The 56,257-nt window shown below is 66.7% G+C and carries 53 protein-coding genes and 1 pseudogene (1 of these 54 cut by a window edge); 39 read left to right on the top strand and 15 right to left on the bottom strand.

All coding sequences use genetic code 11. The features are described 5' to 3' along the window. Together Q8K84_RS15680 and Q8K84_RS15675 are read right to left on the bottom strand one after the other, a co-directional pair. Positions 1-159: the 5' portion of a DUF2933 domain-containing protein gene (locus Q8K84_RS15680; protein WP_257817683.1), read on the bottom strand. 69 nt of this gene lie to the left of the window's left edge; only the first 159 of its 228 coding nucleotides appear in the window; its start codon is at positions 157-159; its stop codon lies off the left edge, out of view. Between the two features lie 288 nt (positions 160-447). Then, positions 448-981, bottom strand: a complete 534-nt coding sequence (locus Q8K84_RS15675) for an RNA polymerase sigma factor (protein WP_293396277.1) — start codon at positions 979-981, stop codon at positions 448-450. Positions 982-1,099: 118 nt separating this feature from the next. Between Q8K84_RS15675 and Q8K84_RS15670 the strand changes: the two genes are divergently transcribed. Beyond that, positions 1,100-1,441 (top strand): hypothetical protein, encoded by a 342-nt coding sequence (locus tag Q8K84_RS15670; protein WP_305283639.1) that lies wholly within the window; start codon positions 1,100-1,102, stop codon positions 1,439-1,441. Positions 1,442-1,560: 119 nt separating this feature from the next. Here the strand turns inward: Q8K84_RS15670 and Q8K84_RS15665 are convergent, their stop codons facing one another. Continuing rightward, entirely contained in the window at positions 1,561-1,848 is a 288-nt protein-coding gene (locus tag Q8K84_RS15665) for a hypothetical protein (RefSeq protein ID WP_305283637.1), read from the bottom strand. A 363-nt stretch (positions 1,849-2,211) separates the two neighbouring features. Here Q8K84_RS15665 and Q8K84_RS15660 point away from each other — a divergent pair, with 363 nt between their 5' ends. Both Q8K84_RS15660 and Q8K84_RS15655 read left to right on the top strand, forming a co-directional pair. Then, on the top strand, positions 2,212-10,722 hold the full coding sequence (locus tag Q8K84_RS15660; protein ID WP_305283636.1) for a GH36-type glycosyl hydrolase domain-containing protein: 8,511 nt from the start codon (positions 2,212-2,214) through the stop codon (positions 10,720-10,722). Then, positions 10,719-12,368: a phosphoglucomutase gene (locus tag Q8K84_RS15655; RefSeq protein WP_305283635.1), complete on the top strand. Its 1,650-nt coding sequence runs from the start codon at positions 10,719-10,721 to the stop codon at positions 12,366-12,368. Before Q8K84_RS15660 ends, Q8K84_RS15655 begins: the two co-directional genes overlap by 4 nt. Before the next feature lie 129 nt (positions 12,369-12,497). Here Q8K84_RS15655 and Q8K84_RS15650 read toward each other — a convergent pair whose 3' ends face one another. After that, positions 12,498-13,151, bottom strand: coding sequence for an RNA polymerase sigma factor (locus Q8K84_RS15650; RefSeq protein ID WP_305283634.1), 654 nt, complete (start codon positions 13,149-13,151; stop codon positions 12,498-12,500). 284 nt (positions 13,152-13,435) lie between these two features. Here Q8K84_RS15650 and Q8K84_RS15645 point away from each other — a divergent pair, with 284 nt between their 5' ends. The 3 genes from Q8K84_RS15645 (at position 13,436) to Q8K84_RS15635 (ending at position 16,705) form a co-directional block, all read left to right on the top strand. Next, the gene (locus Q8K84_RS15645; protein ID WP_305283632.1) at positions 13,436-13,651 is read left to right on the top strand and encodes a hypothetical protein; all 216 of its coding nucleotides are present in this window, start codon (positions 13,436-13,438) and stop codon (positions 13,649-13,651) included. A 258-nt stretch (positions 13,652-13,909) separates the two neighbouring features. Beyond that, positions 13,910-15,838 (top strand): copper resistance system multicopper oxidase, encoded by a 1,929-nt coding sequence (locus tag Q8K84_RS15640; protein WP_305283631.1) that lies wholly within the window; start codon positions 13,910-13,912, stop codon positions 15,836-15,838. A 9-nt stretch (positions 15,839-15,847) separates the two neighbouring features. Beyond that, entirely contained in the window at positions 15,848-16,705 is an 858-nt protein-coding gene (locus Q8K84_RS15635; RefSeq protein ID WP_305283630.1) for a copper resistance protein B, read from the top strand. Between the two features lie 5 nt (positions 16,706-16,710). Here Q8K84_RS15635 and Q8K84_RS15630 read toward each other — a convergent pair whose 3' ends face one another. Further along, a complete protein-coding gene (locus Q8K84_RS15630) occupies positions 16,711-17,130 on the bottom strand; it encodes a DUF1622 domain-containing protein (RefSeq protein WP_305283629.1) in 420 nt (139 codons plus the stop codon). A 40-nt stretch (positions 17,131-17,170) separates the two neighbouring features. Between Q8K84_RS15630 and Q8K84_RS15625 the strand changes: the two genes are divergently transcribed. After that, positions 17,171-17,545 (top strand): hypothetical protein, encoded by a 375-nt coding sequence (locus Q8K84_RS15625; RefSeq protein ID WP_305283628.1) that lies wholly within the window; start codon positions 17,171-17,173, stop codon positions 17,543-17,545. Between the two features lie 475 nt (positions 17,546-18,020). Here Q8K84_RS15625 and Q8K84_RS15620 read toward each other — a convergent pair whose 3' ends face one another. The 3 genes from Q8K84_RS15620 to adhP form a co-directional block, all read right to left on the bottom strand. Then, entirely contained in the window at positions 18,021-18,344 is a 324-nt protein-coding gene (locus Q8K84_RS15620) for a four-helix bundle copper-binding protein (protein ID WP_305283626.1), read from the bottom strand. A gap of 337 nt (positions 18,345-18,681) precedes the next feature. After that, on the bottom strand, positions 18,682-19,047 hold the full coding sequence (locus Q8K84_RS15615) for a hypothetical protein (protein WP_305283625.1): 366 nt from the start codon (positions 19,045-19,047) through the stop codon (positions 18,682-18,684). 252 nt (positions 19,048-19,299) lie between these two features. Then, positions 19,300-20,325, bottom strand: a complete 1,026-nt coding sequence (adhP, locus tag Q8K84_RS15610) for an alcohol dehydrogenase AdhP (RefSeq protein WP_293410926.1) — start codon at positions 20,323-20,325, stop codon at positions 19,300-19,302. Positions 20,326-20,529: 204 nt separating this feature from the next. Here adhP and Q8K84_RS15605 point away from each other — a divergent pair, with 204 nt between their 5' ends. The 7 genes from Q8K84_RS15605 to Q8K84_RS15575 all read left to right on the top strand — a co-directional run bounded on the left by Q8K84_RS15605 (position 20,530) and on the right by Q8K84_RS15575 (position 27,973). Continuing rightward, positions 20,530-22,050, top strand: a complete 1,521-nt coding sequence (locus Q8K84_RS15605; protein WP_257817696.1) for an aldehyde dehydrogenase family protein — start codon at positions 20,530-20,532, stop codon at positions 22,048-22,050. A gap of 99 nt (positions 22,051-22,149) precedes the next feature. Further along, positions 22,150-22,485: a hypothetical protein gene (locus Q8K84_RS15600; RefSeq protein WP_257835865.1), complete on the top strand. Its 336-nt coding sequence runs from the start codon at positions 22,150-22,152 to the stop codon at positions 22,483-22,485. 335 nt (positions 22,486-22,820) lie between these two features. Beyond that, entirely contained in the window at positions 22,821-24,911 is a 2,091-nt protein-coding gene (tkt, locus tag Q8K84_RS15595; protein WP_305283624.1) for a transketolase, read from the top strand. After that, a complete protein-coding gene (gene tal, locus Q8K84_RS15590; protein WP_305283623.1) occupies positions 24,908-26,104 on the top strand; it encodes a transaldolase in 1,197 nt (398 codons plus the stop codon). Before tkt ends, tal begins: the two co-directional genes overlap by 4 nt. Before the next feature lie 13 nt (positions 26,105-26,117). After that, positions 26,118-27,104 carry a phosphogluconate dehydrogenase (NAD(+)-dependent, decarboxylating) gene (gene gnd, locus Q8K84_RS15585; protein WP_305283622.1) on the top strand — a complete coding sequence of 329 codons (987 nt, stop codon included), beginning with the start codon at positions 26,118-26,120 and terminating at the stop codon, positions 27,102-27,104. A 144-nt stretch (positions 27,105-27,248) separates the two neighbouring features. Then, entirely contained in the window at positions 27,249-27,503 is a 255-nt protein-coding gene (locus tag Q8K84_RS15580; RefSeq protein WP_305283621.1) for a heavy-metal-associated domain-containing protein, read from the top strand. Between the two features lie 20 nt (positions 27,504-27,523). Further along, positions 27,524-27,973, top strand: coding sequence for a DUF411 domain-containing protein (locus tag Q8K84_RS15575; RefSeq protein ID WP_293385255.1), 450 nt, complete (start codon positions 27,524-27,526; stop codon positions 27,971-27,973). A 44-nt stretch (positions 27,974-28,017) separates the two neighbouring features. Here the strand turns inward: Q8K84_RS15575 and Q8K84_RS15570 are convergent, their stop codons facing one another. Further along, positions 28,018-29,067, bottom strand: a complete 1,050-nt coding sequence (locus Q8K84_RS15570; RefSeq protein ID WP_293385252.1) for a type II glyceraldehyde-3-phosphate dehydrogenase — start codon at positions 29,065-29,067, stop codon at positions 28,018-28,020. 154 nt (positions 29,068-29,221) lie between these two features. Here Q8K84_RS15570 and Q8K84_RS15565 point away from each other — a divergent pair, with 154 nt between their 5' ends. The 9 genes from Q8K84_RS15565 to Q8K84_RS15525 all read left to right on the top strand — a co-directional run bounded on the left by Q8K84_RS15565 (position 29,222) and on the right by Q8K84_RS15525 (position 39,053). Beyond that, complete coding sequence (locus Q8K84_RS15565) at positions 29,222-31,222, top strand: FAD-binding oxidoreductase (RefSeq protein WP_305283620.1); 2,001 nt, start codon at positions 29,222-29,224, stop codon at positions 31,220-31,222. 1 nt (position 31,223) lies between these two features. Further along, a complete protein-coding gene (locus Q8K84_RS15560) occupies positions 31,224-31,910 on the top strand; it encodes a hypothetical protein (protein WP_293385246.1) in 687 nt (228 codons plus the stop codon). Next, positions 31,907-32,602 (top strand): cytochrome C, encoded by a 696-nt coding sequence (locus tag Q8K84_RS15555; protein ID WP_305283619.1) that lies wholly within the window; start codon positions 31,907-31,909, stop codon positions 32,600-32,602. Before Q8K84_RS15560 ends, Q8K84_RS15555 begins: the two co-directional genes overlap by 4 nt. 233 nt (positions 32,603-32,835) lie before the next feature. Further along, positions 32,836-34,110: a hypothetical protein gene (locus tag Q8K84_RS15550; RefSeq protein WP_305283618.1), complete on the top strand. Its 1,275-nt coding sequence runs from the start codon at positions 32,836-32,838 to the stop codon at positions 34,108-34,110. A gap of 85 nt (positions 34,111-34,195) precedes the next feature. After that, positions 34,196-35,563, top strand: coding sequence for an MBL fold metallo-hydrolase RNA specificity domain-containing protein (locus tag Q8K84_RS15545; RefSeq protein WP_257817709.1), 1,368 nt, complete (start codon positions 34,196-34,198; stop codon positions 35,561-35,563). Next, complete coding sequence (locus Q8K84_RS15540; RefSeq protein WP_370867879.1) at positions 35,515-37,083, top strand: thymidine phosphorylase family protein; 1,569 nt, start codon at positions 35,515-35,517, stop codon at positions 37,081-37,083. Before Q8K84_RS15545 ends, Q8K84_RS15540 begins: the two co-directional genes overlap by 49 nt. 1 nt (position 37,084) lies before the next feature. Continuing rightward, positions 37,085-37,972 (top strand): ribose-phosphate diphosphokinase, encoded by an 888-nt coding sequence (locus tag Q8K84_RS15535; RefSeq protein ID WP_293385237.1) that lies wholly within the window; start codon positions 37,085-37,087, stop codon positions 37,970-37,972. Then, positions 37,965-38,417 (top strand): MgtC/SapB family protein, encoded by a 453-nt coding sequence (locus Q8K84_RS15530; RefSeq protein ID WP_257835851.1) that lies wholly within the window; start codon positions 37,965-37,967, stop codon positions 38,415-38,417. Before Q8K84_RS15535 ends, Q8K84_RS15530 begins: the two co-directional genes overlap by 8 nt. 189 nt (positions 38,418-38,606) lie before the next feature. Then, complete coding sequence (locus Q8K84_RS15525) at positions 38,607-39,053, top strand: polyketide cyclase (RefSeq protein WP_066680771.1); 447 nt, start codon at positions 38,607-38,609, stop codon at positions 39,051-39,053. Between the two features lie 273 nt (positions 39,054-39,326). On the opposite strand, the gene Q8K84_RS15520 is transcribed toward Q8K84_RS15525, so the two are convergent. Next, on the bottom strand, positions 39,327-41,678 hold the full coding sequence (locus Q8K84_RS15520) for a heavy metal translocating P-type ATPase (protein WP_293385234.1): 2,352 nt from the start codon (positions 41,676-41,678) through the stop codon (positions 39,327-39,329). Between the two features lie 92 nt (positions 41,679-41,770). Between Q8K84_RS15520 and Q8K84_RS15515 the strand changes: the two genes are divergently transcribed. The 5 genes from Q8K84_RS15515 (at position 41,771) to Q8K84_RS15495 (ending at position 44,070) form a co-directional block, all read left to right on the top strand. After that, positions 41,771-42,049, top strand: coding sequence for a metal-sensitive transcriptional regulator (locus tag Q8K84_RS15515; protein WP_066680674.1), 279 nt, complete (start codon positions 41,771-41,773; stop codon positions 42,047-42,049). Positions 42,050-42,180: 131 nt separating this feature from the next. After that, positions 42,181-42,486 carry a hypothetical protein gene (locus Q8K84_RS15510; RefSeq protein ID WP_066680675.1) on the top strand — a complete coding sequence of 102 codons (306 nt, stop codon included), beginning with the start codon at positions 42,181-42,183 and terminating at the stop codon, positions 42,484-42,486. A gap of 91 nt (positions 42,487-42,577) precedes the next feature. After that, on the top strand, positions 42,578-42,952 hold the full coding sequence (locus Q8K84_RS15505; RefSeq protein ID WP_257835849.1) for a hypothetical protein: 375 nt from the start codon (positions 42,578-42,580) through the stop codon (positions 42,950-42,952). 339 nt (positions 42,953-43,291) lie between these two features. Continuing rightward, positions 43,292-43,693, top strand: coding sequence for a four-helix bundle copper-binding protein (locus Q8K84_RS15500; RefSeq protein WP_293395145.1), 402 nt, complete (start codon positions 43,292-43,294; stop codon positions 43,691-43,693). A 17-nt stretch (positions 43,694-43,710) separates the two neighbouring features. Beyond that, positions 43,711-44,070 (top strand): DUF305 domain-containing protein, encoded by a 360-nt coding sequence (locus tag Q8K84_RS15495; protein WP_305283617.1) that lies wholly within the window; start codon positions 43,711-43,713, stop codon positions 44,068-44,070. 68 nt (positions 44,071-44,138) lie between these two features. On the opposite strand, the gene Q8K84_RS15490 is transcribed toward Q8K84_RS15495, so the two are convergent. Continuing rightward, positions 44,139-45,272 (bottom strand): acyltransferase, encoded by a 1,134-nt coding sequence (locus Q8K84_RS15490; protein ID WP_305283616.1) that lies wholly within the window; start codon positions 45,270-45,272, stop codon positions 44,139-44,141. Positions 45,273-45,431: 159 nt separating this feature from the next. Between Q8K84_RS15490 and Q8K84_RS15485 the strand changes: the two genes are divergently transcribed. The 8 genes from Q8K84_RS15485 to Q8K84_RS15450 all read left to right on the top strand — a co-directional run bounded on the left by Q8K84_RS15485 (position 45,432) and on the right by Q8K84_RS15450 (position 51,271). Beyond that, positions 45,432-45,725: a hypothetical protein gene (locus Q8K84_RS15485; RefSeq protein ID WP_257835846.1), complete on the top strand. Its 294-nt coding sequence runs from the start codon at positions 45,432-45,434 to the stop codon at positions 45,723-45,725. Continuing rightward, on the top strand, positions 45,722-46,162 hold the full coding sequence (locus tag Q8K84_RS15480; protein WP_257817718.1) for a periplasmic heavy metal sensor: 441 nt from the start codon (positions 45,722-45,724) through the stop codon (positions 46,160-46,162). Before Q8K84_RS15485 ends, Q8K84_RS15480 begins: the two co-directional genes overlap by 4 nt. Continuing rightward, positions 46,159-46,731: an RNA polymerase sigma factor gene (locus Q8K84_RS15475; RefSeq protein WP_305283615.1), complete on the top strand. Its 573-nt coding sequence runs from the start codon at positions 46,159-46,161 to the stop codon at positions 46,729-46,731. Before Q8K84_RS15480 ends, Q8K84_RS15475 begins: the two co-directional genes overlap by 4 nt. A 121-nt stretch (positions 46,732-46,852) precedes the next feature. Continuing rightward, positions 46,853-48,703, top strand: a complete 1,851-nt coding sequence (locus tag Q8K84_RS15470; RefSeq protein WP_305283614.1) for a copper resistance system multicopper oxidase — start codon at positions 46,853-46,855, stop codon at positions 48,701-48,703. After that, the gene (locus Q8K84_RS15465) at positions 48,700-49,842 is read left to right on the top strand and encodes a copper resistance protein B (protein ID WP_305283613.1); all 1,143 of its coding nucleotides are present in this window, start codon (positions 48,700-48,702) and stop codon (positions 49,840-49,842) included. The genes Q8K84_RS15470 and Q8K84_RS15465 overlap by 4 nt, the downstream gene beginning before the upstream one ends. Before the next feature lie 204 nt (positions 49,843-50,046). Further along, on the top strand, positions 50,047-50,481 hold the full coding sequence (locus Q8K84_RS15460; RefSeq protein WP_370867880.1) for a DUF305 domain-containing protein: 435 nt from the start codon (positions 50,047-50,049) through the stop codon (positions 50,479-50,481). Between the two features lie 74 nt (positions 50,482-50,555). Beyond that, the gene (locus Q8K84_RS15455; protein ID WP_257817721.1) at positions 50,556-50,801 is read left to right on the top strand and encodes a heavy-metal-associated domain-containing protein; all 246 of its coding nucleotides are present in this window, start codon (positions 50,556-50,558) and stop codon (positions 50,799-50,801) included. Between the two features lie 20 nt (positions 50,802-50,821). Further along, positions 50,822-51,271: a DUF411 domain-containing protein gene (locus Q8K84_RS15450; protein WP_257817722.1), complete on the top strand. Its 450-nt coding sequence runs from the start codon at positions 50,822-50,824 to the stop codon at positions 51,269-51,271. Positions 51,272-51,731: 460 nt separating this feature from the next. On the opposite strand, the gene Q8K84_RS15445 is transcribed toward Q8K84_RS15450, so the two are convergent. The 4 genes from Q8K84_RS15445 to copC form a co-directional block, all read right to left on the bottom strand. Continuing rightward, positions 51,732-51,983 (bottom strand): hypothetical protein, encoded by a 252-nt coding sequence (locus tag Q8K84_RS15445; protein WP_066680695.1) that lies wholly within the window; start codon positions 51,981-51,983, stop codon positions 51,732-51,734. Between the two features lie 93 nt (positions 51,984-52,076). Continuing rightward, on the bottom strand, positions 52,077-52,523 hold the full coding sequence (locus Q8K84_RS15440) for a hypothetical protein (RefSeq protein ID WP_305283611.1): 447 nt from the start codon (positions 52,521-52,523) through the stop codon (positions 52,077-52,079). A 4-nt stretch (positions 52,524-52,527) separates the two neighbouring features. Continuing rightward, positions 52,528-53,457, bottom strand: a complete 930-nt coding sequence (gene copD, locus Q8K84_RS15435; RefSeq protein ID WP_066680699.1) for a copper homeostasis membrane protein CopD — start codon at positions 53,455-53,457, stop codon at positions 52,528-52,530. A 1-nt stretch (position 53,458) separates the two neighbouring features. Next, positions 53,459-53,830, bottom strand: a complete 372-nt coding sequence (copC, locus tag Q8K84_RS15430; protein ID WP_066680701.1) for a copper homeostasis periplasmic binding protein CopC — start codon at positions 53,828-53,830, stop codon at positions 53,459-53,461. A 241-nt stretch (positions 53,831-54,071) separates the two neighbouring features. Between copC and Q8K84_RS15425 the strand changes: the two genes are divergently transcribed. The 3 genes and pseudogenes from Q8K84_RS15425 to Q8K84_RS15415 form a co-directional block, all read left to right on the top strand. After that, positions 54,072-54,347, top strand: coding sequence for a metal/formaldehyde-sensitive transcriptional repressor (locus tag Q8K84_RS15425; RefSeq protein ID WP_066680703.1), 276 nt, complete (start codon positions 54,072-54,074; stop codon positions 54,345-54,347). 11 nt (positions 54,348-54,358) lie between these two features. After that, positions 54,359-55,312, top strand: coding sequence for a CDF family Co(II)/Ni(II) efflux transporter DmeF (gene dmeF, locus Q8K84_RS15420; protein ID WP_305283610.1), 954 nt, complete (start codon positions 54,359-54,361; stop codon positions 55,310-55,312). Between the two features lie 232 nt (positions 55,313-55,544). After that, positions 55,545-56,108 (top strand): annotated as a pseudogene (locus Q8K84_RS15415) (MFS transporter); the annotation flags it as partial. Positions 56,109-56,257 lie beyond the last annotated feature (149 nt).

Raw genomic sequence — 56,257 nt, 5'->3', positions numbered from 1 at the left:
GTGACCGCCATGTCCCCCATGCATGCCCAGATGAAGAAGCGGGCAAAGGAGCAGCAGCAGGAAAGGCAGCCAACCCAGCACGTGCAGACGGTGCTCGCCTACCAAGAGGAAGATCAGGCCAGCGCCTAAGACGGCGATGACCAGCCCTGTGAGGAGCATTCGCAGCCCCTGGGTGGGGCGCGCGCGCCTATCGGGGGTCCCAGGCCCAAAAGGGCCCCCTGAGAGCGATGCAGGGCGACTTGGCGGTGATTGTCGATGTTCCATCTGAAAAGCTCCTCACCCAGGCGCTCGACCGCGCCCTCGCACAACCGACGCGTAGGACGACGCAGATCGGGACACGTCATTACAGCGCGACGAGAAGGACTCTCCGCCGCAACCGCTTGGAGGGTAGCTGGTCATCGGACTCTCCTAGATTACACGGCCCGCGTAACATCGCTGGGGCCGCCACTAGGCCTTGAGCAGCTTTTCGGCCCTCGTCCTGGCCCAGCAATCGGCAAGAGCGCAGCTCTGGCACTTCTCGGCCATGACCTGACGCAGGGCGTTGCGGGCGCGGTGGAGGCGCACGGCGGCGTTGTTGGCGGTGAGCTCCAGATGGTGGGCGACAGCCTTCAGGGGGCGCTCATCGAGATAGGTCTCGGTGAGGATCTGGCGGTACTCCGACTTGAGCTCGCGAAGGGCGGCCTTCAGGCAATCGCTCGGAGCGACGAGGTCCTCGTCCGTGTCGGCCGCGTCCGGCGCAGGCTGGACGGCCAGAGCATCGAGTGTGCGGCGCCGGACGGCGGCCCTGCGGTAGCGGTCGACCACCAGCCGGCGCAGGGTGACGCCCATCCAGGCCTGAGGGCGCTCGGCGGCGCCCAGTGATTCAGCGTGCTGCAGGAACTTGATAGCGGCGTCCTGCCAAGCGTCCTCGGCGTCTTGCTGCGACGGCAGACGGCTGCGCAGGAAGCGTATCTGGCGGGGCCGTTCGGCGGCCAGCTGCAAGGCCAGATCGTCCCTGCCGCCTTGAGGATCAGCAAGGCCCCGCGAAGATTCCAACGGATGGAATGTCGCTCCACTATCATCACTCTCGAATATTGCGGCTGTCGCGTGCAGCATTCGAATGTCCCCCGATCTGTTCGCGTGGAGCTTCAACGGGAATGAAACCGCCTTCTTTGATCGCGATCAAGTTCAACATTTAAGTGGCAAAGTAAAAATTTATTTGAGGGATTTTGTCGCCCCGTGCGTATTGCCGCGTATCTTGGGCGTCGCGTGTGCTGGCAGGGCGATCACGCTCCGGGGGACGTCTTGCCCAGCCACTTCCGGCCATGATGATCGACTTTACCTGCGGCGTTGGGAGCCGGCGCATTCGGGCCTGACGCTGCTGGCTTTGTTCCTGGCCGTGAATCCGGTGGGTTTTGGCGTGACCCTGGGGGCCCGCGACTTTAGTGGCGAGGCGCTCTGAGCGAGATGCCGCTCCAGCGCGCTTGGGAGCGGACCCTTAGGTCCGCTCCCGGCGCATCACCTGACCGGGGACGATCAGGCCAGGGGCGAGCGAGGGGGGGCGCTCGCCCTTTCCGCGGCTCAGCGCCGGCCGCGAAAGTAGTTGTAGAGACCGCCGCCGAAAAAAGCCGCGTACCAGCCCCAGGCGAAAGCCGCGACGGCCCCGAACGCGATGTTCGACGGGTCGCGCCAGTCAAGCGAGGGCATGACGCGGGCGAGCAGATGCTCGGTATCCGCGGGCAGCAGATAGACCAGCGCGGCGCACAACACGAACGTCAGCAGAAAGAAGAGCGAGAGGCTCCAACCTAGGGCCATCAACTGCACGCCGGACCTGATGCTCTGCTGATTCATCACTTCCCTGCGGCTCATCGCGTCTCCTCCAATGGCCCGCTCGGGCCGTCCTTGAAACAAGACGCCAGGGTCGGCTGAAGCTTACAGACAAGGGGGTTCTGCGAAGTTGGAGCCCCCCTGTAGCGCCAGTCCGGCGCCGAGTTCACTGCAGGTGCGTGAAAGGGTTGCAGCGCTACAGCCAGGATTTGACCCCGCGCTCAATCTTCTCTTCAGCGCCCAGCGTAATCACCCGCTCCAACGGCAGCGTCGCTGTAATGGCGGCGGTGCGAATGCGTCTGGTGGCGGATGAACAGCGGCTCCGGACAACACACAGGTGTCGGCGACGACCCGCGTCAATCTGGCGGATTCCTCTCTGGCCTTGCGAGCCGAGGCGCATCCGCCATGTCGCTAGGCCTGTTCCCGGCCGGCGGCCTGTGGTCGGACCAGACGCCGATCCGCGCCGAACTGTTCAGCATCGAGCGGCTTGAGGCGCACGCCAAGAGCCTAGCCCTGGCTCAGCCCGTCGAACGCCGCGCCAAGGCTGGTCGCAGCCTCACTGGCCGGTTGCTGGACAACCAGCGCCGGCTCATCAAAGCCTTCAAGGTGCTGCAACGTTCGGGTGGGGGCGACGACGGCGCAACGCCCGCGGCGCAATGGCTACTCGATAACTTCCATGTGGTCGAGGAGCAGATCCGCGAAATCCGTCGGGACTTGCCGCCCGGCTACTACCGGCAGCTTCCGAAGCTGATCTCTGGGCCCTTCGCGGGCTACCCGCGGGTGTTTGGGCTTGTCTGGGCGTTCGTCGCCCACACCGACAGCCGCTTCGACGTGGAGATGCTGCAGCGCTACGTTCATGCGTACCAGAGCGTCCACCCGCTCACCATCGGCGAGCTTTGGGCGGTGGCCATCACCCTGCGCCTCATTCTCGTGGAGAATCTACGGCGCCTCGCCGACCAAATCTTGGACAGTCGCGAGGCCCGCATCACCGCCGACCACCTGGCGGACCGCCTGCTGGGCGCCTACGGACGCGACCCCGAACCCGCTGCCACCATACTGCAGGGCTGGGAAGGTCGGCAGCGCCCGGACGCGTTCACGATGCAGCTGGTGCATCGGCTGCGCGACCAGGACGCGAGTATCGCACCCGTGTTGAGCTGGCTGGACGAGCAGCTCGCAGGGCACGGCGTTACAGCTGACGCGGTCGTTCGCGGGGAACATGATCGGCAGGTCGCCGCCGCTGGCACCGTCCGCAACATCGTCACCAGCCTGCGGCGCATCTCGGAGGTGGACTGGCTAGACCTGGTCGAGCGGATGAGTCTCGTCGATGCGGCCCTGACACGGGCAGGCGACTTCGGGGAGATGGATTTCGCGACCCGCAATCTTTACCGCACCGCAATCGAGGCCCTTTCCCGAGGCAGCGGTAAGAGCGAGATGGAGGTGACTTGGGCCGCCATCGCACGCGCTGAGGCCTGTGCTGGCGAGGTGGCGAGCTGCCACGTCGGCTGTCACCTGATCGGGTCGGAACGACCCCGCTTCGAAGTGGCGCTGGGATTTAGACCGCGGCCGCGCGAGTTCCTGACCCGGGCTTTCCAGCGCCTCGGAACCGGCGGCTATGCCGCAGCGATCATCTTCGTGGCGACGTTTGCCCTCCTATTGCCGCTCCTGCATGTGCGAGACCTGGGCCTGGGCGGCATCTGGCTGGGCGCTTTGGCGGTGCTCGGAGCGGTGCCGGCCTTGGAGCTCGCCGTCGCCCTCGTCAACGCGGTCGTTACCCATAGCGTTCGAGCAGACGCTCTCCCAGCGCTCGAGCTCGCGGGCGGAGTTTCCGCCGAGCATCGCACTCTCGTGGCGGTGCCGATGATGCTCACCAGCCCGGAGGCGATCCGGGCGCAGGTCGAGGGCTTGGAGATCCACTATCTCGCCAGTGTCGAAGGCGACGTCCACTACGCACTCCTGTCGGACTGGGTGGACGCGGAACGCGAGAGCGAGTCGGTCGATGCCGAACTCCTTGCCCTGGCGGTCGCTGGGATCGCGAGCCTGAACCAGAAGTATGGTCCAGCGCCTGGGGGAGACCGTTTCCTGCTGCTGCACCGCCGGCGGGTATGGAACGACAGTGAAGGCCGCTGGATCGGATGGGAGCGCAAGCGCGGCAAGCTTCACGAGTTGAACCGCCTGCTGCGCGGGGCGCAGGACACGACGTTCGTCGCCGCGCCCGAGGCGCCAATCACCGTCCCGGAGGGTGTGCGGTACGTCATTACACTGGATGCCGACACGCGCCTGCCCCATGACACGGTGCGCCGCCTGATCGGCAAGATGGCCCATCCTCTCAACCGCCCACGCCTCGATGCGGGACAGCAGCGGGTGGTGGAAGGCTACGGAATCCTGCAGCCGCGGGTTTCGCCGGCGCTGCCGGTGGGGCATAGCGGCTCGCTGTTCCACCGGCTGTTTTCGGGAGCGAGCGGGATCGACCCCTATGCCGCCGCGGTCAGCGACGTCTATCAGGACCTGTTCGGCGAAGGCTCCTACGGGGGCAAGGGGATCTACGACGTAGACGCCTTCGAGGCGGCGCTTTGCGGGCGCGTACCGGAATCAACGATGTTGAGCCATGACCTGTTCGAGGGGGTCTATGCGCGCACCGGTCTGGTGTCCGATGTCGAGGTGGTGGACGACGCCCCCACCCGTTACGACGTTGCGGGCCTTCGGCACCATCGCTGGGCTCGCGGCGACTGGCAGTTGTTGCCTTGGATTCTTCGCATACCCGCCGGCAGATGCCTCGCGCCGGGGCCGCTCCCGGTCATCGGGCGGCTGAAGATGCTCGACAACCTGCGACGGACCCTGACCGCGCCAGCGGCCGTAGCGGCGCTGTTCGCGGGGTGGGCCGCCCTCGGCAACCATGCCATCGTCTGGACGCTGTTCGTGCTGGGCTCCGTCGTCGCGCCGGCGCTCATGCCGCTGATCGATGACCTTGCGCCGCGCACTGCAGGGATACGCACGCGAGACCGACTGAGAGGCATGGGCGCAGACCTCCGCGTCGCGACCGCCCGCGCCCTGCTGCTGGTCACGCTTCTGCCCCACCAGGCCTGGCTCATGTCCGACGCCATCGTTCGGACGCTATGGCGCCTGTTTGTCACCCGCCGCCGACTGCTGGAATGGGTGCCCGCAGCCCAGCTCGCGGCAGGCCTGCCGTTGGACGTCTCAGACTTCTATCGACGGATGTGGGGCGTATTGCCCCTGGCCTGCGCAGGCCTTGCGATCAGTGCGATCGGGTCCGGCGAGGCTTGGCCGCTCGGGGTGAGCATCTCATTCGCCTGGCTGTTCGCGCCGTTGGTCGCTCAGCGGATCAGCCGAATTCAACCCCTGCCGGAAGCGGGCGAGCTGACCGCGGCCGACACGGCCGCGCTGCGTCTGACGGCGCGCCGGACCTGGCGCTACTTCGAAACCTACGTCACCGCCGCCGACAACCACCTGCCGCCGGACAACGTCCAGGAAGATCCCCCGGCCGTCGCCCACCGCACATCTCCCACCAACATTGGTCTCTACCTGCTCTCGACCGTCTGCGCGCGCGATCTCGGTTGGATCGGCGTCGGCGACGCCCTCGAGCGTATAGAGGCCACGCTGGCCACCTTGCAGCGCATGGACCGCCGCCGCGGCCACTTGCTCAACTGGTATGACACGCGCGATCTGCGCGCGCTGGAGCCGCTTTATGTGTCCACCGTGGACAGCGGCAACTTGGCTGGATGCCTGCTGACGCTCGCGGCGAGCTGCCGTGCGTGGCGGGCCCAGCCGCTCCCGCCGCAGGCGCGGTGGGCCGGCGTGTCCGACGCCGTCGACCTCGCCAGGGAGGAATTGGCGCCGCTCTGCGCGCCTGCGGTGTCCGCACATCAGACCTGGGAGCGCCTGGAGGGGGCGCTACGGGACCTCTCGGGGACCTTGCGCCGAAGTGAGGAGGGAAAGGACGCCCGAACTTTGGACGATGTCCTGCGCGAATGGGCGGGACTCGCCGAACCGCTGAGGGGTCTGCTGGCGGAACGCGAGGACGCTGCGGAGCTGGCCCATTGGCTATCCGCAGTGGAGGCGGGGCTCCGCAGCCATCTCCGCGACTTGGAATTCTCTGAGCTGGACCGCCGTCTCGCAGCGGCGGAAGCCGCCGCGCGCCAGCTGGCGCTGGAGATGGAGTACGGCTTCCTGCTCGATCAAGACCGCAAGCTCCTGTCGATCGGCTACCGCGTCGCCGATGGGGCGCTGGACGCCAACTGCTACGATTTGTTGGCCTCTGAGGCCCGGCTGGCGAGCTTCCTCGCCATCGCTAAGGGCGACGTGCCGGCGCGTCACTGGTTTAGACTCGGTCACGCTGTAACCCCCACGCCTGAAGGCGCGGCCCTGATTTCCTGGTCGGGGTCCATGTTCGAGTACCTGATGCCGTCGCTGGTGATGCGCTCGCCGGCCGGCAGTCTGCTGGAGCGGTCGCTGCGGGCGGTCGTCCGCCGCCAAATTGCTTACGGGCGGAGCCATGGCCGGCCCTGGGGCGTCTCGGAATCTGGGTTCAACGCGCGGGATCTCGAGTTCACCTACCAATACTCCAACTTCGGGATTCCGGGGCTCGGTCTCAAGCGAGGCCTCGACGAGGAGGCCGTCGTCGCACCCTATGCGACAGCGCTCGCCGCGATGATCGATCCGCGCGAAGCCGTCGCCAACTTCGGCGTCTTGACCGCGGCGGGCGCAAAGGGACGCCACGGCTTCTATGAGGCTTTGGACTACACGCCCGCGCGGGTGCCGGAAGGCGCCCGTGTCGCTATCGTGCGATCGTTCATGGCCCATCACCAGGGGATGACGGTCACCGCCTTGGCAAATACGTTGCTGGGCGGACTGTTACGCGAGCGCTTCCACGCCGATCCGCTGGTTCAGGCCGCCGAGCTCCTCCTGCACGAGCGCATGCCGCGCGACGTCCGGCCGGCGACGGCCGCCGCCGAGCGCGCGGTCCCGCACTTGACCCAGGCGCCGGAACTGGCGCGCGGGCGCCACTACTCCACACCGCACGGCGCGAGTCCCGCCACCCACATTTTGTCGAACGGTCGCTACAGCGTGCTGCTCACCGCTGCGGGAGGCGGTTGCAGCCGCTGGCGAAGCCAGGCGCTAACGCGCTGGCGCGAAGACAGCGTGCGCGACGACTGGGGCGCTTTCATCTATCTGCGCGATGTGGCTAGCGGGCGCGTTTGGTCCACCTGCTATCAGCCTACCGCCGCCGAGCCGTCGGAGTATGGCGTGACCTTCTTCGCCGACCGCGCGGAATACTCGCGCCGCGATGGCGACCTGGTGACTGAACTCGTGGTGCTGGTTTCCGCGGAGGATGACGGGGAGCTCCGACGCGTGACCTTGACCAATGCAGGCGACATCGAGCGCGAAGTTGAAATCACCTCATATGGTGAGCTGGTCCTTGCGCCCGACGCCGCCGACGCCGCCCACCCGGCGTTCTCCAAGCTGTTCGTGGAGACGGAACACCATCCGGGGCTTGGGGGCGCCTTGCTTGCGACCCGTCGACGCCGGGCGCCGGAGGAGCCTGAGCTCTGGGCCGCCCATCTGGCGATCGTCGAAGGCGAGGCTCTCGGCAAACCGGAATTCGAGACCGATCGCGCGCGCTTCCTGGGCCGGAACCGCGATGTCCGCGCACCGATCGCCGTCTTCGAGAGCCGCCCGCTGAGCGGCCAGGCCGGCGCGGTGCTCGATCCGATCTTCGCGCTTCGGCGACGCGTGCGGATCCCCCCCGGCGCTACCGCCCAGGTGTCCTTCTGGACCTTCGCCGCCGGCTCGCGCGAAGCCATCTTGGAGGTGTTGGATCAGCATCTGCACACCGCAGCCTGCGAACGGGCCGCAGCCTTGGCGTGGACCCGGGCGCAGGTGCAGCTGCGCCATCTCGGCGTCACCCACCGGGACGCCGACAACTTCCAGCGCTTGGCCGGCCACCTGATCTACGCGGCGCCTGCGCTCAGACCCTCGTCGGAGGTGGTGGCGGCAGGCGCGGGGGGGCAGCCGGACCTCTGGGCCCTGGGCATATCGGGCGACCTGCCCCTGATCCTATTGCGGATAGACGACCTCGAACATCTCGCCCCCGCCCGCGACCTGCTCCACGCTGCGGAATACTGGAAGCTGCAGCGGCTTCCGGTGGATGTCGTAATCCTGAATGACCACGCGGCCTCCTACATCCAAGACCTGCAAGGCGCGTTAGAGGCCTTGGTGCGCGTGACGCAATCCCGCCGCGCGCCAGACGAGGACCCTGTGCCGGGCGCTGTGTACGTGCTGCGCGGGGACCTCGTTTCGCCAACGCTCCAGGCCCGCCTGTTGTCGGTAGCAAGGGTGGTGTTGTCAGCGCAGCACGGCCGGCTGGAAGACCAGCTTGACCGGCTACGGGATCGGCGCGAGTGGCCGCGGCCGCCTTTGGCGACGCCGCAGGTTCCCGCTACGCCGTTGCGGTCATCGCCCGTCCCAGACCTGGAGGCCTACAACGGGATCGGCGGCTTCGCGCGCGAGGGCCGGGAGTATGTCGTTGTCCTCAGCCCTGGCCAGACCACGCCAGCGCCCTGGATCAACGTCGTCGCCAACCCGAGCTTCGGGTTCCAGATCTCCGCGGAAGGTTCGGGATACACCTGGGCCCTCAATAGCCGCGAGCACCAGCTCACCCCCTGGTCGAACGACCCGGTCGCCGATCGCGGTGGCGAGGCGTTGTACCTGCGCGACATGGAAACCGGCGAGCTCTGGAGCCCGACCGCGTACCCGGTGCGGGATCCAGAGGCGACCTATGTCTGCCGCCACGGCCGCGGCTACAGCCGGTTTGAAGCCACGGTCGGCGACTTCGAGACGGAGCTCCTCGCCTATACGCCGCTGCTCGACCCGGTGAAAATCCTGCGGCTGAAAGTCCGCAATCTGTCCAACCGGCCGCGCCGGCTGTCGGCCTGCGCCTATGTGGAGTGGGTCCTCGGCAAAAGCCGGGGCGCGATAGCGCCCTTCACGGTCACGCACGTCGATGAAGCGAGCGGGGGCCTGATGGCCCAGAACCGCTGGGATCCCAGCTTTGGGGAGCGGGTGGCGTTTCTGGACGCCTGTGGCCGCCAGACGAGCTGGACGGGCGATCGGCGGGAATTCATCGGTCGCAACGGCAGCCTGCGTCGGCCAGCGGGTCTGGCGGGCGAGGCGCTCTCCGGCCGAACAGGGGCCGCGCTCGATCCCTGTGGGGCCATGGATGCGCCCCTGGCGCTCGCGCCCGGGGAGACGGGCGAGCTGGTCTTCCTCATCGGGGAGGGCGATGACGCCGGCTCCGCCCGCGAGCTGATCGCGCGTTACCGTCAGGCTGATTTGGATGAAGTTCTGGCGGAAGTAGACGCCTATTGGGAGCGTCTCCTAGGGGCCGTACAGGTGCAAACCCCCGACCCAGCCCTGGACCTGATGCTCAATGGCTGGCTGCTCTACCAGACCGTCGCGTCCCGCTTATGGGCGAGGGCCGGGTTCTATCAGGCGAGCGGCGCCTATGGTTTCCGCGATCAGCTGCAGGACGTGATGGCGCTGGTGCATGCGTCACCCGAAACCGCCCGCGAGCACTTGCTCAGGGCGGCGGCGCGCCAGTTCCCCGAAGGCGACGTGCAGCACTGGTGGCTGCCCCACTCTGGCCAGGGGGTCCGCACCCGCTTTTCCGACGACCGGGTGTGGCTGGCTTACGCGGTCGCGAACTATGTCGCGGCGACCGGAGACCGCACGGTGCTCGACGAGCCGATCCCGTTCCTGGAAGGCCAGCCCCTTGAGCCGACGGCGGCCGAGGCGTTCTACCATCCCGGAACCGGCGAGAGCGCCAGCCTCTTCGAACATTGCGCGCGGGCGCTCGACGCCAGCCTGCAGGTGGGGGGCCATGGCGCGCCGTTGATCGGCGGCGGCGACTGGAACGACGGCATGAACCGCGTCGGCCAGCACGGCCGAGGCGAGAGCGTGTGGTTGGGCTGGTTTCTCCATCGCACCTTGACGGATTTCGCGCCGCTCGCGGCGGCTCGGGGGCAGGCGGTGCACGAAGAGCGCTGGGCTGCCCACGCCGAGGGCCTAAAGGCCGCGCTCGAGCGGAGCGCGTGGGGCGGCGACTGGTACCTTCGCGGCTGGTACGATGACGGCTCGCCGCTGGGCTCTCCCAACAGCGACGAGTGCCGCATCGACGCCATTGCGCAATCGTGGGCCGTGCTCTCCGGGGCGGCGGAGCCGAAGCGCGCGCGGCAGGCGTTGGCCGCGGTTGAACGTGAGTTGATCGACGCCGACGCCGGCCTAGCTCTGTTGTTCACGCCACCCTTCGACAAGGGTCCGAAGGACCCCGGTTATATCAAGGGCTACCCGGTCGGCGTGCGAGAGAACGGCGGCCAATACACTCACGCCGCGGTCTGGACGGCGATGGCCTTCGCAGCGGTGGGGGACGGTGACAGGACCGCAAGCCTGCTCGCCATGCTCAACCCGATCAATCATAGCCGCACGCCATCTGAGGCCCAGCGGTACAAGGTTGAGCCCTACGTGGTCGCTGCCGACATCTATTCGCACCCGGCGCACCTCGGGCGGGGCGGTTGGACCTGGTACACAGGCGCCGCCGGCTGGATGTACCGCGCGGGACTAGAGTCGCTTCTCGGCCTGCGGCGCCATGGCGACGCCCTGCTGCTCGATCCGTGCATTCCGCGACACTGGCCAGGCTTCAAGCTCGTCTACCGGTTTGGCGCCGCCCGTTACGAGATAGAGGTGGAGAACCCCGACAGCGTCTGCCGGGGCGTCGCCGAAGCCGTACTGGACGGCCTTCGGCTGCGCGAGCGACCGTTGCGCATACCCCTCAGCTCAGCGGACGGCGTCCGGCGTCTGCGCGTCCGGCTGGGCGCCGTCGACCCGAAGGCTGGTGCGGCTTGACCCGTAGCGTGGATTCCCGGGCAGGACGCCCCGTCGCGAAGGCGGATCTGATCGATGTCTCCGAGCTCATCGACGCCTACACGGCGGTCCGCCCCGACCCGACAGATCCGTCCCAAGGCGTCGCCTTCGGGACCTCCGGCCATCGCGGCTCGGCGCTCGCGGGGACCTTCAATGAGGCGCATGTCGTGGCGATCTGCGCCGCCGTCTGTCGTCACCGCAAAGCCGCGAGCGTCCATGGACCGCTGTTCCTGGCGGGCGACACCCACGCGCTCTCAAAGCCCGCGCTCAGGACGGCCGTTGAGGTCTTCGTCGCCGCCGGCGTTACGGTGATGCTCGACACCCGGGACGGCTACACGCCGACGCCTGCGGTGTCGCACGCCATCCTGCACTACAATAGGGGGCGCACCTCAGGGCTGGCGGACGGGATCATTCTCACGCCGTCTCACAATCCGCCCCAGGATGGCGGCTTGAAGTACAATCCGCCGCACGGCGGGCCAGCCGAACCCCGGATCACCGAGGCGATCGAGCGGCTCGCCAACGCTGCCCTTCCTACGGCGTTGCGGGACGTTCCGCGCGTTCCTTATGCCCGCGCGGCTCGGTCTTCGCGTGCGGCGCGTTACGACTATCGGACTGCCTTCATCGCCGAGTTGCCGCAGGTGGTGGACCTTGGAGCGATCCGCGCCGCTGGGGTGCGTATTGGGATCGATCCCTTGGGCGGGGCCAGCGCCGAGTACTGGCCTCTGGTCCTGGAGACTTACGGGCTGCAGGGCTCCGTCGTCAGCGAAACCGTGGATCCGCGGTTCGCCTTCATGACCGCTGACCATGACGGTGAGACTCGTATGGATTGCTCCTCGCCCTATGCGATGGCCCGGCTGGTCGACCTGCGGGCGCGCTTCGACATTGCGTTCGGCAACGACCCGGACGCCGACCGGCACGGTGTGGTGACGCCTTCGGGTGGTCTGATGGAGCCGAACCGTTACTTGGCCACAGCGGTCGCCTACCTGTTTGAACACCGTCCCACTTGGCCTGGGGGGCTAGCGATCGGCAAGACCATGGTCACAAGCGCCCTCATCGACAGGCTTGCCGCCAGACTCCGGCGGCCGCTGGTTGAGACGCCGGTGGGATTTCGCTGGTTCGTCGATGGACTTTCCGACGGCGCCCTGGGCTTCGCGGGCGAGGAGAGTGCGGGCGCGGTGTTCCGAAGGCTCGACGGGTCGCTTTGGACAACGGAGAAGGACGGTTTCAGCCTCGGGCTTCTGGCCGCTGAAATCCTTGCGCGAACCGGCCAGGACCCCAGCATGGTCTACACGTCGGTGGCCGACGCAATCGGGCCCTCCTACTATGAACGTCTAGATGCCCCAGCCACACCGCAGCAAAAAGCCTGGCTGCGGGGCCTCAGACCGCAGGATCTGCAACTTGCTGAGCTTGGCGGCGAGCCCGTGTTGTCGGTAGAGATCGCCAGCCCCCGCGGCGAGCCGTTCGGCGGCGTGAAGGTTAAGGCCAAGAGCGGGTGGTTCGCCGCCCGCCCGTCAGGGACCGAGCCCCTCAACAAGATTTATGCGGAGAGTTTCGTCGATCCGCATCACCTAGCGGTTATCCAGGGCGACGCCCAGCAGGCCCTGGCTAGCTCGAGCGGTGGGCGCTGAATCCAAGAAACGACCCCCTTAGATTCCTACTGGAGCGGAGAAGATCGTAGCCGCTAGGAAGCCATCTGCTTGGTGAGCGCGCCGCATTGACAGAACATCGTCCCTTATGTCGTGGCCCGTGCCTGCGGCTTAGCCCGCGGCCGCCTGCCGCGCGCGGATCAGACGGATCCGCTCACCCTCATCGCACCGGCAATCGAGGAATCCGTGTTGTGGACAGGTCAGGCAGATCTCCTCGAGCCTCGCCCGCAGCGCCCTACGCCCGCGGTGGAGACGCACGTTGACGTTGTTGAGCGTCAGCCCAAGCGACGCGGCGACCCGGTCGCGGGGCTCGTCGAGTAGATCGACCCGCCAGATCAGTTCGCTGTATTCGGGCTTTAGGGTCGGGAGCAGACGATAGAGACAGAAGCAGACGGCCGCTTCGATTTCAGGGTCCGGCGCGACGGCGAGCGCCTCAAGGTCAGCCGGGTCGCGCGGAGAGTCTTTTCGACGGGCCGCGCGCCGGTAGTGATCGACCAGCGTCGTCGCCAGAACCCGGCTGAGCCAGCCACGAACGGACTGCACGTCCCGGAGGTGCTTGGAGCGATCCAACGCGCGGGCGATGAACTCCTGCAGCACGTCCTCCGCGTCATGTGGGTTCCCCAGCCGGCGACGCAGGAAGGTCAGGAAATCGCGATGACACTCGACGAGCTCGCGCCGGACGGCCGCGTCAGCAGCCGTCACCGCTGACGGGTTCTCATCGGGGTCGGATTCGGCGGCGGGAGAAGGATCGGGACGGGAGCTCATGGCAGGTTCCTGATTGCTCCTGTTTTGCCTCACCTTGACATGGCTCAGGCCTGGCGACGCGAATAGCGACTAGCTGAAGGACGTTAACGCTCCGGACAGTGAGCGACTCCTACAGCCATGACGCGCTCTCGAAGACGCTTGATCGCCCTCATTGTTACATCCCCGCCGGAGCCGAGATAACGGGCAATCGTGCCGCGCATTGTAAGGCGCGCCAGGCTCTCGCGTCATAAGAATGCGTCCGCGTCATCACTGGTCGGGAACGCAGCCATTGAGGGAGGCCAGCCATGGTGGAACCTGACACGACGAGCGGCCGGGATCGCGGACCGATTACCTTTGAAGTGGTCAAAGAAGCCTACGGCTGGGCGGTTCGGCGCGATCACCAGATGATGACGCCCTGCTGGTGCAAGGCGGTCGCTGTCGATCAGGCCCAAAGGATGGTCGATGTGCTCCGCCAGCATGGCGAGCGCGCGGAGATGCGCGTGAGCGATACCGAGGAATAGATGCTTGGAACTCAAGTAAGAGAGGGCTTTCACCGGTCACTATTTGAGTCCGTAGACGGCGCGGTGGCCCTGTGACGGCAGTGGCCGTCTCGATCTCCAGCGGGCCGTTGTAGCGGACAGGTTGGCGAACAGTCCGTTGTCCGTCGTTCTGATCGCGCGGTCGCGCCTTCGAGGAGCGGCGACGCCGATAGCCCGTAGGCTTGTAATGTAACGCGCGCCGCCGCGTCTGATCAGCGCCGGGAGCGGCGAGGAGGGGCTATGTTCGGTTCGCGTGAACTCATCAGTCGCCGCGCTGTGCTGGCGGCCGGAGGGGGGCTGGGAGTCTCCGCCGCGCTCGCACGTGCAGCCCCGGCCTACGCTCGGACCAGCGTCGTCCAGGCCGCGCTCGCTCCTGTCGCGGGACCGAGGGGCGAGCGCGCTCTAGACCTTGAGATCGGTCACTTCCAGCTGATGGTCGGAGATCGCCCGGGCCGCGCCATGGCCATCAACCAGACGATCCCAGGCCCGCTGCTGCGTTTTCGGGAGGGTGAGGAAGCTGTCCTGCGGGTCACAAACCGACTCGAGGAAATCGCGTCCATCCATTGGCATGGGATCATCCTGCCGCCCGCGATGGATGGCGTCCCCGGTGTGAGTTTCGGTGGCATCGCGCCGGGCGAAACCTTCACCTATCGCTTCCCTCTGCTGCAAAGCGGCACCTACTGGTGCCACAGCCATTCCGGAGGACAGGAATTGCTGGGCGTCTACGCCCCGTTCATCATCGACCCTGCCGCCCCTGAACCGTTCGCCTACGAGCGCGACTACGTCGTGATGCTGTCGGACTGGAGCTTCGAGCCGCCGGAGCAGATCATCCAGAACCTCAAGAAGCAGGCGGGGTACTACAACTACCAAAAGCGGACGGTCGCGGACCTGTTTCGGGATGCCGCGCGCGATGGTTGGCCAGCGACCCTTAGGGAGAGGATGGCTTGGACCAAGATGCGCATGGACCCAACAGACTTCGCCGATGTCACCGGCTACACCTACACCTATCTCGTCAATGGCCTGACAGCGAACGCGAACTGGACTGGCCTATTCACCCGCGGCGAGCGCGTGCGGCTTCGGTTCATCGCTGCCGGCGCGATGACTTATTTCGACATCCGCATCCCCGGCCTGAAGATGACCGTGGTCCAGGCGGACGGGCAGAATGTCCAGCCTGTCGATGTGGACGAGTTCCGGATAGGGCCGGGCGAGACTTTCGATGTCCTCGTCACGCCTGATGACCAAGCCTATACCCTGTTCGCTGAAGCGATGGACCGCAGTGGCTTTGCGCGCGGCACGCTCGCGCCGCGCGCCGGAATGACAGCGCCCATCCCACCCCGTCGCAAGAGGCCGCTGCGCGCCATGGCCGACATGGGCATGGACATGTCGGGAATGGAGATGTCCGGCGACATGGCGGGCATGCCCGGCATGTCCAATGCGACGGCGTCCCCCAAGTCTCCCGTCATGGACATGGCTGGGCACGCGGCGGGCGACATGGCCGCCGTGGAACGTAATCGTGCCGCGGTCGAGTCTCAGGTCACGCGCGCGCACGCCCATGGCGCGGCCGCGGCGAACGAGGCCTCCAGCGCCATGGCGAGCATGGGAACGCCGCTCGCCGCCAAGCCAGGCGTGGCGCCCACGTTTATCCATGGCCCCGACACGCATGGCGTCGGGAACTCATCCGTAGCGATGGTGGCGCGCAGCCGCCTCCACGAACCGGGCTCCGGCTTCGACGATCCCGCGGCGCGGGTGCTGGTCTACGCCGACCTGCGAAGCGTGACGCCGCAGGAGGACCAGCGCACGCCCACACGCGAGATCGAGCTGCACATCACAGGCAACATGGAACGCTACATGTGGTCCTTTGATGGAAAGAAGTACTCGGAGGCCCGCGCGCCCATCCCCTTTGCCTACGGCGAGCGCCTGCGCCTGGTGCTGGTCAACGACACCATGATGGAGCACCCCATCCACCTGCACGGCATGTGGATGGAGCTCGAGAACGGTGCGGGCGCCCATCAACCTCGCAAGCACACCGTCAGCGTCAAGCCAGCCGAGCGGCTAACCGTCGCCATCACCGCCGACGCGCCCGGCCAATGGGCCATGCATTGCCACCTCCTGCTGCACATGGAGATGGGGATGTTCCGCGTCATCGAAGTCTCTTCGCCCCCTCAGTAGGAGATCCCGATGCGCTCGGCCGCTCTTGCCATCGCCTTCCTGGCAGCCCCTGCCGTTGTTCACGCGCAGGAGGCGCCCCCTTTGCCCGGCGCCGGCATGCCCTCCGGAATGGCTATGTCGCCTGCCGCCAATCGTGCGGCGCCCGGCGCTTCGGATCGAGGTCCCGAGACGCTGCCCAATCTCGCTGAGCGCGCGGGATGGCCACAGCCCACGGCCGATAGCGCCAACTACGGATACTTCCTCGCCGACCTCCTAGAGTACCGAGAGAGCGACGACCCGGGCGTTATCCGCTGGGACGTCTTCGGCTGGTATGGGGGCGACGTAAAGCGCTTGTGGGTCAAGAGCGAGGGCGCGCAGAGCACGTCCAAACGGGCTGACAGCGAGCAAGAGGCCCAGTTGCTCTACGGTCAGCTCATCGCCCCGTTCTTCGATTTCCAAGCCGGCGTGCGATACGCGCGACGCTCGGGGCCAGGTCCAGACCGGTCCCGCGTCTACGGCGTCATCGGCGTGCAAGGACTGGCGCCCTACCGTTACGAACTGGAGCCGGCGTTGTTCGTCAGCCAGGATGGCAAGGTCTCGGCCCGGGTGACCGCCTCCTATGACGTATTGCTGAGCCAGCGCCTGATCCTTCAGCCCCGCATTGAGGCAAACGCCGCGCTCCGGGCAGATCGGAGCTTCGGCGTCGGCGAGGGCCTTAACGACACAGAGATCGGCGCCCGCCTTCGCTACGAGCTGCGCCGTGAGCTGGCTCCGTATGCCGGCGTCTCCTGGCGACAGACCTACGGAAGCACAAAGAGAATGGCGCGCGCCGAGGGCGAGCCCGCGAGCAACCTGTCCGTCGTCGTGGGGGTCCGGGCGTGGTTTTAAGCCACTCAGCCGCCCGGTCCCCTCGCGGCCGTTCGTCGGGCGCCCGGAAGCGGGTCTTTGCCTTTCCTGCGTTCAGCGGCGTCGATTTCGCGCTGGATGAAAAAGTTCAACGCCGTTCGCAACGTTGCGACCGCGGCGAGCTGGCCGATTTCTGTCCATGTCGGCGCGACCGCGGTTCGCATCACATCCGCCGCCAAGAGAAACTCAAGGCCCAAGGCCAAAGAGCGGGCAAGACGGAGGCGGGGCCCCTCGCCAGGGCGGTCTGCCTCCGCGTTCCGCTTCCAAGTGCGTTCCACGGTTCGCCAAAGCGCACCGAGAACCGCTACGGCGATGACAGCCACGGCAATAGCATCCGTGAACAGCGCCATCGTCACCGTAGCGTGCTGCAGCCAGGCAGCCAGTGGCTCGACAAACGCCATGCTCATCAGCTCGCCCCCCACTGTTCAAACCCCGAAGGAGAAACAAATGACTACCATATCTAAACTTTGCCGCTCCGCCGCTCTTTTGACCGCGTCGGTCGCCGCTCTCGCGATCACCGGCTGCAACCAGAAGACGGACGAGGCCCCCGCAGCCGCTGTGGACGCGGCAGCTGTGGCCACCGACACCACAACGCCCGCTACGGCGGCGGCGCATGGCGAGACCGAGGCTGAAACGCGCGCCCAGGGCCACAAGGAAGGCATGCAAATGGAGCGAGACGCGCACGCCCAAGGCATGGGTATGCAGAAAGACGCCCAGGGCTCAGGCATGTCGTCTGGCGCCAGCTCGCCGCCGATGAAGGATGACAGCATGCCGATGCCCCCCCCAGCCAAGGCCGACCCGCCTATGAAAGATCATATGTAAGCGCTGCGGTTCGCAGAGGATAACGGGTCGCGCTGCCCCAAGGCGGCGCGACCCGTTCCCCGTCCGACGCATTCCTCGTGGTCCCAGTGCGGGCGTTCAGATGCGCCGACCTGGCGCGCCTGAAGCACCGACTTGAAGGCGATGTAGCCGGGTGGCGAATGAGCATGAGCACGCTGGGGTAGTGATCCACGTTAACTCGACATCCTCAGCAACTATTAGACGGCCGCGCCGGCTCCATGCGCCCCAGCCCAGAGTGAGAGGGCATGCTGGAGCCGAAGCCACAGCCGTGAATGGCGGAGTGTGCCGGCCGACTGGGGATAGGTAGGTCCGTGTGGCGGCTCGGAAACAACAGGCAACCGCCCCAGTTGCGGGGGTTACCGTTCCGGTCCGGTGTGGCTTTCAACGAAGCGCCGCTCTGCTGCTGGGCAACCGCTATCAGCGCAACAGGAACCCGCCGACGGAGGCGGGCGCCCACCTACATCTCCATGGCCATGTGCCGGCATGCCGCGCCGCACTCCCGGCACGTCGCCGCGCATCGGGTGAGCACCGCGTCGTTCTTGAAGGCGTCGCAAGCCTGAGCGCACGCTTCACAGAGGTCGGCGCAGGCGCGACAGAGCAGGGTGTGCGTCGGCGCACCCCGGAGCATCGAATTGGCCGTGGTCTGGCAGAGCTCAGCGCAGTCCTGCAGCAGCGCCACGAGCTGCGCCGGCGCGCGCAGTTGCGGCTGTCCCATCACATGGCGGGCGCTCGTCAGGCAGCTCCGATGCGAGGCGATGCAGAGCGCGACACAATCATCCATCGACATCCCATCACCATTGGGAGGAGGGGCTTGCGCGGCGGCGGGCATGGCGGCTGCGGCCCCGGCGAGGGTAAGGCCGGCCAAGAGTTCTCTGCGGTCGCGCAATTGCATCTCCGTTCTGCTATGTTTGAGGGCTTGATGCCGGGCTGTCCGTCGGACGGGTCTCTCTGGTGTCGATGATGACCTTGAGGGTCGGGGATTCGACCGCTCGGCGGTAGGTGTCGGAGGCGTCCACGCCCCCCGATCGCAACAGTCGCGCCGGGAGCCACTTTGCCGTTGAGCACCGCGGTGGCCCGTGCGACCGGAGAGCGAGTTCCGCCGTCGCGCGTAGTGTTCGCTAGGGAGCTTTCAGTTCGACCAGATCGAACTTCCTGGCTTGGCCGTCGACCACGGTCGCCTCGGCAAAGTGCTCGTCTATAACTCGGTCGATGCGGACCGCACCGACATCATCGCGGCGCGGGACAGGCGGAGCACCTTTCGACACCCCCGGCGTTCCGATGAATCGGACGACCGTAAGGACCTGTCCCGGTTTGGCCCCTTCGGCGCGCCCAACGCAAAGGATCACCGCCTGACCCTGCATCTCCACGACCTGCCCGCGCATTATGTACCGGTGCCAGACCTCTGCTGTGGCGGAAGAGCCCAGCACAGGCAGGAGCGCAAAAAAGGCCGAGAGGCCGAGGGCCCGTCCAATTGTCCTGTTCACATCGAATCTCCTTGTCCTCTCCACGAGCCCAGACCTGCAGCCGGCCGAGGCCTGGAGGGCTCCCTAAACCCGGCGCGACCGCACTCGGTCCGCACGACGCACCGCGGTTGATGTCCATTCAGACGCAACCCGTCGCGTCACGATTACATCGTCGCGACTGGAGGGGCCAATCGGCCCTTCTGGTTGTGCAGAAACGGCGGAGCCGACCCGGACGCCTCACCCGCCCCGCCGCGCTTTAGATGAGTCTAGCGGCTACTCCAGGCTCAAGACTACGCGCCCATCGATCGCGCCGCGTTCCATGCGTTCGAAGACTTCGTTGATGTTCTCGAGCCGGTCCCAGGAGAAGTGCGCGGCGACCTTGCCTTCGCCCCCGAACTCGAGCGCCTCTTCCAGATCCTGTCGCGTTCCGACAATCGAGCCCCGGACGGTGATCCGCTTGAGCACCGTGTCGAAGATCGGCATGGCGAACTTGCCGGGTGGCAGGCCGATCATGGCCATGGTCCCATGCGGCCGCAGCGCCCCGAAGGCCTGCTCGAAGGCCGCCGGCGAAACGGCCGTGACAAGCACCCCGTGAACCCCGCCGATCTGCTTCTGGATCTCGGCCACGGGGTCGGTGTCCCGGCCGTGCAGCGTGAGGTCTGCGCCCAGCTGTTTGGCCAAGGCCAGCTTTTCGGGATGGATGTCGATCGCCGCGACGTGCATGCCCATGGCCTTGGCGTACTGAACCGCCAAGTGTCCGAGCCCGCCGATCCCCGAGATCGCGACCCACTGCCCGGGTTTCACCTCCGTCTCCTTGAGGCCTTTGTAGACGGTGACCCCGGCGCAGAGCAGCGGCGCTGCGGCGCCCCAATCCAGGGTGTCGGGCAAGCGCCCTACATAATTGGGATCCGCCACCGCGTATTCGGCGAAGCTGCCGTTCACGGAATAGCCGGTGTTCTTCTGAGAGCCGCAGAGGGTCTCCCAGCCGGTGCGGCAGTGGGGGCAGTAGCCGCACGCGGTATGCAGCCAGGGCACGCCGACGCGGTCGCCCTCCCGCACCCGCTGCACGTTGGCGCCGACCCCGACCACCACACCCACGCCCTCGTGGCCAGGGATGAACGGTGGGTTCGGCTTCACCGGCCAGTCGCCCTTGGCGGCGTGCAGGTCGGTGTGACAGACGCCGGTGGCAGCCAGGCGCACGAGAACCTGATCGGGTCCCGGCGTCGGAATGGGGACCTCCTCGATCGCTAGAGGCCTGCCGAACTCCCGCACGACTGCGGCTTTCATCATCGTCGCCATGGGTCTGCTTTCCTCTCCTGGCCGTGCATCCCTCGTAATGATCTGGCCGAAGGTTGCCTTTGATCCCTGTCAAGGCGACGCGCCTCCCGTGCAGAAAGAGTATCCAGTGGGTCCGCTACGGGCTCATCTCTGAACTGGTGACATTCCGCCAGGGCAGGGCCGTTGCGAGCACTTCGGCTCGCGTGCGAATACAAGGAGAGCCCCTTGTTCCAGAGCGCCATTCAGTCCGTGCGGACCCTGGGCAAGGTCCCCGCCCGCTACGGCAACTTCATCGGGGGGCACTGGTCGCCGCCTCTGAGGGGGCAGTATTTCACCGACCACAGCCCGATCAACGGCGCGCGGATCGCGGAGTTCGCGCAGTCGACGGTTGAGGACGTCGAGGCGGCGCTGGACGCGGCGCACGCGGCCAAGGCGGGTTGGGCGCGGCTGTCGCCCAGCGAGCGGTCGCGGATGCTCAACAAGATCGCTGACCGGCTGGAGGAGAACCTCGAACTCTTCGCGCTCGCCGAGACGATCGATAACGGCAAGCCGATCCGCGAGACACGCGGCGCCGACGTGCCCCTTGCGGTCGATCACTTCCGCTACTTCGCAGGCTGTATCCGCAGCGAAGAAGGCTCGATCTCGACAATCGACGAACAAACGATCGCCTACCACTTCAAGGAACCCCTTGGCGTCGTCGGCCAGATCATCCCCTGGAACTTCCCGCTACTCATGGCCGCCTGGAAGCTCGCCCCGGCGCTGGCAGCGGGCAACTGCACTGTGATCAAGCCCGCTTCCCAGACGCCGCTCACGCTGATGCTGTTCGCGGAGCTGACCGCCGACATCCTGCCGCCCGGCGTGCTGAATGTGGTGACCGGGCCGGGCGGCACCGTCGGCCGGGCGATCGCCGCCAACCCGCGGATCGCCAAGGTCGCCTTCACCGGCGAGACCACGACGGGACGGCAGATCATGCAGGCCGCCGCCGAACACCTGATCCCGCAAACCCTGGAGCTTGGCGGCAAGTCTCCGAACATTTTCATGCCCGACGTCATGGCCGCCGACGACAGCTTCCTCGACAAGGCCGTGGAGGGCCTAGCCCTCTTCGCCTTCAACAAGGGTGAGGTCTGCACCTGCCCGTCGCGCGCCCTGGTGCACGAATCTATCTTCGACGCCTTCATGGAACGCGCGATCAGCCGCGTCGCCAGCATCAAGGTCGGCGACCCCCTGGAGCCGACCACCCAGATGGGCGCCCAGGCCTCGGAAGCTCAGCTCACCAAGATTCTGGACTACATCGAGATCGGCAAGCAGGAGGGCGCGCAGTGCCTCACCGGAGGTGAGCGTGCGCTGCCGGGCGGCGAGCTCGACGCGGGTTACTTTGTGCAGCCGACCGTGTTCGTGGGCGAGAACCACATGCGGATCTTCCAGGAGGAAATCTTCGGCCCGGTTCTGGCGGTGGCCCGCTTCAGCTCGCCGGAAGAGGCGGCGCGGCTCGCCAACGACACCCCTTACGGCCTGGGCGCCGGCGTCTGGTCCCGCGACGGCGGGACCGCATACCGGATGGGACGGGCGATCGAAGCCGGTCGGGTGTGGACAAACTGCTACCATGTCTACCCGGCGCATGCCGCCTTTGGCGGTTACAAGGCCTCAGGCTTCGGGCGGGAGAACCACAAGATGATGCTGGCCCACTACCAGCAGACCAAGAACCTGCTCGTCAGCTACGACGATCAACCCCGCGGGCTGTTCTAGGGAGCAGAAAACACTGCAAGAGCGCCTCCCGCCGCCGGTGCGCGTAATGATAGGGCGTCGCGAGCGTCCTTACCAGCAAGCCTGATCTGGAGCCAAACCATGAAGTCTCTCATCATTACGATCACCGCCGCTTCGGCCCTGTTCGCAGCCAGCTACGCCCTGGCGGACGGGCCGCCCGCGAAGACCCCGCCTCCCACCGCCACAGCGGCGCAGCATGAAATGTGCGGCAGGATGAAGGGCGGCCAGATGCCTGCCGGCAAAGGTCAGATGGGCGCCATGAAGGGGGCGGACGGCAAGCCTATGGCCAAGGCGGACATGGACAAGATGCACAAGATGTGCGGCGAGATGATGGGCCACGGCGGAATGGCCCAGCCGAAGTCCGGATCCCACCCGCCGGCGCCGAAGAGCGACGCACCGAAAGCTCACGAACACTAGTTCCCTCAGGCGGCGTAGGGTCCGCTGGCGCCGGCCAGCCGAGGCATTGGCGACCAAGCGATGACTGGGGTCATGAGCACGCGACCGCCAACGCTTGTTCGCGGACCCGGCGCTTGGCTGTTTCCTGTGACCGCCCCCTACGACAGAAGGCAGGAGGAGCGCGTGGCTGCGGCTGACCCCGACCACCATGGTCTGTGCCGACCTTCGGTAGCCCACATTGCGGCGCCAAGCTGTCGAAACATGCCTCACCCGGCCCCCTCACCGGTCATGCTCAGAAAGGCTGGCCGGTTCCTGGCGTCTGGCGCGCAATCGGGCAGGGCTGGAGAAGGTGGCCGATGATCGACCAGGCTCCTGGGTCCGCCGCTTCGCCAAGGGCGGGAACGCCCGAGAGGCTCGCGATCGACACGATCCGCACGCTGGCGATGGATGCTGTGCAGAAGGCGAATTCGGGCCATCCGGGCACGCCGATGGCGCTGGCCCCGGTGGCCTACACCCTGTGGCGAGACTTCCTGCGCTACGATCCGGACACGCCCGATTGGCCGAACCGCGATCGCTACGTTCTGTCGGTCGGTCATGCCTCGATGCTCCTCTATGCGGTCTTGCACCTGGCCGGGGTCAAGGAGGTCAACGCCGACGGGAAGCGAACTGGAAAGCCCGCGGTCAGCTTGGAGGATATCAAGCAGTTCCGGCAGTTCGGCTCGAAGACGCCCGGCCATCCCGAGTACCGGATCACCACGGGCGTCGAGACGACCACTGGTCCCCTGGGCCAAGGCTGCGGAAACTCCGTCGGCATGGCGATTGCGGAGCGTGCGCTGGCCTCGCGTTTCAACCGCGACGGCTTCGTCCTGTTCGACCACGACGTCTATGTGCTGTGTGGCGACGGCGACATGATGGAGGGCGTCTCTAGCGAGGTGGCGTCGCTCGCCGGCCACCTGGCGCTCTCGAACCTGTGCTGGATCTACGACAGCAATCGTATCTCGATCGAAGGATCGACAGACCTCGTCTTCACCGAGGATGTCGGCAAACGCTTCGAGGGCTATGGCTGGAACGTCGTCCATGTGGGGGACGCCAACGACACCGCCGCACTCGCAAGCGCGTTTGACGCCTTCAGGGCGACCGACGATAGGCCCACACTGATCGTGGTACAGTCCGTGATTGGATGGGGGAGCCCAAAGGCTGGCAGCGAGAAAGCGCACGGCGAGCCGCTTGGCGAGGACAACGTCCGCGCGACCAAGACGGTCTATGGATGGCCTGCGGACAGCGAGTTCCTCGTGCCGGAGGGCGTGGCGGAGGCGTTCCAGGCGGCCATTGCGGTCCGCGGCAGGCCGGCGCGGGAGGCCTGGGAGGCGACCCTCGTCCGGTACCGCAATACCTTTCCGAGGGAAGCCGCACAGATCGACCTGCTCCGTGAAGGCAAGCTGCCCGGTGGCTGGCAGGCCGCACTTCCGAGCTTTCCGACAGACGCCATAGGCCTTGCCTCGCGCGACAGTGGCGGCAAGGTGCTTAACGCCATTGCGCCCCACGTCCCGCTGCTCATGGGCGGTTCTGCGGACCTATCGCCGTCGACCAAGACAAAAATGACCTTCGAGGGGGCGGGCTCGTTCGAGCGCGGTGATCCTACGGGCCGCAACCTGCATTTCGGCGTGCGCGAACATGCGATGGGCTCGATCGCCAACGGCATGGCGCTGTCCTATCTGCGCCCTTATTGCTCCACCTTCTTGGTTTTCGCCGACTATATGCGCGCACCGATCCGGCTGGCGGCGATCATGGAATTGCCGGTCACCTTCGTGTTCACACACGACAGCATCGGTGTCGGCGAAGACGGTCCAACCCACCAACCGGTTGAACATCTCGCAGCTTTGCGTGCCATTCCGGGGCTGAACACGATCCGCCCGGGCGACGCCAACGAGGTGGCGGTCGCCTGGAAGGTCGCGCTGGAGCACAGCAACCTACCGACTGCGTTGGTATTGTCCCGCCAAGCGATCCCTACGCTAGACCGTGTCAGGTATGCGTCGGCCGACGGATTGCAGCAGGGCGGTTACATCCTTGCGGATTGCGAGGGCGGCGATCCCGAGGTCATCCTGATCGGCACTGGTAGCGAACTGCCGCTGGTCGTGGCGGCCCACGAGAAGCTGAGCGCGGAGGGCGTGCGGTCGCGCGTGGTATCCCTGCCAAGTTGGTATCTGTTCGAGCTGCAGGACGATGCCTATCGCAAGCACGTTTTTCCCAACGAGGTACGCGCACGGCTTGCCGTTGAGCAGGCTGGCTCGATCGGCTGGGATCGCTATGTCGGAAGCGACGGCTGCACGATCACGATGAAGACATTCGGAGCCTCGGCCCCGTTGGCCATGCTTCAGGAGCACTACGGCTTCACCATCGAAAATGTCTGCGCCGTCGCGCGTGGCATCATCGGGAAGCACTCATGACCAGTCGTCTGAAGACACTTGGCGAGGCCGGACAAGCGGTCTGGCTCGACTTCATCGATCGCCGGTTCCTATCCGACGGCGGCCTGCGCAAGCTCGTCGAGGAAGACGGCCTCACCGGCGTCACCTCCAATCCTTCCATCTTCGAGAAGGCGATGGGTCACGGCGATGCCTATGATGCGGGCTTCCAGGCGGCCGCCGGCAGGGCCGACGCGAGCGCGCAGGACCTCTACGAGAGCCAGGCCATCGGCGACGTCAAGGCCGCGGCAGCGAACCTGCGGCGTGTCTACGACAGGCTCTGCGGCAAGGACGGCTATGTCAGCCTTGAGGTTTCGCCGCGCCTCGCCAACGACGCCGCGGCGACCGTCGAGGAGGCGCGGCGGCTGTGGGCGGCCGTCGACGAGCCCAACCTGATGGTCAAGGTTCCTGGGACAAAGGCCGGCGTAACCGCCCTGCGGGTGCTGGTCGAGGCAGGGGTCAACGTCAACATCACCTTGCTGTTTTCGCTCGGCGCCTACCAGGCGGTCGCGGACACCTACATGGCCGGGCTCGAGGCGCGCGCGGCGCGGGGCGAGCCGATCGACCGGGTCGCCAGCGTGGCCAGCTTCTTCGTCAGCCGGATCGACGCGCAGATCGACCAGGCCATCGATGCGCGGCTTGCGGCAAACGATCCGCAGAGCGCCGACCTCGCGGCGATCCGCGGCAAGGTGGCCATCGCCAACGCCAAGCTCGCCTACGCCTGGTTTCGAACGTTGCTCTCCAGCGAGCGCTGGCAGGCGCTGGACGCGAAGGGCGCGATGCCCCAGCGGCTGCTGTGGGCGTCCACGGGCGTCAAGGACCCGGCCTATCCGGACACGCTCTATGTTGACGCCCTCGTCGGGCCGAACACTGTGACCACCCTGCCGCCCAAGACCCTGGACGCGTTCCGCGATCACGGCGCGGTCGGCCCCACGCTCACCGAGGACATCGAGGGCGCGCGACGCGTGCTCTCGGAGGCGGCCCGCCTAGGCCTCGACCTGGACGCCGTCACCCGTGGCCTCGTTGAAGAGGGCATAACGCTGTTCGCGGAGGCCACGGATGCCCTGCTCGGCGCAGTCGACGCCAAGCGCGCGACGCTTCTCGGCGATCGCCAGAGGGCGACGGACGCGCCCCCAGCGAACAGCCCGCAGACGGCCCCTGCCACACCTACCCAATGAGGAAAACAGCGCCATGCGTCTAGCGGTCATCGGTCTGGGGCGGATGGGCGCCAATATCGCGCGCCGGCTGATGCGCGGGGGACACAGCGTCGTCGGCTTCGATCGCAACCCACCGCTCATCGAGGCGATCGCCGCAGAGGGCGCGATCGCGGCGTCGTCGCTGAAGGACGTCGCAGCCAAGCTGGAGTCCCCGCGCATTTTCTGGGTGATGCTGCCCGCGGGCCTGCCCACTGAGGACACCATCAAAGCACTCACCGAACTGGCCGAACCGGGCGACATCATCATCGACGGCGGCAACAGCTTCTACAAGGACGACATTCGACGCGCGCGCGCGCTGGGTGAGAAGAACCTTTGCTATGTGGACGTCGGCACCTCCGGCGGAGTCTGGGGGCTGGAGCGCGGCTACTGCATGATGGTTGGCGGGGACAAGGCGACCGTCGCTCTGCTCGACCCGATCTTCTCAGCCTTGGCGCCAGGGCTCGGCGCCATTCCGCGCACGCCGGACCGCATGGAGCAGGAGGGCGAGGATCCGCGCGCCGAGCACGGCTACATTCACGCCGGTCCCGCCGGCGCCGGCCACTTCGTCAAGATGGTCCACAACGGGATCGAATACGGGTTGATGCAGGCCTACGCTGAAGGATTTGACATCCTCAAGGGCAGGAACTCGGCCAAGCTGCCGGTCGAGGAACGGTTCGATCTGAATCTGACCGATATCGCCGAAGTCTGGCGGCGCGGCAGCGTCATCTCCTCCTGGCTGCTCGACCTCACCGCCGCGGCCTTGGCCAAGGACCAGATGCTGAGTCAGTTCTCAGGCCGGGTCTCCGACTCAGGCGAAGGGCGGTGGACGATCGAGGCGGCGATGGAGGAGGCGGTTCCAGTCAACGTCCTCTCCGCAGCGTTGTTCGCGCGCTATCGCAGCCGGGTGGAGCACACATTCGCCGATCAGGTCTTGTCAGCGATGCGCTTCGGGTTCGGCGGGCACGTGGAGATGCCGCAATGAGCGAGGCCCGGCTGTGCCGACGGCGGCGCTTATCTTCGGAACGCCGACGATCGGCGACGCCTGCACCAGCGATGCGCGGCCTTGACCTTGCCATCGTGGGAAGCCCCATCTGATCAGGCGAGGCCAGCAAACTAGGAGATTTCAGTGCTTCGTTATCACGTCAACGACCTTAGCTGCGGACACTGTGTCCAAGCTGTAACCGCCGCCATCAACGCGCTGGATCCAGCCGCAGAGGTCGCCATTGACCTGCCCAGCAAGCGGGTCGATGTGCGGTCTGACCGCGAGCCGTCCGCGGTGGCGGGGGCGATCAGCAAGGCCGGCTATACACCCGCCTTCTACCAACAGGACGCGGCGGCCCCGACAAGCAGCGGCTCCTGCTGCTGCGGCCCGCGCCGCTAAGTCCCAAGGAAATGACAGAGATGCTGACTCGCCGATACCTGCTGGCCGCCAGCGCGGCGCTTGTGTCCGGAGCACCCGCCCTCGCGGCGAGCCCGCCGCCTGTGACGGTCTACAAGACCGCCAGCTGCGGCTGTTGCAAGGGCTGGATCACCCACATGCGCCGGTCGGGCTACCTTATGAAGGAAGTGGTCGTGGAGGACGTCAGTCCGATCGGACGCAAGCATGGCGTGCCATTCGAGCTGTCGTCATGCCATCTCGCGACGGTCGGTGGCTATGTCCTGGTCGGCCACATACCGCCGGCCGACGTCGCACGCTTGCTGCGCGAGAGGCCGAGAGCCCTAGGCATCGCCGTTCCGGGCATGCCTTTCGGGTCTCCCGGCATGGAGTCCCCAAGGGGTGAGGTCGAGGCCTACCAGACGCTGCTGCTCATGCCGGGAGGCAAGACGCGGGTCTTCGCGCGCCATGGCTGATCTAATTGTGAGCGGCGGCGCCGCCGCCGCTAGGGATGCGAACGCTAGCCCCCAGCCGGGTTGAACGGATCGCGCGAGATCTGCAAGGCCTCGTCGGTCGCGCGTATCGATGCGGCCCCAGAGGGCTCGCGGCCGGCGAGCGCCCGGATGGCGTCGATCGTCTCAGGCACAACAATGGCCTGGTTGTCGACCATGTAGGTATAGAACACCTCATCGCCCTCCACGCGCAGCATGTCGGACCAAAGCGCAACCTCGTAGAGATCGCCCCGGGAGCGGCCGAGGTCCGCCATCAGCTCCTTGACCGCATTGATCGCGGCTAGGCCATAGCTGTCGGGCATGAGGAAAATGCGGGGTGACGCGCGGAAGGCGTCCAGCACCTCCTCCTTCGGGGCGCTTCGGGAAAGCTGAACCGACCAATAGTGGAGGTGGGCGATCGTCTCGGGGACCTTGACGGCCATGGTCAGCACATCGAGGTCCGGGTCGACCGTCTGAGCATCAGGACCTTGGTGGCTCGGGATCTCCGGTTCCGGGACGAGGGTGTTGATGATACCGCCAAGGTGACTCTCCCACGGGTCGGTGGCGCGCCGCATGAGCGTGCCGCGCGCGCGCCGGAGCAACCCAGCCCGCTTCAGGGCGGTCAAGGTCCGCACCGTCGCCGTCGTATTGCAGGAGACGACGCGGGTCGCGTCGAGGCCGACTGCGCTTTGATAGTTGGACTCCGCGACGAAGGAGTGACCGGTGACGCTGTGCTTTTCGCCGCCCTGCACGATGAACTTCCGGCCGAGTTGGCGATAGACCGGCACATTCTCCGCAGCGACCCGCTTGGGCGTGCAGTCTACGACGACATCCACGGTTCCAAGCAGATCCTGCAGACGCCCTTCCACGGCAATCCGATTTGCCGCGAGGTGCTCATGTGCTTCGGACGTGGCGGCGAACAGTGGGATATCCTTGCGGTGCAGGGCCCGCGTCCGCCAGTCTGCTGCGACGTCGGAGACGCCCACCAGGCGCATATCAGCCTGAGCACGCACAGCATCGGCAACACGTTTGCCGATCACCCCGTAGCCGTTGACGCCGACCCGAATCTCCCCTGCCATCTGGCACCTCCTCTTTTCGCTGGCCCCCCAGCAGCGCCTGGTGGGCGCTATTGCGGAGCCTTCTGTTGCTGTGGCGCTGTAAGGGACGCTCCATCGCAGCGTCTCTTACGTCTTGCCTTCAAAGCGGCCGAGCGTTTCGGCTAGAAGCGTTGCTATGGATAAGGGATCTGACCTGCATATGCACGGCACCCAGTCGGCGCCTCTCGTCACAGCCCTAAGAGCCGCCACCATCGCGGCTGTGGCTCTAACCGCCGCAACACCATCCACCTTCGCCTGGGCGCAGGCCCCCGCCGAGGACCACGCCGCTCATCATCCGCCGCCAGCTGGCGCGAACCCCGATGCGGCCTCAGGGATGAGCGGAATGAAGGCCCCCAGCCCCACAATGGGCGCCGGTCCCCCAGCGGCGCCTGCGGCGGCCGGCGGTATGGGCGGCATGATGGGAGATATGATGGCGCCCTCTGGCATGGGCGGGGGCGCAGGCGAAGGCGCAGCGGGTTGCTGTGGCCCCATGGGGCCCAAGCCGTTCTACGCGTCTATGATGGACTTTCCGAAGCTCACCGACGAAGCCCGCGCGCGGATCCGGCCTGAGGCGCTGACGCGACTGGGATCAGGGTCGCAGGCGGTCACGGATGGGCAGGCGGCCCTGCATCGCGCCCAGGCGGCCAATGACGCCGCTGCCGCGCTCACCGCGCTGCGCGACGTCAGAGACGGTCTTTCGTTGGCGCAAAGCGGGGCCGGCGCGCTTCGGGCGCTCGAGGCGGGCCAGTCGCCTGAACAGACCGCTCTGGCCTGGTTCCGACACGAGATGACGCTGCCCCCGGCGGACCGCTCAGAGATGGCTGGCGGCTTTCGCGGTCTCTCCTGGCTGCACGTTCTGCTCATGATCCTTCTGGGCGCCGCTCTTACGGGGGCGCTCTGGCTGCAATGGATCCGCGCGCGCCGTGTGGGGGCGCTGGCCGAGCGGCTGACACCCGGCGCTCCAGCTGAGCCATCGACCGCTGAACCCGCAGCTTCGCCGGGTTCAGCCCCTGCTGTCATGTCCAAGGCGGCAGAAGCCGGAGCGCCCGCGCGGCGTCCCTGGATCGGCGTCCTGCGGATCAAGGCGATTTTCGACGAAACGCCCGGCGTGAAGACGTTCCGGCTGATGGAGCCAAACCTCGGCCCGTTCCCGTTCACTTTCCTTCCGGGACAGTACGCGACGGTCACCTCCGAGATCGATGGCAAGAAGGTCCGCCGATCCTACACCATCTCCTCTTCGCCCACGCAACGGGACTACATCGAACTGACCGTGAAACGTGAGCAATACGGATTGGAGTCTCGCCACCTCCACGACCGCGTCGACGCCGGCGATCTCATCGAGGTGGCCGCCCCCGCCGGGAGCTTCTTCTTCACCGGTCAGGAGGCGGAAGGCATCGTCCTGATCGCTGGCGGGGTTGGCATTACGCCTATGATGAGCGTGCTGCGCTATCTCACGGACCGCGCCTATCCCCACGACATCTACCTTCTCTACGGGGTGCGCACGCCCGCCGACATCATCTTCCGCGAGGAACTGGCGCATCTCGCGCGCCGGCACCCGAACGTCCACGTCACGATTGTCGTCTCTCAGCCCGAAGGGACCGAATGGGCTGGTTCAGTGGGGTTCATGACGCCCGAGTTCATCATCGCGGCCGTTCCGGAGATCGTCCGCCGCCGGGTCCATCTCTGTGGCCCGCCCGCGATGATGGAAGCGGTCAAGGGCGTCCTTCGCGGAATGGGCGTGCCCGACGATCAGGTGAAGACGGAGAACTTCGCGCCCCCGAAGGGTGGTCCAGTTCTGGAAACCCAGCCCCCCGCAGCCGAGGTCACGGCCGTCGTCGATGTCGCAGTCGTCTCTCCCTCGGCCCCGCCGTCGGCGCAGGCGACGGTGACCTTTTCCAAGTCCAACAAGTCCGGACGCCTGGCGCCCGATCAGTCGGTGCTGGAGGCCGCCGAGGCCATCGGCGTCGCCATCGACTACGAGTGCCGGGTCGGGATCTGCGGCCGCTGCAAGGTGCCACTGCGGCAGGGATCTGTGAGCATGGAGGTCCAGGATTCTCTGACGGAGGGGGAAAAGCGCGACGGGGTCATTCTCGCCTGCCAGGCGAAGTCCGTCGGCGACCTCGTTGTGGACGCGTGACATGACGCGAAGTGAGAAAGTCATTGTGGAAGGCCTGCTGAGCGCACTTGCGCTCACCGCGCCCGCCTTCCTGTTGCATTCAGCGCCGCGGTTTCCCGGGAGCTTGGCCGGCGGGGCCCTGGGCATAGCCGCAGCTGTGCTCTTTGTCGCCCTACTGGCGTACGCCCTCGTGAAGCGGCAGGGGCGGGTGAAGGCGCTGCTCAGCGCGCGGCGGGTCTCCCTTGGCGCGATTCTGACCTTCCACGTCTATGCCGGGGCGATCGGCGCGGTGCTGGGCGTCCTGCACTCAGGTCATAAGCTAGTGAGTCCCCTGGGGGTGGGGCTCATGGTCTCGATGCTTCTGGTCGTCGCCACCGGCTTTGTCGGACGCTACTTCCTCGTCGAGCTTGGCCAGGATTTGCGGGATCAACAACGCCAGCTCTCCGTGCTGAGGGATCGCTATGACAGCCTCGCGCTGTCCGCCGTCGGCCTGAAGGATGAGGTTGTGGTCGATCCCTCCGGCCTCAAGGTCAATCACCTGCTAGGCGCCATTTCCGACCTGGAGTTCGCCATCGGCGCCCGCGAGACTTTGAAGCGCGCGCTGAACCGGTGGGTGGTCACCCACATCCTCGCCGCCATCGTCATGTACACGCTGCTCGCGCTGCACATCTGGTCCGGCGTCTACTATGGACTGAGGTGGCTCCCATGAAGCTGCCGGGCCAGATCTACGCGGCGCTGAGCGTATTCGGCGTGGTCTTCGTCGTTGGGGTCGTGTGGACGCTTTGGCAAGGTGGCAGCCACGCCTTGCCTGGATGGACGGGCGCGGTGCGGCCGGGGGCCCTTTCCGAGGCCCACGCCTTTCTGGGTGACAAGTGTGAAAGCTGCCATGCGCCGGTCGCGGGTGTGACAGCGGAGAAGTGCGTCACCTGCCATGCGCCGGCGCAGGAGTTGCTGATGAAACCCGCGACCGCGTTTCACCAGAACATCGGGGACTGCAAAGGCTGTCACGTCGAGCACCAGGGTCGCGCCGTCCGGCCCACCAAAATGGATCACGCTGTGCTCGAGGCGGTCGCACAGCGGCGCGATGGCGGCTCGGGGAGCCTGCAGTGCGCCACCTGCCATGGAGTCCAAGATCCTCACGGCGGCTTCTTCGGCAAGCAGTGCGCCAGCTGTCACCAGACCGAGAGCTGGGAGATCAAGACCTTCCTCCATCCGAGTCCCAAGTCCACTGACTGCGCGCAGTGCCACAAGGCGCCGCCCAGCCACTACATGATGCACTTCGAAATGATGGACCGTCCCATCTCAGGCCAGAAGGGGGCTCGGGTCGAACAGTGTTACCTCTGTCACCAGACCGACTCGTTCAACAACATCAAGGGCGTTGGCATGGTAAAGGTACATTGACCCGGACGTATCACGACGTTGCGACCGCCCTAGATTCCCGGCGCTGCTCATGAACCGTTTCAGCCATCTCTGCGCCTCCGCCCGAGGGACTTGTCGAGCCCGCCTGGGTCGCCGGCCATTCCATCGCCGCAATCAAGATCGCGATCAATGCGGGGCGACGCGCCCGGGTAGCGAAGATGCCGGTTCTCGTCTGTTTCGTCAGGCTGATGTCGACTGGCTTAGAGGAGAGGGGCATGACCCACGACGATCGAGGTGTTGAAAACCGCGACGCCGTGCTCAACCGTGAGTGCTTCTGCATCACGCTGGATCGTGCCAGCCTCGTTGCGGCGATCCAGGCCGAAGCGCTGGACGCCGACCTCGCAGCGGCTCTGCTGGACGGCCGGCCGCACCTTTTCGCCGAAATGCCGGTGTTCCTCGCGCGCGCGGATCTGGACGCCATGCTTGCGGTCGTCGATGCGATCGAGGCGGCGGCCAGCGACCCCACCTATCAGGCGGCGGTGATGGCCTGGGCGCCCGAAATCGCGCGGCATGACTTCGGGCCCCGCGGCGTCTTCACGGGGTACGACTTCCATCTCGGCGCGAGCGGGCCGAAGCTGATCGAAGTCAACACCAACGCCGGCGGCGCCTTTCTGAACGCCTTCCTCGCCCGCGCCCAGGGTGCGTGCTGCCGCGAGGCGCGAGACGCGATTGAAGCGACGCCGGCCGCGAATTTCGAGGCGGCCGTGTGGCATATGTTGGAGCAAGAGTGGCGGTCTCAGGGTCGCGCCAGTCAGCCGCGCACCCTCGCCATCGTCGACGATCGCCCGACCGAGCAGTACCTCTTCCCTGAGTTCCTGCTCGCCCAGCGCGCGCTCGCGCGGAGCGGCCTGAAGGTCAGGATCGTCGAACCTGCAGAGTTGTCCTTCGCCCACGGCCAGCTTCGGCACGGCGACGAAGCGATCGATCTGGTCTACAACCGGCTTGTCGACTTCGCGCTGGATGGCGAGCGACACCGGGCGCTACGTGACGCCTATGTGGCGGGCGCTGTCGTTCTCACGCCTAATCCGCGCAACCACGCCCTCCTGGCGGACAAGCGGAACCTGACGGTGCTGTCCGACCCCGCCGCGCCCGCCGGTTGGGGACTGTCGCCCGCCCAGCGGCGCAGTCTCTCGGCGGTGCCTCGAACCATCCTGGTGAGCGCAGAGACCGCGCAGGAGCTGTGGTCGGCTCGCAAACGCTACTTCTTCAAGCCGGCCGGCGGCCACGGCGGCAAGGCGGTCTATCGCGGCGACAAGATAACCCGCGGGGTCTGGGAGGAGATGCAGCGCGGCGGCTATATCGCCCAGGAACTGGCCGTCCCGACCGAGCGGCGCATTAGAATCGACGGCGAGGTCCAGGCGCTCAAGCTTGACGTACGTCTCTACACCTACGCCGGCTCGCCGCTCCTCGCCGCGGCGCGAGTCTATCAGGGGCAAACAACGAACTTCCGCACGCCGGGCGGCGGCTTTGCGCCCGTCTTCGTCACCTGAACGGGCGGAGAGCGGGCGCAGCTTTGATCTGGGGCAAGGGCGCGGCCGGCGGGGCGCGTATTCTGTAGCAGGGAGCGGAGGGCGCATGGCCAAATTGACGCTGACGTCGCTAGGCGGCGCGGGAACGGTGACGGGCTCGAAGCACCTGCTTGAGCTTGGGGGGCGAAGCCTGCTCGTGGACTGCGGGCTGTTCCAGGGTCTGAAGGCCCTGCGCCTCAAGAACTGGGAGCCGCTGTCCCGCGAGGCGGCCTCCATCGACGCCGTGGTGTTGACCCATGCGCACCTCGATCACTCCGGCTACCTGCCACGGCTGGTGCGAGAGGGCTTCCGAGGCCCAATCTACTGCTCGGCGGCAACGGCCGATCTGGCGGAACTCCTGCTGCTGGACAGCGCCAAGATCCAGGAAAGCGACGCCGAGTTCGCGAACCGGCATGGCTTTTCCAAGCACAAGCCCGCGCTCCCGCTGTACGGCAAGCATGACGCCGAACGCGCCATTGGCCAGCTCCGGCCCGTCGCCTTCGGCAAACCGGTGGACCTTGGACATGGCGCCACGGCCACGTTCCGCTACGCGGGCCACATCCTGGGCGCCGCAACCGTCGAGATTCGATGGGGCGGGAAGACCGTCGTCTTCTCGGGGGACCTCGGCCGCTACGACGATCCGATCACGCCCGATCCCGAGCCCGTGCCGCACGCCGACTACCTGATCGTGGAGTCCACCTATGGAGACCGTCGCCACGATCCGGTGGCGCCAGCGCAAGCGCTGCTGCAGGTGATCGAGCGCACGACCGCGCGGGGCGGCACTGTCGTGATTCCGGCGTTCGCCGTCGGGCGCGCCCAGGAGCTGCTCTACCTGCTATCGAAACTCAAGCAGGATGGGGCGCTGCCGTTGACGCCCATCTATCTCGACAGTCCCATGGCGACTGATGCGACCGATCTTCTGTGTCGCCATGGGGCCGATCACAAGCTGAGCGAGGATGTCTGCCGGGCATCTTGCGAGGTCGCGACCTATACGCGCGACGTCGAGGAGTCGAAGGCTCTAAGCCACAACAGCATGCCCAAGGTGATCATATCGGCCAGCGGCATGGCGACCGGCGGGCGCGTGCTGCACCATCTGAAGGCGTACGGCCCCGACGCCCGCAACACCGTGCTCTTCTCAGGCTATCAAGCGGCCGGAACCCGCGGGCAGGCGCTACTCGGGGGCGCCCGCGAAGTGAAGGTCCACGGGCAGTGGATCCCCATTCGAGCCGAGGTGGCGAACCTCCCGATGCTCTCGGCCCACGCGGACGTGGACGAGATCATGCGGTGGCTGGCCGGCTTCAAGCGCCCGCCGGCCCGGACGTTCATCGTCCACGGGGAGGATGACGGCCCAGTCGGACTGAAGGCGCGCATCGAGGCGGACCTGGGGTGGGATTGCACGATCTCCGCTCAGGACGAAGCCTACGGCCTGTCGTGACTGTGGAGGCGCAACCCCGTTCTCCCACACCGACCCTGAAGGCTCGGCGGCTGGGACTGTTCACCCAGGACGACGCCGTCGTTCTCATGCGTTCGGACTGCCACGTCTGCCGCTCCGAGGGTCTCGGCCCGCGCTCGCAGGTGTCGCTAATGGCGAATGGGCGCGAGGTGCTCGCGCTTCTCTACCAGGTGTCCGACGGCCTTCTTGGCCATGGGGAAGCGGGCCTGTCGGAAGCCGCCTGGGCGCGGCTGGGCATCGCCGAGGGGGCGGAGCTCACCGTGCGCCATCCGCCGCCCCTCGGCTCCCTCTCGGCGGTCCGGCGTCGGATCTACGGACAGCGGCTCGATCTGGCGGCGCTCCAGTCGATCGTCAGGGACGTCGCCGCCGCACGCTACACGGACGTTCACCTTTCCGCCTTTCTCACTGCCTGCTCGGCGCTCCCCCTGGACCTTGAGGAGACGGTCGGCCTCACGCGCGCGATGATCGAGGTCGGCGAGCGGCTGACCTGGCCGTCGCCGATCGTCATCGACAAGCACTCGGTCGGCGGGCTTCCGGGCAATCGCACCACCCCGATCGTCGTGGCCATCGTCGCGTCGCACGGTCTGCTGATGCCGAAGACATCGTCGCGCGCGATCACCAGTCCAGCCGGAACGGCTGACACCATGGAGACGCTCGCGCCCGTCGACCTGGACGTCGCGGCCATGCGGCGCGTGGTGGACCGCGAGGGCGCCTGCCTGGTGTGGGGCGGCTCGGTCAGCCTCAGCCCCGCCGACGACATCCTCATCCGGGTGGAGCGGGTGCTGGACATCGACACGCGAGGCCAACTGATCGCCTCGGTGCTGTCGAAGAAGATCGCCGCCGGATCGACCCACATCGTGATCGATATACCGGTGGGCGCGACGGCCAAGGTCAGGACCGACGACGCGGCGGCCGAACTCGCCGCGGAGCTGACCGAGGTCGGGCGCGTGTTCGGCGTGGAGCTGCGGTGTGTCATGACCGACGGCGTGCAGCCGGTCGGGCGCGGGATCGGTCCTGCGCTGGAAGCGCACGACGTTCTGGCCGTGCTGAAGAACGACGCCCAGGCTCCGCAGGACCTGCGGCGGCGCGCCTGCGTGCTGGCCGGCGCCGCGCTCGAACTGGCCGGCCGAACCGCCGCCGGGACAGGCTTCGCGCTTGCCGAGACGACCCTCGCGGACGGCCGGGCGTGGGCGAAGTTTCAGGCCATTTGCGAGGCTCAAGGCGGGCTGCGGCAGCCGCCGAAGGCCGCCCTGACGCACCCGGTTTTGGCATCCCGCGCAGGGCGGCTGACAAGCATCAACAACCGGACCCTAGCCAGGCTGGCCAAGCTCGCGGGCGCCCCGGACGCCAAGTCGGCAGGGGTCATGCTGCACGCGCGACTGGGCGACGACGTCGCCCAGGGACAACCGCTCATGACCGTGCACGCCGAAGCGGAAGGCGAATTGGCCTACGCGCTCGAATTCGCCGCGGCGAACCCCGACATCGTGCAATTGGAGGCCTGACATGCGTCTCATGCTGGCTCTGCCGGGCCATGAAGCCTTCGCCGCCAAGCTCGCTGAAGCCGCCGGCGCCGAGCTCGGGCGGCTCGAGACGCGCCAGTTCCCCGATGGCGAGCACTACGTTCGCATCTTGGACAACCCGGCCGGCCGCCAGGTCGACATCGTCTGCAGCCTGGTGCGCATCGACAGCGTCATCCTGACGCTCCTGTTCGTCGCTGCGGCCGCGCGTGAGCAGGGCGCCAAACGGGTGACGCTGGTCGCGCCGTACCTCGGCTATATGCGCCAGGACAAGGCGTTCAAGGCGGGGGAGGCGGTGACGTCACGCGCGTTCGCGCGACTGCTTTCGGGCGCCTTCGACCGGCTGATCACCGTCGATCCCCATCTACATCGCTTCAAGGCCCTCAGCGACCTCTACACCATCCCCTGTGTGACCCTGCATTCGGCCGACCTGCTCGGCGCCTGGATCCGTTCCGAAGCCCCAAATGCGCTGGTGATCGGACCGGACAGCGAGAGTGAGCAATGGGCTTCGGACGTGGCCGCGGCCGCTGACGCCCCGGTGGTCGTGTTGCGCAAAGAGCGGTTCGGCGATCGCGACGTCAGGATCACCTTTCCCGACCTCACCGCATTCGCCGGCCGTCAGCCGGTGCTGATCGACGACATTGCGTCGTCCGGCCGTACCTTGACGGCGGCGGCCCGCGAGCTCGGCTTGCGGGGGTTCCCGCCCCCGATCTGCGCCATCGTGCACGCGATCTTCGGGGGCGACGCCCTGACCGAGGTCGCCGGCGCTTCGGCGCGCGTCGTCTCCACCGACGCAGTGCCGCACGCCACGAACGCCATCTCCGTGGCCCCGCTCATCGCGACCGTCCTGCGCGAGGAAGTCGCTGATGTCTGATCTCGACCTGGTCCTTCGGGTCGTCGCCGCCGCGGCCGTGGGCTTTCTGATCGGGCTCGAGCGGTCCCGACGGATCCGCTTCGTCGGCGCGCGCACTTTCGCGTTGATCGCCACAGCCGGCGCCATGGCCGGCATCATCGCCATGCGGCTCCACAGCGACGACGCGCGGGTCATCAGCACCGTGCTCCAAGGGGTGCTGATGGGGGTCGGATTCGTCGGCGCCGGCGTGATCATGCACCCGGCCTGCGGCCGCTCGATCCACGGCGTGACGACCGCCGCAGCGGTCTGGGTATCCGCGCTCGCGGGCTTCGCCGCCGGCCTCGGGGAGTGGCTGCTCATGGCGCTGGGCGCTGGACTGACCTTTATTCTCTTGATGGCGCCGGAGCCGTTCGCCGCCAAGACCCCGGCGGCGGAGGAAACGAAGGACAAAGCCCCGCGCCGCTAGCGCACTGGCGCGGTCGCGCCTGCGCCTCTCCGGCCGGCGTCACGCTACGATCGATTGGAGGTCGCCATGCCGAGAGCCAAGTCCGTTGGACCATCGCTGACCGGGGCCGGTGGCGGCGCCCGGCCCCAGGTCGGTGCGTTCCGCCATCGCCGCGAGGCGACCGCTCGGACGCCCGCGAGGCCGCGGGCCGTGTTCGACCGCCTGGACGACCAGACCCGGTTGGCCGAGCACATGGGCCGACCGTCCGTGATGATGGGCGGCGGTCGTATGACCTACGAGTTCGACGCGGGGCGTGGCCAGGCGGTGGGCTCGCACATCCGCATGGGCGGCGCGGCGTTTGGCTTGTCGCTCTTTGTCGACGAGGTGGTCACGGTCCGCGACCCGCCGCACCGTAAGGTCTGGCGCACAACGGGGGAGCCGAGGCTCCTGGTCATCGGCGGATACGAGATGGGCTTCGCCATCACCGAAGAGGGGGCCGGTTCGCGCCTGTCCGTCTGGATCGACTACGCCCTGCCGAGCCGGGGGTGGGCGAGGTGGCTTCCAGCCCTTGCGGGGCTTTACGCGCGCTGGTGCGTGCGTCGGATGGTGATCGACGCCGTCCAGCATTTCGCGTCGACCGAACGACAGTCGGCGTAGCGAGGGCTCACGTATGCGATGGCTGGCCAGCGCGCAGGCTCATCTCACATCGACGAAAGGGCTCGCCGCCGCCGTGCTCCTCATCCTGACGAGCTGCTCCGCAGAGCCCGGCGGCCCGCGGTCTGGCGAGGTCGCGCCTGCCGCCGCGGCGGACGAAATGGGGGAACCCCACGACCAGTCCGCCTTCGGGAAGGACCCGTCGCAAACCGACATCATGTCGCCGGACGAACCCGATTTGCACCCGGCGCCGCCGGCGGACGGGACCCGTCCGCGCTAGAGCTTCACGCTTCGTAGCCGCAAGGCGTTGGTCACCACGCTGACGCTGGACAGCGCCATGGCCGCCGCCGCGATCGCCGGCGAGAGCAGCCAGCCAAACACCGGGTAGAGGACGCCGGCCGCTACCGGCACGCCCGCCGCATTATAGACGAAGGCGAAGAAGAGGTTCTGGCGGATATTCCGCATCACGGCGCGGGACAGCCGCCGCGCCTTGACGATCCCCTGCAGATCGCCCTTCAGGAGGGTCACGCCCGCGCTCTCAATGGCCACGTCGGACCCCGCGCCCATGGCGATCCCAACTTCGGCCGCCGCCAGCGCCGGCGCATCGTTCACGCCATCTCCCGCCATCGCCACCTTGCGGCCCTCGGCGCGGAACTTCTCGACCACGGCCGCCTTGTCCTGCGGTAGAACCTCGGCCTCGACTTCGTCGATGCCGAGCTTGCGGGCCACGGCGAGCGCCGTGGTGCGGTTGTCGCCGGTCATCATGACGAGCCGCACGCCTTCGGCCTTCAGGAGGCGAACGGCTTCAGGCGTGGTGGCCTTGATGGGGTCTGCGATGGCGAACACCGCTGCAGCCTGTCCGTCCACCGCCATGAAGATTGCCGTAGCGCCGTCAGTGCGGAGCGACTCTGCCTGACTATCGAGTTCGCCGGTGATGACCCCCTGTTCCTTCAGAAACTTGCCGGATCCGAGCACCAGACGCCGCCCGTCGATCGAGCCCAGAACGCCCTTACCGACGGGCGAGTCAAAGTCGGACGGCTCTGAAAGGCTTAGCTTGCGATCGCTTGCGGCGCGGAGGATGGCGTCCGCGAGGGGATGCTCACTGCCACGCTCGAGGCTGGCGGCCAGGCGAAGCACTTCGGCTTCGTCCCAACCCGCGGCGGGCACGATGGCGGTGACCGCTGGCCGCCCCTCGGTGAGAGTTCCGGTCTTATCGATCACCAACGTGTCTATCTTTTCGAACCGCTCTAGGGCTTCGGCGTTTTTGATGAGCACGCCGGCCCCGGCGCCGCGACCGACCCCCACCATGATCGAGATCGGCGTCGCCAGTCCAAGTGCGCACGGGCAGGCGATGATCAGCACCGAGACCGCCGCGATGAGGCCGAAGGCAAACCTCGGCTCGGGACCAAAGACCCCCCAGCCGGCGAATGCCAGGACAGCGATCACGATCACCACTGGGACGAACCAGCCCGAGACTTGGTCGGCCATGCGCTGGATCGGCGCCCGAGAGCGCTGGGCCTGGGCGACCATGTGGACGATCTGCGACAGCAGGGTGTCGGCCCCGACCTTCTCGGCCCGCATCACGAAGGAGCCGGTCTTGTTGATCGAGCCGCCGACGACCTTGTCGCCCGCTTCCTTGGTCACGGGCATCGATTCCCCGGTGACCATCGACTCGTCGATCGAGACGCGGCCGTCCACGACCTCGCCGTCGACGGGGACTTTCTCGCCCGGCCGCACCCGCAGCTGGTCGCTCACCAGGATCTGGTCGAGCGTGACCTCTTCGTCAGTCCCATCCGTCCGGACCCGTCGCGCGGTCTTGGGCGCGAGGTCCAGCAGGGCCTTGATCGCACCCGAGGTCTGCTCGCGGGCCCGCAGTTCCAGCACCTGACCCAGCAGCACGAGGACCGTGATCACGGCCGCGGCTTCGAAGTAGATTGCAACGCTGCCATCGGTGCGCCGGAACGCCGACGGGAAGATGTGCGGCGCCAGCGTGGCCACGACGCTGTAAGCCCAGGCCACCCCGATCCCCATGGCGATGAGGGTGAACATGTTGAGGTTGCGAGTCCGCAGGGACGCCCAGCCCCGTTCGAAGAAGGGCCAGCCGGCCCACAGCACGACGGGGGTCGCCAGGGCGAGCTGCACCCAGTTCGACGTCGTGGGCGAAATCCAGCGGTGCAGATCGAGAACATGCGCGCCCATCTCGAGCGCGAGAACGGGCAGGGTGAGGACGAGACCCACCCAGAACCGGCGGGTCATGTCGATCAGCTCGGGGTTCGGACCGCTGTCGGCGGTCGCGGTTTCCGGCTCGAGCGCCATGCCGCAGATGGGGCAGTTGCCCGGACCCTCCTTTCGGATCTGGGGGTGCATCGGACAGGTGTAGATCGTCCCTGCCGGCGCCGCAGCGGACGGGCCTTCATCCTTGGTCAGGTATTTCGCCGGATCGGCGACGAACTTGGTGCGGCACCCGGCCGAACAGAAGTGGAAGGTCTGCCCCGCATGCTCCGCGTGGTGCGGCGTGGTCGCCGGATCAACCGCCATGCCGCAGACCGGGTCGGTGACCGCCACGTCAGCCGCCTGGCGGTCCCTGGGGTCAGCATGATGATGGTGGGTATGGCCTTGACCGCTCATGGGGCCTCCTGTTCGGCGTATATATACCCCAGTGGGGCATGGATCAAATCGCGGCTTTCTGTATATTGCCGCACCGAGCGGCGGAGGCTTTGATGGAACGCACGAACAAGCCACGTCTGATCAATCGGCTGAACCGGGTTGAAGGGCAGGTGCGAGGCATCTCCCGCATGGTGGAGCAGGATCGCTACTGCCTCGACATCCTGACGCAACTGCACGCCGCGAGGGCGGCGCTGCGTCGGGTTGAGGGCGAACTCGTGAAAGACCACCTCGAACACTGCGTCGCTGGTGCGATGGCGGCCAGCGGCGACGTGGCGGAGCGCGAACAGAAGACAGCCGAGCTGGTCGAGCTGATCGGCAAGCTCCGGAACTGATGGCGCTGGCGTCCCGCCGCAGCGGCGCTTGATCGATATCAAGGTTGGGTTTGGAGGGAACGCTAGGGTTTGGCATATTTCAATCGAGGGCACGGCGAGCCGCTGTCCGCCGACCAGCAAAGGACACACCCATGCGTACCCTATTCGTCGCCATCGCGGCCCTCGGCCTCGCCACCGCCAGCCAGAGCTACGCGCAGCCGGAACACGGGGATCACAAGGCCGCGGCCGACGCCACCGTTTCGGTCAAGGATCCCGCCAACCCAACCCACGAAGAGTGCAAGAGCGTCATGGGCCGGAAGATGGACGGCCGCGTCATGCATGACCACGCCTCCATGAAAGGCACTCCCGGGGTCATGAAGATGAAGCCGCTCAGCAAGGCCGAGATGGATAAGATGCACGGAAAGTGCGCCGCAAAGATGGCTGAAGCCAAGAAGTAGGAAAGCGGCCGACCGGCTGCGCCCTTCATGCTGCAGCCGGTCGGCCTCACTTTATCTGCCGCTTCGTTGACCCACCGACAGGACGCGACCCATGACCCATCTCTTGCCGCCCCGTCTGCTAAAGGCCTTGGCTGGCTCCGTCGCCTTGGCGGCGATCGGCCTGGCCGGGTGCGAGCAGAAGACGGAGGCTCCGGCGCCCGGCGCCCCGTCGCCCGTCGCCACGGCTCCGGCGACGACGCCCGACGCCCCGGGCGAAGCCGGCGAGCATCATTCCAGTTCGTCTGAAACCCTAGAAGAGGCTCGCGCCGAGGGGCACCGTGAAGGGATGGAGATGGAACGCGATGCGCATGAGCGCGGAATGGAGATGGGCGCCAAGGCGCATGCCGACGGCATGGGCGCCAAGAACGACGGCTCCATCCCGATGAAGAAAGCGGATCCGCCGATGAAGATGGACGGACACATGTAGGTGGCGCCGTCGGGTCCGGCCCTGTGCATTTCTGCCGTAGCGCACGAGCACGGGATGTTAATGACGCTTAGCCCGGAGCCGCCCACTGACGAACTCCCGTGCGTTTCCCATCTCCGGCAAGCTAGCTGTGAGGCTTCGCGTGAGCGTCACTGCGCTCCCATGATGAGTTCACCCCCACCCGCTTGAGCCCGGAAAAGACGAGCGGCAATACGCACGCGGAAGGCTGCTCCCTCGGTTTTTCAGTTCTACGGACAAAAGATTTCGCTCCTCGGCCCGTGCGGCGGAACGGAACTCCAGAATGAGGGTTCAGCGGCCATCCACCTGCATAGGATGACGGCCATGCACGCCCATGAAATAATAAGTACGCACCCCCAGGTGCGCGGAAACACAAACGACAGCCTGATCCGCTGCATCGAGGAATGCTTCGACTGCGCTCAGAGCTGCACGTCGTGCGCCGATGCCTGCCTGGGCGAGCAGATGGTCGCGCAGCTGACCCAATGCATTCGCCTGAACCTCGACTGCGCCGACATTTGCACGGCCGCTGGCCACATCGCATCACGCCGCACCGGCTCAAACGAACCGATCATCCAGAGTGTGCTGAGGGCATGCGAGGAGGCCTGCCGGCTCTGCGCGGAGGAATGCGACCGTCACGCCAGCATGCATGAGCACTGCCGCATCTGCGCCGAATCGTGCCGGCGCTGCGAACAGGCCTGTCAGGCCGCCCTCCAGACGTTTCACTGATCGCAAAAGGCTCCCAGATGAAAATGATCGCCATCGTTGCGGCTGGGGCCGCGCTGCTCGCCGCACCGGCCCTCGCTCAGCAGAGCGGCGCCAGCATGCAGCACGGCCAAATGGCCAAGCAAGACTACATGAAGGGCATGCAGGACATGCATCAGAAGATGATGGCTGCCAACGACGCCGATGCCGATCGGGCCTGGGCGCTCAAGATGATCGAGCACCATAGGGGGGCGATCGCGATGTCCGAGGCGGTGCTGAAGCATGGCGACGACGCGGAGGCCAAGCAGATGGCGCAGAAGTCGGCGGAGATGCAGCGCAAAGAGATCGCCGAACTGCAGGCCTGGCTCGACAAGCATGGCGGTCGCACACCGAAGCCTTAAGCTGATCCGCCGCGTGGCGGGCCCCTTACGCCCGCCCAAACCGTTTAGCTCAATCGTCCTCCTTAGTGTTAGACGTCGGGTGGCTGGGAGGCTGGCCGCATCTGCGCCCGTGCTTCAGGGGCGGGCCAAAGACGATCCGCCCAGCGGCGAATCCAAGCACGCGCCGGACCTTCGAACAGGAGGTGAAGGGCGATGGCCGCCAGAAGCGACAGCGCCAGGAGCGCGGCTACCTCCCACCAGCCGAGTACATAGCTGCTGTCGCGCCCCTGGGCGCCCGACCAGACGCCCTTCCAGGCGATCAGGATGGGCATGTGGACGAGATAGAGCGCGTAGGAGGCTTCACCCCCGAGGCGGGGCCAACGCGCCTTGAGGACACCCTCGGCCCGTACCTTCGATAGCATAGCCAGAGCCAGCACCAGCGGGCCCGCCGCGGCGACGACCCATCGGTCATCGGCCTTCAGGTGCATCAGCGCGACGAGAAGGATCGCCGCCGCCCAGGCGAACAGGAGGGTGGCCTGCCGGCGAAGAAGCAGGCGTTCGCCCAATCGGTATAGGGCCACGCCGTAGAGGAATTCGGGGATGATGCGCAGGATCCCCATGTTCGCCTCAGCATGAACCAGGATGCGACCGAAGACGGCTTGATAGATCTGGTCGAGGGCAAGGAAGATCAGGGCAGTTAAGGCCAGGAGCAGGATCGGTCGGCGGCGCAGCTTCAAACCGGCCCAGGCGAAGGCGGGGAAGGTCAGGTATGCGAACCACTCAGCCGACAGCGACCAGGACGGACCGTTCCATTCGGCTTTCACCACCTCGGGAAGCCAGGCGTGGACGAGGAGCAGTGTCGTGACGAGGCCGGCGGGATTGTAGAGATTGCGGTCGAACTCAGCGCCCACCAGGCTCGCCGTCGTGACCATGACCAGCACGAAGGCGAGTACGGCAAGGTGCGCCGGGTAGATTCGGGCGAAGCGGGCGACCAGGAACCTGCCGTAATTCATCCGGTTTCCGGCCATCGCATCGCGATAGGCGTGGGTCAGGACAAAGCCGGAGAGGATGAAGAAGGCGTCGACCCCGAGTCGCGCCCGGTCGAAGAACCCGGTCGACGACATGGCGTCCCAAGGCCACTGCAGCTGATAGTGGAAGAGCACCACCCCCAAGGCCAACAAGAAGCGTACGCTGGTAAGAGCCGGGAGATCGGCTGGAAACACGCCTCCAGCCTCGCGCGCTTCGCTTTCGCGACGAACCATTGCAGCCCCCCAGCTCCCGACCTCTATAGGACATACGCGGGACGGCGCCGCCGGCCCTCAGTTGAGGGGAGCCCACCAGATCCTGCGTATAGAGTCATGACGGATGATCGGGGTGTTGCGATGGACGACAGACTTGATGACGAACTGAGAGCGCTTCGATCGGAGCCGCTACCCGCCGGCTACGAGAGCCTGGAGGCGAGGGTCTGGCAGGGCATCGAGCGCGTGCGCCAGGCGCGGGCGGCCGCCCCAACGCTCCTGGCCGTACGGGCCGCGGCCGTCGTCGGCGCGCTGGGATTGGGCGTGGCGAGCGGCGGCGCGACTGCGGTCGCCGTGGCCGCGCAATCCCAGGAGGTGTCCGCCTTCTCCACGAAGGCGGAGCTCGCCCCCTCCACCCTCCTGGATCACCACGGATGAGTTTCTTCAGCCGTGGGCTGATCCTCACGCTGCTCCTGACGGTCATCGCGGCCGTCGGGGGAACCTGGATTGGCGCGCGTTACATCTATGACCAGCGCCACCAGCCTTCGCTGCATGAGTTCGTCCACGAAGAGCTGAAACTCGCCCCCGAGCAGAGGAAGAGGCTGGATGTGCTCGAGCAGGACTTCGCGGTTCGTCGTCGGGCGCGGGAGGCCGAGCTGCGCGCCGCCAACGCCGAGCTCGCCCGGGCCATTCAGGTGCGTCACGAGTATTCGCCGGAGGTGAAGGCCGCGGTCGAACGGTTCCACGACGCCATGGGGGCCCTTCAGAACGAAACCATCCTGCACGTCCTGGCGATGCGCACCGTGTTGACGCCGGACCAGGCTGCGCAGTTCGACAAGCGTGTCGCTGAGGCCCTCACTGAACAGGCGCCGTGACGCTTCAGGAAGAGACGGACGCCGATCTCGTCCAGCGCGCGCGGGGCGGGGAGGATCGGGCGTTCACCACGCTCATGCGTCGGCACAAGCCGTCGCTGTATGGCTTCGTGCGCCGCTACGTCGGCGACGCCGACGCGGCTGTCGATGTCGTGCAGGAGACCTTCGTAGCGGCGTGGAAGGCGCTCGCGCGTTTCGACGATCTGCGGGCGTTCCCGGTCTGGCTGCGCGCCATAGCCCTCAACAAGTGCCGCGATCGCGCCCGCCGTCTGGCGGTTCGTCGGTTCATCCTGGGAGAGAAGGACGACCAATCAACCGAGGCGCAGGCGCAAGCGGATCCGGCGCCCGACGGGGAGGAGTCGGTCGTTGCGGCGCAGCGCCGGGCCATCGTCCAGAAAGCCGTCGACCGCCTACCGATCAAGCTCAAAGAGCCGCTGCTACTGACCTATTTCGACGAGCTCACTCAGCAGGAAGCCGCCGCGCTCCTGGGGGTGACCGTCAAGACCGTAGAGACGCGCGTCTACCGGGCCCGCCAGCAGCTTGCGGAGCTTATCGACCGATCGGCGATTTAATCCTCAGAAGTTCAGGGGCAAGCGCCCCGAGCTGCGTAGAGTTTGTGTGGGCGGGGCGCTTGACCTTCCCGCGGTGGGAAGCCCTATCACCTCGTCTATTGTTCCGATCGTAGGATTTCGAATGTCCAGGCCACGACCTGACCTTGACCGCCGCGCCCTGATCAAAGGCGCGGCCATCCTCGGGGGCGGAGCGGCGATCAGCTCGCTGCTGCCCGCCTGGGCGCAGAGCGCGACGCCCGGCCAGGTGTCGACCCTGCCGACGCTTTCCGGCGAGGACATCAAACTGACGATCGGCCACACACCGATCACGATCGACGGCAAGCGTCGCCATGCCGTGACGATCAATGGGACCGTGCCCGGTCCGCTCATTCGTCTGAAAGAAGGTCAGCGGGTCCGGATCGCGGTGACGAACACCCTCGATGAGGACACCTCGATCCACTGGCATGGGCTGCTGGTGCCTTTCGAGATGGACGGCGTTCCGGGGGTCAGCTTTCCCGGCATCCGCCCCGGCGAGACCTTCGTCTACGAGTTCCCGATCATTCAGTCAGGCACCTACTGGTACCATAGCCACTCGGGTCTGCAGGAGGCGGAGGGCCACTACGCCCCCATCGTCATCGAGCCGGCGAAGCCCGATCCCGTCGCTTACGACCGCGAGCACGTCTTGGTGCTAGCCGACCATAGCGAGATGCACCCGCACCTGATTTTCAAGCGGCTGAAGCAGCAGGGCGGGGTCTTCAATTATCAGCGCCAGACGATCGCCGGCCTGCTTGCCGGCAAGGACCAAACCCTCGGCGAACGGATCGAATGGGCCAAGATGCTCATGGATCCGACCGATATCTCGGACGTCACCGGCGCGGTGATGACCTTCCTCGTCAACGGCCACGGCCCCAAGGACAACTGGACCGGGCTCTTCAAACCCGGCGAGCGGGTGCGCCTGCGCTTCATCAACAGCGCCGCGCAGATGGTCTTCAACGTCCGCATTCCCGGCCTGAAGCTCACGGTCGTCGCCGCCGACGGCCAGAACGTCCGCCCTGTCGAGGTGGACGAGTTCCAGATCGGCAACGCGGAGACCTACGACGTGATCGTCCAGCCGACGGAGGATCGCGCCTACACGATCGTTTCGGAGGCGATCGACCGCTCTGGCATGGGACGGGCGACACTGGCGCCCCGTGCCGGCATGAGCGCGGCCGTGCCGCCGCTACGTGAGCGACCCATCCTGACCATGAAGGACATGGGCATGGACATGTCGGCGCACGCCGGCATGGGCGCTACGGGCATGGCTGGAATGGACCATTCCAGCATGCCGGGGATGGATCACGGGGCCATGCCGGGCATGGCGGCCGCCGGGCCGCCGCCCGGCATGGCGCCGCCGCGCCAGCGTGGCTCGGATGTGATGGGCGACATGGGCGGCATGGACATGAACATGCTGGACTGGTCGAAGGCCCCTCAAATCAAGAAGGGGCCGGGCGTGCAGATGATCGCGCCCATGCCGATGGATCGCACCGGCGATCCCGGCCTTGGGCTGGAAAGCGTCGGTCATCGGGTGCTGGTCTACAAGGACCTCATCGCGCTGGATCCCAACCCCGACCCCAGGCCGCCGGATCGCGCGATGGACATCCATCTCACCGGCAACATGGAGCGGTTCATCTGGGGCTTCGACGGCTGGAAGTTCAGCGAGAACCCGCCGGCCTATTCCTTCCGGGCCGGTGAGCGGGTGCGCGTCACCCTCGTCAACGACTCGATGATGACGCACCCCATCCACTTGCACGGGCACTTCTTCGAACTTGTGCACGGGCCGGTCGGCTATCTGCCTCGCAAGCATACGGTGAACGTGATGCCGGGCGGCAAGGTGTCGTTCGATTTCACCGCCGAGGGCGGTGACTGGGCCTTCCACTGCCACATGCTCTACCACATGCACGCCGGCATGTTCCAAGTCTTCAAGGTGCGTCCGGTCGAAGGAGCGGCGGCATGATCCGGACCTCCCTCCTAGCCCTGGCGCTGGCCAGCTCGGCCACAGCCGCCGCCGCCCAGGCCGCCGATCCCCACGCCGGTCACGCGATGCCGCCGCAGCCCGCCGCGCCGGCGGATCCGCACGCAGGCCACGCCATGCGCGCCGCACCGAAGCCGTCGGCCGACCCCCATGCGGGCCACACGATGCCGGAGCCGCCGAAGGTCTCGAGCCCATCGCAGCCGACCCAAGGCGCCGCCTCAGCAGCACCCGTGGACCCCCATGCCGGGCACGCCATGCCCGGCCAACCTGCGGCTCCCGCCGATCCGCATGCCGGACACACCATGCCGGGCCCAGCGGACCCTCATGCGGGACACACGATGGCGCCGATGGAGGGCGGCCAGACCGCGACCGGCTTGCCTGTCGGCAATGCGCCGGCGCCGGCCGTGATCACCGACAACGTGGCCGATCAGGTCTTCGGGACGGGGCCGATGCAGCGCGCCCGGGGAATCCTCGCGCGCGAGCACGGGGGCGTACGGATCGCGAAGCTGATGCTCAACCTCGCAGAGTACCAATCCCAGCCACCGGGCGGCGGCTATCGATGGGATGTTGAAGGCTGGTACGGCGGCGACATCAACAGGTTTGTCTTCAAGTCCGAAGGCGAGGGCTCTGGAGGCGAGGGGGTCGAGCTCGCTGAAGTTCAGGCACTCTATTCCCGCGCAGTGGCTCGTTATACCGACGTGCAAGTCGGAGTACGTCGTGACTTCGGGTCCGGAAATTCGCGAACCTACGCGACAGTCGGGGTTGAAAGCCTCTTCCCCTACTGGTTCGAAGTCGAAGCCGCAGCGTTTTTGTCGGATCGCGGCGACCTGACTGGGCGGGTCGAGGGAACCTACGACCTGCGACTAACGCAGCGCGTGATCCTTCAGCCGCAGGCAGAGTTGAGGCTTTCGGCGCAGAAGCTCCCAAGACTCAACACTGGCTCCGGAATCACGCACGCAGAACTCGGGCTCCGCCTCCGCTATGAGATTCGCCGCGAATTCGCGCCTTACATCGGTGTAGCTTATGAGCGCGCCTTCGGGGGGACCGCGGATTTCCTGCAGTCTGCCGGGGAGGACGTCGAGAGCACGACGTTTGTGGTCGGACTTCGTGCGTGGTTTTAGGTTGGTCTGAGGTGAAGGCGACTGGAACAAGACGTCTCACGCCCGGCCAATAGGGCAGGTGTTGCCTGACGCGTTCGGAAGATAGGGAGGTTTGCAAGCAAGGCTTGCGCTCTCGGGAACAGCATCTCTCAGGAGGCTGACGTGAAAGACGCACACCACGGCGAGTCCGGCACGAGCGCGAAGGAGGGTCGGCATCACTATGTGATGCTCGCCATCAATCTGGCTCTGAGCCTGGCGGTTATGTATTTCGCCATGTTCACGATGATATTCGGCTGGGGCGAATTCATCCAGAACATCAACTTCTTCTACATGGCGCTCGTAATGTGGGCTCCCATGGCCATCATCATGTTGCTGACGATGAAGTCCATGTACATGAACGCCAAGCTGAACGTGGCCTTGCACGTCGCCTTCGCCGCCATCTTCGTGCTCTCGCTGATCGGCATCCGGGCGCAGGGCCTGGTCGGCGATCGCCAGTTCGTGCAGTCGATGATCCCGCACCATTCCGGCGCCCTGCTGATGTGCAAGGAAGCCTCGCTCAAGGATCCCGAGCTGCGCGCACTCTGCTACGGCCCCGGCGGCATCATCGAGTCGCAGACCCGAGAGATCAATCAGATGAAGGCAATCCTCGAGCGCCTTTAGGCGCGCCGGCGTCTTGACCTTCCCATCGTTGGAAGCCCTACCTGTTGCGGCGAGGCTTTGACCAGGAGGTTTCCATGCTTCGCTATCAAGTTGACGACATGAGCTGCGGCCATTGCGTGCAGGCGATCACCGCGGCGGTGAAGGGCGTCGATCCAGCCGCCCAGATCACTATAGATCTGCCGAGCAAGTCGCTGGAGGTCGCGACGACCGCGGCCGACTCGGCCGTGCGCGACGCCATTCGGGAGGCGGGCTACACCCCGCAGGAGGCTCGGAAGGCCGCGCCTACCGCGAAGGCGTCCTGTTGCGGCGGTCGGCGCTGACCCTTGGAGGCTGATAGTCGATGATACTTCGCCGTAACCTGCTTGCCGCCGCAGCAGCCGTCCTGGCGGCGCCGCACGCCTGGGCGGCCGCGCCGCCGCCCTTGACCGTCTACAAGACCGCGTCGTGTGGGTGCTGCAGGGGCTGGATCACCATCATGACCCGGGCGGGCTATCGGCCGAAGGTGGTCAACGTCGAAGACATCACGCCGATCGGAAAGCGTCATAGCGTCCCGTTCGAGCTCTCATCGTGCCATCTCGCCACGATCGGCGGCTACGTCGTCGTGGGCCACGTCCCGGCCGCTGACGTCGGCCGCCTGCTGAAAGAGCGGCCGAAGGCGCTGGGCATCACCGTACCTGGCATGCCGCTGGGCTCGCCCGGCATGGAGATGCCTGACGGACGCAAGGAGCCTTACCAGACGCTGCTTCTGCTGCCGGGCGGCAAGACGCGGGTGTTCGCGCGCCACGGCTGAGGGCTACACGCGAACGCGTGCCCCTTCGCACGCCTCCTGCTGCTTGGTGATGGCCGTGATCTCGCCTGAGCCATCCTTCAAGTCGGGTCTAAGGCGACCTTGTCATTCGGCTTGACGCTCTAGACCGGGCCGGGCGCGGCCTTGAAGTCCATGGTCATCGCCGCCAGCTCCCGGAACGGGGCCGTGGTCGATCTTAATCGTCTCTGCCGTCGACGGACTCCACGGTTCCGGGCCTCTCGGCGGTCTTGACGGTCGCGGAATCGGCCGTGTTCATTCGCGCCATGTCGCCGGTCTGGGCCGGGCTCGACAGACGCGCTGCGCCTAGCATCAGCCATAGGGGCCGCAAGAGGGTCTCCTCTGGAGAGAACAGGAGATGAAGCGGAAGCGTCGGCGGCCAGGGGCCGCCGACGCCCTCGCTCACCGCGCGCCTAAGGGGATGGGGGGTGCGCGGCGATCGCGATCAACGGGCCGGGCCGTTCTTGGGCGCCGGTGGCGCATGATCCCGCATCATGGTCATGCATTGCTCGCGCATGGCTTGGTCGCCCTTCATCATCGGACAGTCGCAGTCCCGCGCGGGGCGGGGTTGTGCCGCCGGCGGCTGAGCCATGCTGTAATTGCCGCCCTTGCCGTAGGGCTGGGCGGAGGCGGCGCTCGCGGCCGCGACGAGGCCGAGGGCCAGCGCCGCTGCCGTCAGGTGAATGCGATAGGTCATGGGAAACTCTCCCGAGTGGGATCGATCATCATGGCCGGACGGACTCCGGCCGGGTTCTGCACGCGATGCGCCGCCCTAGGGGCGGCGCAGGGGTCAGGCGATCGGTCTGGGAGGTCGTTCGAGGCGTCCGGGGTCGTGAGGCGTCAACGACGCCATCCGCCCAGGCGGCGGCGCGCCATGGTCAGGCTTCGCGAGGCTGACAGGTGGGGCGCTGGGGAGCGCCGCCGTCACGCCGCACATGGCCATGCAGGCGAGAAGGCAGCTCATGTCGTCGTGCTTGGCGGGCGCCTTGTCGTTGGCGGGGTCGCAGCAAGGGTCGGCCTTGTCGTCGTCGTGGTCCATCCCCGGCATGTCCGGCATGGCCATGCTCATCATCGCCTCACCATGACCCAGGCAAGTCGCCTGGGCCGCCGCGGCGGACGCCGGGCTGGCCAGGAGGCCGATCACGGCCAGAAGGGCGAGCAGTAAGCGCATCGTCCACGAGGGTAGCGCCACAGCGACCGTTGTCATCCGATTTCGCGTGTTGCGGCGGCGCGTCATGACTTCACATCGCCGCCGGCGGCGCCAGCGTGCCGAACCAGGCCACGAGAGCCACGATCCCGAGCGCAGCGGCGGTCTCCAGCGCGATGCTGCGGCGCAGATCCGCGAGCGCCGCGCCTTGCCGTGAGGGTTCGTCCAAGGCCAGGGCCAGGACAGGCGTCAGCCGGAAGCGGTTTGCGGCCGCCAGGCCGAGCATGGCCACGAACAGGAGGAGCTTGAGGCTCAAGAGCCGCCCATAAGAGGTGGTCCAAAGGCCGTCGATCCGATCCGCCCCGACCAAGAACCAGCTGTTGGCGAGTCCAGTCGCCACCAGGACCGCCACCAGCAGCGTGCCGATCCCTGAAAAGCCGTGCAGCGCCCGGTGCAGGGCGACCACCCCTGCCGGCGTGCGGCTGCGGGTGCGCAGGATCAGCGCGAAGGCCACGAGCGCGCCGATCCAGACGGCCCCTGCCCAGCTGTGAAGGATGTCGGAGACAAGGTGGATGACACCGCCTGGCCCCTCCGTCGCCGCGCCATGACCCATCCAGGCGAAGGTTGCGGTCGCGACAGTTCCGAGCGCGGCCGCGACGATCCAGCTGGCTCGCGCTGGCCTCAGCATCACGGCGAGGATCGTGGCCAGGAGGGCGACCCCCGCCCTAAGGACACCCGCCTTGCCGAGGTCCATGCTCGTCACCACGGCGCCGAGCGCCTCGGGTTTGAGTCCCTCCGCCATCGATCCGGCCAGCACGCTGGCCTGGGCCGCGATCCAGAGCAGCGTCGCGAGCGCCAGCAGCACGCCCGCGCCCGCCAGCAGCCTGCGGGCCCACGGCGCCTCCGCGGCCGAGCCCGGACCCGTGGCGGGGAGGGCATAGATGAAGAAGAGCGATGATCCCATGAGGACCATCGCCCCCGCATACTGCAGCAGCCTGAGGATGATGACCGCAGGCTCGAGCACGTCAGCCGACCTTGAAGGCCACTTCGCCGGTCATCTTATGGCCGTCGGCCGAGGCCGCGGACCACACGATCTTGTAGGCTCCATTGGTCAGCGCGCTCTGCGGCGTACCGGTGATGGACTTGCCGTCCTTGGAGACGGTCGTCTTCACCGGTACTTTCATGCCGCCATGCTCCGGCATGGTGAGCTCGAACTTGGAGAAGGCCGGTACGAGCTTTTCGTTGAAGGTCAGGGTGATGACCTTCGGCGCGGCCGCGACGGCGGCGTTGGCCGCCGGATTGGAACTCACGAGGTGCGCATGCGCCCAAGCCGGGCTGGAAGCGATGAGGGCGGTTGCTCCCGCAAGGGCGGCAAGTCCGAAAAGGCGGGTCTTCATTGGGGTCTCCCGACAAGGTGTCTGTGAACGTCTACGCATCTCAGCGCGCCAACCCCTCAAACTAGCCGCCGCGCCTGCACCGGGCGTGAATGAGTTCCCCACTTGAGAAGCAAGGCGCCTCCTCCGGTCGAAAGGCGACTCGCCCAGTCCTCGCCAGCGGTTGGGCTGAAGCGCGCAGAGAGCATGCGCACGTTAAGCGAGGGCTGGTGGTTCCGCGTCATATAGGGTAGGGGGGTAGCCTATGGCGCATACGACGAACAACAAAGAGCAGCTCTTGGCCCGGGTCCGGCGCATTGCCGGCCAGGTCGCCGCGATCGAGAGGGCCATCGCTGACGAAGCGGGCTGTTCGACGATCCTGCATCAGGCTGCCGGCGTGCGCGGGGCTGTTAACGGGCTGATGGACGAGCTGATTGAGGACCATGTCCGCGAGCACGTGGCCCGGCCCGACCTAACGGATGCGGACCGAGCTTCCGGCGCCGAAGAGCTGATCGCAGTCGTGCGCCGATACGCAAAATAGGAAGAGCCGCCTTGAATCTGTCAGCCTCAGACGAGGCCTTGTCCCACGACCACGTCTTCCTCGGCGAACGGCACGATGAAAATGCCCGACGCACGCTGTGGGTCGTGGCCCTAACCGCCGTGATGATGGTTGGCGAGATCATCGCCGGCAGTGTCTTCAACTCAATGGCCCTGCTCGCCGACGGATTCCACATGGCGACCCACGCGGGCGCTCTGGCCGTCGCGGCGGCGGCTTACGCCTACGCTCGTCGTCACGCGCGCAGCCGGCGCTTCAGCTTCGGTACGGGCAAGGTCGGCGATTTGGCCGGCTTCGCCTCTGCGCTTGTGCTCGCCCTGATCGCGCTCGCGATAGGTGTCGAATCCATCGTCCGCCTTCTCAATCCGCAGCCCGTGAGCTTCGGCGAGGCCACGCTCGTGGCCGTAGTGGGGCTCGCCGTAAACGTCGTGAGCGCCCTTCTCCTGTCGGGGGGGCACGATCACCATCATGGCCACGCTCACGTTCACGAGCATCCCGATGGCGGTGATCACCACGGCCACGCCTCCGATCGAGCGCACGCGCATCACGACAACAATCTCCGCTCTGCCTTCGTGCACGTCCTTGCCGACGCGCTGACCTCGGTGCTGGCGATCACGGCGTTGGTCGCCGGGCGATATCTTGGCTGGGTTTGGCTCGACCCTGTGATGGGCATCGTCGGCGCGGTCGTCATCTCCGTCTGGGCCTGGAACCTGATGCGCGACACAGCCGCCGTGCTGCTCGACACGGCTGATGCTCATCTGGAGGGCGAAGTGCGGGAGGAGGTTGAAGGGCTCGGGGACGCCAAGATCACGGACCTGCATGTTTGGCGGATCGGGCCTGGCGCCCACGCGGCAATCGTCAGCTTCACGGGCGCAGCCTCAGCCGCCGACGTACGCCAGCGTCTGCGCAGAGTGCATGAGCTGGCGCATGTTACGGTCGAACCCCGATGAGTTCGATAGCAAGAGGCCTTCACGAGAGCCTCCAAGCTGCGCGCCCCGTCGATACAATCGGAACCGGTCAGCGCCCTCAGCAGGGCCAAGACGGTTCTCGCGCAAGGTCACGTCGAACATCACCCCGAAGGCATCGCTTCGTGGCCCGGCAAGCGCGTGACAGATTCGATAGCCTATCCGGACTGGCCTGTGACGGTTCGCTGCTTATGCCCCGGTTGAGGAAGCCAGCATTATGCTGAGCGTTCTCGGGGACCGTACCTATCGGCACCTCTTCTTGGCCCAGGTCATCGCCCTGATCGGCACGGGCCTAGCGACCGTCGCGCTGGGTCTACTGTCCTACGATCTTGCGGGCGCGAACGCCGGCGCCGTGCTCGGCGGGGCCCTGGCGATCAAGATGATCGCCTTTATCGGGGTAGGCCCGGTTGTGAACGCCTTCGTCGACCGTCTGCCGCGGCGCGGCTTTCTGGTTTCGATGGACCTCGTCCGGGCCGCCGTGGCGGTCATGCTGCCCTTCGTGACCGAGGTCTGGCAGGTCTACCTGCTTATCTTTCTGCTGCAATCGGCCTCAGCGGCTTTCACGCCGACGTTCCAGGCCGCGATCCCAGACATCCTTCCCGAAGAGGAACGCTACACCCGGGCGCTGTCGCTCTCGCGGTTGGCCTACGACATGGAGAGTCTCGTCAGCCCCATGCTGGCGGCCGCCCTGCTGACCGTGATCAGCTTCCACTGGCTATTTGGCGGAACGGTTGTCGGCTTTCTCGCCTCCGCCGCCCTGGTGGTGTCGGTCGTGGTCCCGCAGCCGAATGAGGTGGCGCCGGTTCTCCGTACAGTTTGGCGGCTTGGCTAAGGTTGGTTCGGGTTCAGATTACGCCGCCAGTTTGTGCTCAGGGTTGGCCCTATCCGGGGCGAGCCCCGGATAGGGCGGCGCCTGGATTTGTCCATAGG

It is taken from the genome of Phenylobacterium sp., from assembly GCF_030679875.1.
Lineage (GTDB): Bacteria > Pseudomonadota > Alphaproteobacteria > Caulobacterales > Caulobacteraceae > Phenylobacterium.
This window is presented reverse-complemented; position numbering and strand designations above follow the sequence as displayed.

Bases quoted from the DNA above. Each gene is read 5' to 3' on its own strand.
- copC (WP_066680701.1), bottom strand. From the start codon at position 53,830: ATGAAGACCCGCCTTTTCGGACTTGCCGCCCTTGCGGGAGCAACCGCC.
- Q8K84_RS15660 (WP_305283636.1), top strand. From the start codon at position 2,212: ATGTCGCTAGGCCTGTTCCCGGCCGGCGGCCTGTGGTCGGACCAGACG.
- Q8K84_RS15625 (WP_305283628.1), top strand. From the start codon at position 17,171: ATGACTACCATATCTAAACTTTGCCGCTCCGCCGCTCTTTTGACCGCG.
- Q8K84_RS15640 (WP_305283631.1), top strand. From the start codon at position 13,910: ATGTTCGGTTCGCGTGAACTCATCAGTCGCCGCGCTGTGCTGGCGGCC.
- Q8K84_RS15670 (WP_305283639.1), top strand. From the start codon at position 1,100: ATGTCCCCCGATCTGTTCGCGTGGAGCTTCAACGGGAATGAAACCGCC.
- Q8K84_RS15575 (WP_293385255.1), top strand. From the start codon at position 27,524: ATGCTGACTCGCCGATACCTGCTGGCCGCCAGCGCGGCGCTTGTGTCC.
- Q8K84_RS15550 (WP_305283618.1), top strand. From the start codon at position 32,836: ATGACCCACGACGATCGAGGTGTTGAAAACCGCGACGCCGTGCTCAAC.
- Q8K84_RS15520 (WP_293385234.1), bottom strand. From the start codon at position 41,678: ATGAGCGGTCAAGGCCATACCCACCATCATCATGCTGACCCCAGGGAC.
- Q8K84_RS15555 (WP_305283619.1), top strand. From the start codon at position 31,907: ATGAAGCTGCCGGGCCAGATCTACGCGGCGCTGAGCGTATTCGGCGTG.
- Q8K84_RS15645 (WP_305283632.1), top strand. From the start codon at position 13,436: ATGGTGGAACCTGACACGACGAGCGGCCGGGATCGCGGACCGATTACC.
- Q8K84_RS15450 (WP_257817722.1), top strand. From the start codon at position 50,822: ATGATACTTCGCCGTAACCTGCTTGCCGCCGCAGCAGCCGTCCTGGCG.
- tal (WP_305283623.1), top strand. From the start codon at position 24,908: ATGACCAGTCGTCTGAAGACACTTGGCGAGGCCGGACAAGCGGTCTGG.
- Q8K84_RS15500 (WP_293395145.1), top strand. From the start codon at position 43,292: ATGCACGCCCATGAAATAATAAGTACGCACCCCCAGGTGCGCGGAAAC.
- Q8K84_RS15600 (WP_257835865.1), top strand. From the start codon at position 22,150: ATGAAGTCTCTCATCATTACGATCACCGCCGCTTCGGCCCTGTTCGCA.
- gnd (WP_305283622.1), top strand. From the start codon at position 26,118: ATGCGTCTAGCGGTCATCGGTCTGGGGCGGATGGGCGCCAATATCGCG.
- Q8K84_RS15445 (WP_066680695.1), bottom strand. From the start codon at position 51,983: ATGACCTATCGCATTCACCTGACGGCAGCGGCGCTGGCCCTCGGCCTC.
- Q8K84_RS15545 (WP_257817709.1), top strand. From the start codon at position 34,196: ATGGCCAAATTGACGCTGACGTCGCTAGGCGGCGCGGGAACGGTGACG.
- Q8K84_RS15510 (WP_066680675.1), top strand. From the start codon at position 42,181: ATGCGTACCCTATTCGTCGCCATCGCGGCCCTCGGCCTCGCCACCGCC.
- Q8K84_RS15535 (WP_293385237.1), top strand. From the start codon at position 37,085: ATGCGTCTCATGCTGGCTCTGCCGGGCCATGAAGCCTTCGCCGCCAAG.
- Q8K84_RS15505 (WP_257835849.1), top strand. From the start codon at position 42,578: ATGACCCATCTCTTGCCGCCCCGTCTGCTAAAGGCCTTGGCTGGCTCC.
- Q8K84_RS15565 (WP_305283620.1), top strand. From the start codon at position 29,222: ATGGATAAGGGATCTGACCTGCATATGCACGGCACCCAGTCGGCGCCT.
- Q8K84_RS15530 (WP_257835851.1), top strand. From the start codon at position 37,965: ATGTCTGATCTCGACCTGGTCCTTCGGGTCGTCGCCGCCGCGGCCGTG.
- Q8K84_RS15650 (WP_305283634.1), bottom strand. From the start codon at position 13,151: ATGAGCTCCCGTCCCGATCCTTCTCCCGCCGCCGAATCCGACCCCGAT.
- Q8K84_RS15440 (WP_305283611.1), bottom strand. From the start codon at position 52,523: ATGACGCGCCGCCGCAACACGCGAAATCGGATGACAACGGTCGCTGTG.
- Q8K84_RS15620 (WP_305283626.1), bottom strand. From the start codon at position 18,344: ATGGATGATTGTGTCGCGCTCTGCATCGCCTCGCATCGGAGCTGCCTG.
- Q8K84_RS15485 (WP_257835846.1), top strand. From the start codon at position 45,432: ATGGACGACAGACTTGATGACGAACTGAGAGCGCTTCGATCGGAGCCG.
- tkt (WP_305283624.1), top strand. From the start codon at position 22,821: ATGATCGACCAGGCTCCTGGGTCCGCCGCTTCGCCAAGGGCGGGAACG.
- Q8K84_RS15515 (WP_066680674.1), top strand. From the start codon at position 41,771: ATGGAACGCACGAACAAGCCACGTCTGATCAATCGGCTGAACCGGGTT.
- Q8K84_RS15465 (WP_305283613.1), top strand. From the start codon at position 48,700: ATGATCCGGACCTCCCTCCTAGCCCTGGCGCTGGCCAGCTCGGCCACA.
- Q8K84_RS15425 (WP_066680703.1), top strand. From the start codon at position 54,072: ATGGCGCATACGACGAACAACAAAGAGCAGCTCTTGGCCCGGGTCCGG.
- Q8K84_RS15470 (WP_305283614.1), top strand. From the start codon at position 46,853: ATGTCCAGGCCACGACCTGACCTTGACCGCCGCGCCCTGATCAAAGGC.
- adhP (WP_293410926.1), bottom strand. From the start codon at position 20,325: ATGGCGACGATGATGAAAGCCGCAGTCGTGCGGGAGTTCGGCAGGCCT.
- Q8K84_RS15630 (WP_305283629.1), bottom strand. From the start codon at position 17,130: ATGAGCATGGCGTTTGTCGAGCCACTGGCTGCCTGGCTGCAGCACGCT.
- Q8K84_RS15665 (WP_305283637.1), bottom strand. From the start codon at position 1,848: ATGAGCCGCAGGGAAGTGATGAATCAGCAGAGCATCAGGTCCGGCGTG.
- Q8K84_RS15460 (WP_370867880.1), top strand. From the start codon at position 50,047: ATGCTCGCCATCAATCTGGCTCTGAGCCTGGCGGTTATGTATTTCGCC.
- Q8K84_RS15455 (WP_257817721.1), top strand. From the start codon at position 50,556: ATGCTTCGCTATCAAGTTGACGACATGAGCTGCGGCCATTGCGTGCAG.
- Q8K84_RS15480 (WP_257817718.1), top strand. From the start codon at position 45,722: ATGAGTTTCTTCAGCCGTGGGCTGATCCTCACGCTGCTCCTGACGGTC.
- Q8K84_RS15495 (WP_305283617.1), top strand. From the start codon at position 43,711: ATGAAAATGATCGCCATCGTTGCGGCTGGGGCCGCGCTGCTCGCCGCA.
- Q8K84_RS15570 (WP_293385252.1), bottom strand. From the start codon at position 29,067: ATGGCAGGGGAGATTCGGGTCGGCGTCAACGGCTACGGGGTGATCGGC.
- Q8K84_RS15635 (WP_305283630.1), top strand. From the start codon at position 15,848: ATGCGCTCGGCCGCTCTTGCCATCGCCTTCCTGGCAGCCCCTGCCGTT.
- Q8K84_RS15560 (WP_293385246.1), top strand. From the start codon at position 31,224: ATGACGCGAAGTGAGAAAGTCATTGTGGAAGGCCTGCTGAGCGCACTT.